General features: G+C 72.2%; 49 protein-coding genes, 2 pseudogenes and 1 riboswitch (1 of these 52 only partly in view). Of the genes and pseudogenes, 25 read left to right on the forward strand and 26 right to left on the reverse strand.

Going from position 1 to position 52,739, the window contains the following annotated elements:
* A protein-coding gene (locus tag IE178_RS22045; protein WP_193513496.1) for an ROK family protein crosses the window boundary here: on the reverse strand, positions 1 to 42 show its 5' portion. The gene continues 963 nt to the left of window position 1, outside the view; only the first 42 of its 1,005 coding nucleotides appear in the window; it begins with the start codon at positions 40 to 42; the stop codon falls past the left edge of the window.
* 120 nt (positions 43 to 162) lie between these two features.
* On the opposite strand from IE178_RS22045, the gene IE178_RS22050 reads away from it, so the two are divergent.
* Together IE178_RS22050 and IE178_RS22055 are read left to right on the forward strand one after the other, a co-directional pair.
* Entirely contained in the window at positions 163 to 1,431 is a 1,269-nt protein-coding gene (locus IE178_RS22050; RefSeq protein ID WP_318280167.1) for an extracellular solute-binding protein, read from the forward strand.
* A 10-nt stretch (positions 1,432 to 1,441) separates the two neighbouring features.
* The gene (locus IE178_RS22055; RefSeq protein WP_184763911.1) at positions 1,442 to 1,705 is read left to right on the forward strand and encodes a DUF3263 domain-containing protein; all 264 of its coding nucleotides are present in this window, start codon (positions 1,442 to 1,444) and stop codon (positions 1,703 to 1,705) included.
* A gap of 154 nt (positions 1,706 to 1,859) precedes the next feature.
* Here the strand turns inward: IE178_RS22055 and otsB are convergent, their stop codons facing one another.
* Genes otsB through IE178_RS22070 form a run of 3 tightly spaced genes read right to left on the reverse strand, consistent with a single transcriptional unit; the run spans position 1,860 to position 5,236 of the window.
* Positions 1,860 to 2,759: a trehalose-phosphatase gene (gene otsB / locus IE178_RS22060; protein WP_184763910.1), complete on the reverse strand. Its 900-nt coding sequence runs from the start codon at positions 2,757 to 2,759 to the stop codon at positions 1,860 to 1,862.
* A 56-nt stretch (positions 2,760 to 2,815) separates the two neighbouring features.
* A complete protein-coding gene (locus tag IE178_RS22065) occupies positions 2,816 to 4,231 on the reverse strand; it encodes an alpha,alpha-trehalose-phosphate synthase (UDP-forming) (RefSeq protein WP_193513497.1) in 1,416 nt (471 codons plus the stop codon).
* Between the two features lie 60 nt (positions 4,232 to 4,291).
* A complete protein-coding gene (locus IE178_RS22070; protein WP_193513498.1) occupies positions 4,292 to 5,236 on the reverse strand; it encodes a glucosyl-3-phosphoglycerate synthase in 945 nt (314 codons plus the stop codon).
* A gap of 138 nt (positions 5,237 to 5,374) precedes the next feature.
* Positions 5,375 to 5,522, forward strand: a riboswitch (SAM riboswitch).
* Positions 5,523 to 5,540: 18 nt separating this feature from the next.
* On the opposite strand from IE178_RS22070, the gene thrC reads away from it, so the two are divergent.
* The 4 genes from thrC (at position 5,541) to groL (ending at position 9,847) form a co-directional block, all read left to right on the forward strand.
* On the forward strand, positions 5,541 to 6,839 hold the full coding sequence (gene thrC, locus IE178_RS22075) for a threonine synthase (RefSeq protein ID WP_193513499.1): 1,299 nt from the start codon (positions 5,541 to 5,543) through the stop codon (positions 6,837 to 6,839).
* A 95-nt stretch (positions 6,840 to 6,934) separates the two neighbouring features.
* The gene (locus tag IE178_RS22080) at positions 6,935 to 7,210 is read left to right on the forward strand and encodes a MoaD/ThiS family protein (protein WP_184763906.1); all 276 of its coding nucleotides are present in this window, start codon (positions 6,935 to 6,937) and stop codon (positions 7,208 to 7,210) included.
* A 430-nt stretch (positions 7,211 to 7,640) separates the two neighbouring features.
* Positions 7,641 to 7,844: a cold-shock protein gene (locus IE178_RS22085; protein WP_004929928.1), complete on the forward strand. Its 204-nt coding sequence runs from the start codon at positions 7,641 to 7,643 to the stop codon at positions 7,842 to 7,844.
* 380 nt (positions 7,845 to 8,224) lie between these two features.
* Positions 8,225 to 9,847, forward strand: a complete 1,623-nt coding sequence (gene groL / locus IE178_RS22090; protein WP_184763905.1) for a chaperonin GroEL — start codon at positions 8,225 to 8,227, stop codon at positions 9,845 to 9,847.
* A gap of 83 nt (positions 9,848 to 9,930) precedes the next feature.
* Here groL and IE178_RS22095 read toward each other — a convergent pair whose 3' ends face one another.
* A complete protein-coding gene (locus IE178_RS22095) occupies positions 9,931 to 10,287 on the reverse strand; it encodes a hypothetical protein (RefSeq protein ID WP_193513500.1) in 357 nt (118 codons plus the stop codon).
* Positions 10,288 to 10,511: 224 nt separating this feature from the next.
* Between IE178_RS22095 and IE178_RS22100 the strand changes: the two genes are divergently transcribed.
* A complete protein-coding gene (locus tag IE178_RS22100) occupies positions 10,512 to 11,642 on the forward strand; it encodes an NADH:flavin oxidoreductase (protein WP_193513501.1) in 1,131 nt (376 codons plus the stop codon).
* 101 nt (positions 11,643 to 11,743) lie between these two features.
* On the opposite strand, the gene IE178_RS22105 is transcribed toward IE178_RS22100, so the two are convergent.
* From IE178_RS22105 to IE178_RS36115, 4 genes and pseudogenes are all read right to left on the reverse strand, one after another.
* Positions 11,744 to 12,001, reverse strand: coding sequence for a hypothetical protein (locus tag IE178_RS22105; RefSeq protein WP_193513502.1), 258 nt, complete (start codon positions 11,999 to 12,001; stop codon positions 11,744 to 11,746).
* Positions 11,998 to 12,345, reverse strand: a complete 348-nt coding sequence (locus IE178_RS22110; protein WP_193513503.1) for a hypothetical protein — start codon at positions 12,343 to 12,345, stop codon at positions 11,998 to 12,000. Before IE178_RS22110 ends, IE178_RS22105 begins: the two co-directional genes overlap by 4 nt.
* A gap of 132 nt (positions 12,346 to 12,477) precedes the next feature.
* Positions 12,478 to 13,386: a helix-turn-helix domain-containing protein gene (locus tag IE178_RS22115; protein ID WP_193513504.1), complete on the reverse strand. Its 909-nt coding sequence runs from the start codon at positions 13,384 to 13,386 to the stop codon at positions 12,478 to 12,480.
* A gap of 242 nt (positions 13,387 to 13,628) precedes the next feature.
* Positions 13,629 to 13,874 (reverse strand): annotated as a pseudogene (locus tag IE178_RS36115) (ATP-binding protein); the annotation flags it as partial.
* A 112-nt stretch (positions 13,875 to 13,986) separates the two neighbouring features.
* Between IE178_RS36115 and IE178_RS22120 the strand changes: the two are divergent.
* Together IE178_RS22120 and IE178_RS22125 are read left to right on the forward strand one after the other, a co-directional pair.
* Positions 13,987 to 15,474 carry an MFS transporter gene (locus IE178_RS22120; RefSeq protein ID WP_193513505.1) on the forward strand — a complete coding sequence of 496 codons (1,488 nt, stop codon included), beginning with the start codon at positions 13,987 to 13,989 and terminating at the stop codon, positions 15,472 to 15,474.
* A 154-nt stretch (positions 15,475 to 15,628) separates the two neighbouring features.
* Entirely contained in the window at positions 15,629 to 17,176 is a 1,548-nt protein-coding gene (locus IE178_RS22125; RefSeq protein WP_193513506.1) for a carboxylesterase/lipase family protein, read from the forward strand.
* A 28-nt stretch (positions 17,177 to 17,204) separates the two neighbouring features.
* Here IE178_RS22125 and IE178_RS22130 read toward each other — a convergent pair whose 3' ends face one another.
* From IE178_RS22130 to IE178_RS22140, 3 genes are all read right to left on the reverse strand, one after another.
* Entirely contained in the window at positions 17,205 to 17,774 is a 570-nt protein-coding gene (locus IE178_RS22130; RefSeq protein WP_184763897.1) for a hypothetical protein, read from the reverse strand.
* Positions 17,775 to 17,839: 65 nt separating this feature from the next.
* The gene (gene murQ / locus IE178_RS22135) at positions 17,840 to 18,781 is read right to left on the reverse strand and encodes an N-acetylmuramic acid 6-phosphate etherase (RefSeq protein WP_193513507.1); all 942 of its coding nucleotides are present in this window, start codon (positions 18,779 to 18,781) and stop codon (positions 17,840 to 17,842) included.
* A gap of 123 nt (positions 18,782 to 18,904) precedes the next feature.
* Positions 18,905 to 19,870 (reverse strand): MurR/RpiR family transcriptional regulator, encoded by a 966-nt coding sequence (locus IE178_RS22140; RefSeq protein ID WP_184763895.1) that lies wholly within the window; start codon positions 19,868 to 19,870, stop codon positions 18,905 to 18,907.
* Positions 19,871 to 19,926: 56 nt separating this feature from the next.
* Here IE178_RS22140 and IE178_RS22145 point away from each other — a divergent pair, with 56 nt between their 5' ends.
* Both IE178_RS22145 and IE178_RS22150 read left to right on the forward strand, forming a co-directional pair.
* Entirely contained in the window at positions 19,927 to 20,340 is a 414-nt protein-coding gene (locus tag IE178_RS22145; protein WP_193513508.1) for a DUF8819 family protein, read from the forward strand.
* The gene (locus tag IE178_RS22150) at positions 20,337 to 20,657 is read left to right on the forward strand and encodes a DUF4031 domain-containing protein (protein ID WP_229875740.1); all 321 of its coding nucleotides are present in this window, start codon (positions 20,337 to 20,339) and stop codon (positions 20,655 to 20,657) included. Before IE178_RS22145 ends, IE178_RS22150 begins: the two co-directional genes overlap by 4 nt.
* Here the strand turns inward: IE178_RS22150 and IE178_RS22155 are convergent.
* Both IE178_RS22155 and IE178_RS22160 read right to left on the reverse strand, forming a co-directional pair.
* Complete coding sequence (locus IE178_RS22155) at positions 20,639 to 21,700, reverse strand: GNAT family N-acetyltransferase (RefSeq protein WP_193513533.1); 1,062 nt, start codon at positions 21,698 to 21,700, stop codon at positions 20,639 to 20,641. The two genes, IE178_RS22150 and IE178_RS22155, sit on opposite strands and share 19 nt — an antisense overlap.
* Positions 21,701 to 21,734: 34 nt before the next feature.
* Positions 21,735 to 22,397 carry an HD domain-containing protein gene (locus IE178_RS22160; protein WP_193513509.1) on the reverse strand — a complete coding sequence of 221 codons (663 nt, stop codon included), beginning with the start codon at positions 22,395 to 22,397 and terminating at the stop codon, positions 21,735 to 21,737.
* A 338-nt stretch (positions 22,398 to 22,735) separates the two neighbouring features.
* Here IE178_RS22160 and IE178_RS22165 point away from each other — a divergent pair, with 338 nt between their 5' ends.
* The 3 genes from IE178_RS22165 (at position 22,736) to IE178_RS22175 (ending at position 25,213) form a co-directional block, all read left to right on the forward strand.
* Positions 22,736 to 23,599, forward strand: coding sequence for an alpha/beta hydrolase (locus tag IE178_RS22165; protein ID WP_193513510.1), 864 nt, complete (start codon positions 22,736 to 22,738; stop codon positions 23,597 to 23,599).
* A 97-nt stretch (positions 23,600 to 23,696) separates the two neighbouring features.
* Positions 23,697 to 24,377: a maleylpyruvate isomerase family mycothiol-dependent enzyme gene (locus IE178_RS22170; RefSeq protein ID WP_193513511.1), complete on the forward strand. Its 681-nt coding sequence runs from the start codon at positions 23,697 to 23,699 to the stop codon at positions 24,375 to 24,377.
* A 146-nt stretch (positions 24,378 to 24,523) separates the two neighbouring features.
* Positions 24,524 to 25,213, forward strand: coding sequence for a copper homeostasis protein CutC (locus IE178_RS22175; protein WP_184763890.1), 690 nt, complete (start codon positions 24,524 to 24,526; stop codon positions 25,211 to 25,213).
* A gap of 211 nt (positions 25,214 to 25,424) precedes the next feature.
* Here IE178_RS22175 and IE178_RS22180 read toward each other — a convergent pair whose 3' ends face one another.
* Positions 25,425 to 27,464, reverse strand: coding sequence for a HelD family protein (locus IE178_RS22180; RefSeq protein WP_193513512.1), 2,040 nt, complete (start codon positions 27,462 to 27,464; stop codon positions 25,425 to 25,427).
* Between the two features lie 351 nt (positions 27,465 to 27,815).
* Here IE178_RS22180 and IE178_RS22185 point away from each other — a divergent pair, with 351 nt between their 5' ends.
* Together IE178_RS22185 and IE178_RS22190 are read left to right on the forward strand one after the other, a co-directional pair.
* Entirely contained in the window at positions 27,816 to 28,001 is a 186-nt protein-coding gene (locus tag IE178_RS22185) for a hypothetical protein (protein ID WP_184763888.1), read from the forward strand.
* Between the two features lie 125 nt (positions 28,002 to 28,126).
* Entirely contained in the window at positions 28,127 to 28,510 is a 384-nt protein-coding gene (locus IE178_RS22190) for a hypothetical protein (protein ID WP_193513513.1), read from the forward strand.
* Between the two features lie 18 nt (positions 28,511 to 28,528).
* Here IE178_RS22190 and IE178_RS22195 read toward each other — a convergent pair whose 3' ends face one another.
* Entirely contained in the window at positions 28,529 to 30,172 is a 1,644-nt protein-coding gene (locus IE178_RS22195) for a DNA repair helicase XPB (protein ID WP_193513514.1), read from the reverse strand.
* Between the two features lie 198 nt (positions 30,173 to 30,370).
* Complete coding sequence (locus IE178_RS22200; protein ID WP_193513515.1) at positions 30,371 to 33,007, reverse strand: helicase C-terminal domain-containing protein; 2,637 nt, start codon at positions 33,005 to 33,007, stop codon at positions 30,371 to 30,373.
* Positions 33,008 to 33,124: 117 nt separating this feature from the next.
* On the opposite strand from IE178_RS22200, the gene IE178_RS22205 reads away from it, so the two are divergent.
* Together IE178_RS22205 and IE178_RS22210 are read left to right on the forward strand one after the other, a co-directional pair.
* Entirely contained in the window at positions 33,125 to 34,120 is a 996-nt protein-coding gene (locus tag IE178_RS22205) for a hypothetical protein (protein WP_193513516.1), read from the forward strand.
* Between the two features lie 85 nt (positions 34,121 to 34,205).
* A complete protein-coding gene (locus tag IE178_RS22210) occupies positions 34,206 to 34,862 on the forward strand; it encodes an HAD family hydrolase (RefSeq protein ID WP_193513517.1) in 657 nt (218 codons plus the stop codon).
* Between the two features lie 82 nt (positions 34,863 to 34,944).
* On the opposite strand, the gene IE178_RS22215 is transcribed toward IE178_RS22210, so the two are convergent.
* Positions 34,945 to 35,205, reverse strand: coding sequence for a hypothetical protein (locus IE178_RS22215; protein ID WP_184763882.1), 261 nt, complete (start codon positions 35,203 to 35,205; stop codon positions 34,945 to 34,947).
* 213 nt (positions 35,206 to 35,418) lie between these two features.
* On the opposite strand from IE178_RS22215, the gene IE178_RS22220 reads away from it, so the two are divergent.
* The gene (locus IE178_RS22220; RefSeq protein WP_193513518.1) at positions 35,419 to 37,017 is read left to right on the forward strand and encodes a recombinase family protein; all 1,599 of its coding nucleotides are present in this window, start codon (positions 35,419 to 35,421) and stop codon (positions 37,015 to 37,017) included.
* 52 nt (positions 37,018 to 37,069) lie between these two features.
* On the opposite strand, the gene IE178_RS22225 is transcribed toward IE178_RS22220, so the two are convergent.
* Positions 37,070 to 37,258 (reverse strand): hypothetical protein, encoded by a 189-nt coding sequence (locus IE178_RS22225; protein WP_193513519.1) that lies wholly within the window; start codon positions 37,256 to 37,258, stop codon positions 37,070 to 37,072.
* Positions 37,259 to 37,637: 379 nt separating this feature from the next.
* Between IE178_RS22225 and IE178_RS22230 the strand changes: the two genes are divergently transcribed.
* Positions 37,638 to 38,021 carry a cold-shock protein gene (locus IE178_RS22230; RefSeq protein ID WP_019523900.1) on the forward strand — a complete coding sequence of 128 codons (384 nt, stop codon included), beginning with the start codon at positions 37,638 to 37,640 and terminating at the stop codon, positions 38,019 to 38,021.
* 14 nt (positions 38,022 to 38,035) lie between these two features.
* Here IE178_RS22230 and IE178_RS22235 read toward each other — a convergent pair whose 3' ends face one another.
* The 4 genes from IE178_RS22235 to IE178_RS22250 form a co-directional block, all read right to left on the reverse strand.
* A complete protein-coding gene (locus tag IE178_RS22235; protein ID WP_438874402.1) occupies positions 38,036 to 38,917 on the reverse strand; it encodes a 1,4-dihydroxy-6-naphtoate synthase in 882 nt (293 codons plus the stop codon).
* Positions 38,880 to 39,602, reverse strand: coding sequence for a futalosine hydrolase (locus tag IE178_RS22240; RefSeq protein WP_184763881.1), 723 nt, complete (start codon positions 39,600 to 39,602; stop codon positions 38,880 to 38,882). Before IE178_RS22240 ends, IE178_RS22235 begins: the two co-directional genes overlap by 38 nt.
* 23 nt (positions 39,603 to 39,625) lie before the next feature.
* Positions 39,626 to 40,099, reverse strand: a complete 474-nt coding sequence (locus IE178_RS22245; RefSeq protein WP_221492297.1) for a DUF2703 domain-containing protein — start codon at positions 40,097 to 40,099, stop codon at positions 39,626 to 39,628.
* A gap of 63 nt (positions 40,100 to 40,162) precedes the next feature.
* Positions 40,163 to 41,596, reverse strand: a complete 1,434-nt coding sequence (locus tag IE178_RS22250) for an MFS transporter (protein WP_193513520.1) — start codon at positions 41,594 to 41,596, stop codon at positions 40,163 to 40,165.
* Positions 41,597 to 41,915: 319 nt separating this feature from the next.
* On the opposite strand from IE178_RS22250, the gene IE178_RS22255 reads away from it, so the two are divergent.
* From IE178_RS22255 to IE178_RS22265, 3 genes and pseudogenes are all read left to right on the forward strand, one after another.
* The gene (locus IE178_RS22255) at positions 41,916 to 42,842 is read left to right on the forward strand and encodes a DUF3027 domain-containing protein (protein WP_184763879.1); all 927 of its coding nucleotides are present in this window, start codon (positions 41,916 to 41,918) and stop codon (positions 42,840 to 42,842) included.
* 186 nt (positions 42,843 to 43,028) lie between these two features.
* Positions 43,029 to 43,454: pseudogene (locus tag IE178_RS22260) on the forward strand (DUF5753 domain-containing protein); the annotation flags it as partial.
* Positions 43,451 to 43,660, forward strand: coding sequence for a DUF397 domain-containing protein (locus tag IE178_RS22265; protein WP_193513521.1), 210 nt, complete (start codon positions 43,451 to 43,453; stop codon positions 43,658 to 43,660). The pseudogene IE178_RS22260 and the gene IE178_RS22265, both read left to right, overlap by 4 nt.
* Before the next feature lie 110 nt (positions 43,661 to 43,770).
* On the opposite strand, the gene IE178_RS22270 is transcribed toward IE178_RS22265, so the two are convergent.
* Positions 43,771 to 44,718: a fatty acid desaturase gene (locus IE178_RS22270; protein ID WP_193513522.1), complete on the reverse strand. Its 948-nt coding sequence runs from the start codon at positions 44,716 to 44,718 to the stop codon at positions 43,771 to 43,773.
* 199 nt (positions 44,719 to 44,917) lie between these two features.
* On the reverse strand, positions 44,918 to 45,625 hold the full coding sequence (locus tag IE178_RS22275) for a diaminopimelate epimerase (protein WP_193513523.1): 708 nt from the start codon (positions 45,623 to 45,625) through the stop codon (positions 44,918 to 44,920).
* A 209-nt stretch (positions 45,626 to 45,834) separates the two neighbouring features.
* Here IE178_RS22275 and IE178_RS22280 point away from each other — a divergent pair, with 209 nt between their 5' ends.
* Entirely contained in the window at positions 45,835 to 48,966 is a 3,132-nt protein-coding gene (locus IE178_RS22280; RefSeq protein ID WP_193513524.1) for a sacsin N-terminal ATP-binding-like domain-containing protein, read from the forward strand.
* Between the two features lie 168 nt (positions 48,967 to 49,134).
* Positions 49,135 to 50,001, forward strand: coding sequence for a DUF5707 domain-containing protein (locus IE178_RS22285; protein ID WP_193513525.1), 867 nt, complete (start codon positions 49,135 to 49,137; stop codon positions 49,999 to 50,001).
* 12 nt (positions 50,002 to 50,013) lie between these two features.
* Here IE178_RS22285 and IE178_RS22290 read toward each other — a convergent pair whose 3' ends face one another.
* Positions 50,014 to 52,446, reverse strand: coding sequence for an HAD-IC family P-type ATPase (locus IE178_RS22290; RefSeq protein WP_193513526.1), 2,433 nt, complete (start codon positions 52,444 to 52,446; stop codon positions 50,014 to 50,016).
* Positions 52,447 to 52,739 lie beyond the last annotated feature (293 nt).

The following is a 52,739-nucleotide window of genomic DNA, read 5'->3' on the forward strand; positions in this document are numbered from 1 at the left end:
CATCGCGGTGCCGCCCACATCGAGGGCGATGACATGTCTCACGGGGGACAGTGTGGCCCGGGTACCCGCAAGAGGTCTAGTCCACTCACGTGGTGTAGACCTTGTTCCGATTATCGAAAACCGTTCGGATTGGCGCGGAGCGCCGGGGCAGGGGCAAGGCAAGTGCAGCGGCAGGTCGGGACAAGAGCGATCGCGGTGGTGTCCGCACTGGGACTGACGGGAGTCCTCGGCGGTTGCGGAGTCGGCGGCGGATCGTCGGACGTGACCCTGAGGCTGGTCGCCGCCGACTACGGCGACAGCGCGGCCAACAGCTCCGAGAAGTACTGGGCCGACCTGGTCGAGCGGTACGAGTCCGAGCACCCCGACGTGAAGATCGACGTCAGCGTCTACTCCTGGAACGACGTCGACCGCAAGGTCAAGGAGATGGTCGACGCGGGCGACCCGCCGGACCTGGCGCAGATCGGCGCGTACGCCGACTACGCGGCCGAGGGGAAGCTCTACAAGGCCGGTGACCTGCTCTCCATCCCCGTCCAGGCGGACTTCCTCTCGCAGCTGGCCATCGCGGGGGAGGTCAACAGCGTGCAGTACGGCATGCCGTTCGCCTCCTCCACGCGGGTGCTCTTCTACAACAAGGAGCTGTTCGCCGAGGCCGGCATCACCCCGCCGAAGACCTGGGACGACCTCGCCGCGAACGCCGAGGCGCTCAAGGCCCGGGGTGTGAAGTACCCGTACGCGCTGCCGCTCGGCCCGGAGGAGGCGCAGGCCGAGACCATGCAGTGGCTGCTCAGCGGTGGGGGCGGCTTCAAGGACATCACGGGCGTCTACAGCGTCGACTCCGTGCAGAACGTCCAGACCTTCACCTGGCTGAAGGACGAGCTGGTCGGCAAGGGCCTCACCGGCCCCGTCGAGCCCGGCAAGCTGAACCGGGCCGACGCGTTCGCCGCGTTCGCGGCCGGTGACGTCGGCATGCTCAACGGGCACCCCTCGCTGATGGGGATGGCCGAGAAGAAGGGCGTGAAGTTCGGCATGGTGCCGACGCCGGGGGTCGACGGCCAGAGCCCGTCCACGCTCGGTGTCGCCGACTGGATGATGGCCTTCAACAAGAACGGCCACCGCGAGCAGGTGGGCGACTTCCTCGACTTCGTCTACAGCGAGGAGAACGTGCTCGACTTCTCCCGCGAGTACCACCTGCTGCCGGTCACCATCTCGGCGTCCCGCGCGATGGCCGCGGCCGACGAGGGCAAGGACCTCAAGCCCTTCCTCGACCAGCTGCCGACCTCGGAGCTCTACCCGGTCGGCAACACCTCCTGGGCGACGGTCAACGCGGCGGTCAAGAAGCAGATCGGCAAGGCGGTCGCCCCGAACGGCAGCCCCGAGGGCGTCCTGGGCGGCCTCCAGGCGACGGCGACGCGCGCGGAGAACGCGGAGTAGCCTGCCGGACATGGACGTGGGGGACGAGGAGCAGGAGACGCACGAGACCGGCCGGCTGGGCCGGCGCGAGCAGGACGTCCTCGCGCTGGAACGCCGCGGCTTCACCGGCCCCGGCGTGAAGGAACGGGCCATCCGCGAGGAACTGGGCCTGGCCCCGGTCCGCTACTACCAGCTCCTCAACGCCCTCCTCGACGACCCCCGCGCCCTCGCCCACGACCCGGTGACGGTGAACCGCCTGCGCCGCGTCCGGGACACCCGCCGCACGGAACGCTGAGCGCCGTCAGCCGATCCGGTCCGCCGGTGCCGCGCCTGCGCCGGGTCCGGGACACCCGCCGCACGGAACGCTGAGCGCCGTCAGCCGGTCCGGTCCGCCGGTGCCGCGCCTGCGCCGCGTCCGGGACACCCGCCGTACGGAACGCTGAGCGCCGTCAGCCGGTCCGGTCCGCCAGTGCCCGCAGCAGGCGTACGACCCCCGCGGGGCCGTCGACCACCACGTCGGCGCGGTCGCGCAGTTCCGTGACCTCGTCGCTGCCGCTGCACACCAGCAGCCCCGGGACGCCGCTGTCGCGGAGTTTGTCGACGGCGGTGTAGGCGGGGAGGTCGCCCAGGTCGTCACCGGCGTACAGGACCGACTCGGCGCCGATCCTCCGGGCGTACTCCATCAGGGCGACGCCCTTGTCCATGCCGGGCGGGCGCAGCTCCAGCACCATGCGGCCCGGCTCGACGATCAGGCCGTGCCGGGTGGCGAGGTCGGTGAGCGGCTCGCGCAGCGCCTCGAAGGCGGCCTGCGGGTCGCCGGCCCGCCGGGTGTGGACGGCCACCGCCCGGCCCTTCTCCTCGATCCAGGTGCCCTGCCACGCGCCGACCCGGTCGAGCAGCCCCGGCAGCTCCGCGCGGGCGGCGGCGACGCCGGGGTGCGGGGCGGGCGCGGTGACCGTACCGGTGACGGCGTCCCAGCGCTCGGCGCCGTAGTGGCCGAGGACGACGAGGTGCTCCAGACCGGGGACGCCCGCGAAGCCCCCGTGCCGCACCGCGACACCCGCCGGCCGGCCGGTGACGACCGCGACCGCGGCCACCTTCGGCGCGAGGGCGGCGAGTGCGGGCACCGCGTCCGGGTGCGCGCGGGCCTGCTCGGGGTCGGCCACGATCGGCGCGAGCGTCCCGTCGAAGTCGAGCCCGATCAACGCCTTCCCCGGCCGCGCGAGAAGAGCCTCGAGCCCCTCCCGCCCGGCCCGCGCGGCGGGTGTCGGCAGGTCACCGGTGGCACCGCCTTCCGGGGTGTGCCCGTCCGTGGCCTTCGGGTCCGTGGAATCCGTATGGCTGCCCATACCGCCAACCTATCCACGCCCGCGCGCTCGCACGCCTGCCAGTCCGGCCATACCGGTCAGCCGGGCGTTTCGTCCCGCAGCGCGTCCAGCTGGCCCAGGAACCACTGGGCCGGCGGGAGCGCGGTCGCCGCCGCGGCCAGGCGCTTGCCGCGGTCGGCGCGCTCCCCCGCCCCCATCGTCAGCGCCTCGTGGAGGGCGTGGGCGGTCTCGACGACGTCGTAGGGGTTGACGGTGATCGCGTCCTCGCCCAGTTCCTCGTGGGCGCCCGCCTCCCGCGACAGGACCAGAGCGCAGCCCGCGTCGGAGACGACCGGGACCTCCTTGGCGACCAGGTTCATGCCGTCGCGGATCGGGTTGACCAGGGCGACGTCCGCCAGCCGGTAGGCGGCCAGCGAGCGCGCGAAGTCGTCCTTGACGTGCAGGACGACCGGCCGCCAGCCCGGCGTCCCGTACCGCTCGTTGATCTCCTCCGCCACCCGCCGCACCTCGGCGGTGTAGTCGCGGTACACGGCGAGATCCTGCCGGGAGGGGTAGGCGAAGGCGACGTGCACGACGCGTTCGCGCCACTCGGGGTGGTCCTCCAGGAGCTGCCGGTACGCCAGCAGACCGCGCACGATGTTCTTCGACAGCTCGGTGCGGTCGACCCTGACGATCGTCCGGCGCGCCCCGCCGTCGGGAGCCGTGCCGATCTCCTCCCGCAGCGCGACGATCCGCTCCTCGACGTCCGCCTCGTGGGACCGGGCACGCAGGAAGTCCGCGTCCGCCCCCAGCCCGTGCACCCCGATGCGGGTGTCCCCGAGCCCGCCCGCGAACCGCTCGCAGCACGCGGTGAACGCCTGTGCCCAGCGGTGGGTGAGGAAGCCGAGCCGGTCGGCGCCCAGCATCCCGCGCAGCACCTGATCCGCGATGTCGTCGGGCAGCATCCGGAAGTACTCCGGCGGCGCCCACGGGGTGTGCGAGAAGTGACCGATGCGCAGGTCGGGACGGAGCGCGCGGAGCATGCCCGGCACCAGCGTCAGGTGGTAGTCCTGCACGACCACCGCGGCCCCCTGCGCGGCCTCCTCGGCCAGCGCCTCGGCGAACGCGCGGTTGTAGGCCTCGTAGGACGCCCACTGGCGGCGGAACTCCGCGTCGAAGACCGGCTCCAGCGGTGTCTGGTACAGCATGTGGTGCACGAACCACAGGACCGAGTTGGCGATCCCGTTGTACGCGTCCGCGTGCACGTCCGCCGGGACGTCCAGCATCCGTACGCCGTCCTCGCCGACCCCGCGCCGTACGGCCTCGCGGTCGCCGTCGGACAGTGCCGAGCACACCCACAGCGCCCCCGCGTCCGGCCCGATCGCCGACAGCCCGGACACCAGCCCGCCGCCGCCCCGCCGGGCCCGCAGCGAACCGTCCTCACGCACGTCGTACGACACCGGTCCCCGATTGGAGGCGACCAGCACCTGAGCAGCACCGAAGCTTGAAGCCATACGCCTCAACCTAGCCCGGCCCATGAGCACTCAAACGTACGGATCCGCCGTATACGACCCTCAGGCCACCCTGCGCGTCCGGTACTCCGCGATCTCCGCCATCGGGGGGCGTTCCTCCGTGTCGACTGAGTACGTGCGGGGTTCGAAGGCGTCGCCGGTGCGCTCGAACTGGGTGAGGGACGGCCGGATGAGATGGCCGCGGGCCAGGCGCAGCTGGGCGGTGCGGTAGATCGCGGCGGCCATGCGGCCGAGGGCCTGGCCGTCCTGGTGGCGGTGTCTGCGGACGCCGACGTCGACCTGGGCCAGGGCGTCCAGGCCCACCAGGTGCAGGGCGTCGACCAGCATGCCGAGCTCGACGCCGTACCCGACGGGGAAGGGGAGCTGTTCCAACAGGGTGCGGCGGGCCGCGTACTCGCCGCCCAGCGGCTGGACGAAGCCGGCCAGCCGGGGCCAGTGCATGTTCAGCAGCGGGCGGGCCACCAGTTCCGTCACCCGGCCGCCCTGACCGGCGGCAGTGCCGAGCGGACGGTCGTACATGGCCTTGACCAGCTGCACGTCCGGCTCGGTGAGCAGCGGGCCGACGATGCCGGAGACGAAGTCGGAGGAGAACTCCCTGAGGTCCGCGTCGACGAAGCAGACGATGTCGCCCCGGGTGACCAGCAGGGACCGCCACAGCACCTCGCCCTTGCCGGGCACCGCCGGTATCCGGGGCAGGATCGCGTCCCGGTGCACCACGGTCGCGCCCGCTGCCGCCGCCACCCGCGCCGTGCGGTCGGTCGAGCCCGAGTCGACCACCACGACCTCGTCGACCAGCGGGGCCCGGAGCACCAGGTCGCGCCGGATCACCGACACGATCTCGCCGACCGTCGCCTCCTCGTTGAGCGCGGGCAGCACCACGCTCACCGTCTGACCCGTGGCACGCTTCGCGGCCAGGACCCGGTGGAGCGGGCGGTCGGCCGCCGACCAGGAACGGTCGGTCAGCCAGCGCTCGACTTCTTCCAGCACGACTCCCCGGCTCCTCACTGGCCTGTGATCCATCTCGCGGTTCGGACGACTATCTCAACCATGCAGGCCTTCGGTTACAGTCTTGAACAACGCCGATGACCTCCGCACGCCGGGGTCGTCGCGCCGACAACTGAACACCGCTCATCCAGAGGGGCAGAGGGATACGGCCCGATGAAGCCCCGGCAACCCTCCAGTCGGTTCTTGTCACACGGACGTGGCGAGGCTCCCGGCTAGGGAAGGTGCCAAATCCGTCTCACGGCGAGATGCGCCGTGAGGAAGATGAGGAGAAAGGGCCTCGCCTCACATGGCTGCGCAGACTGTCGCAAGCACCACCGATTCCGCCGCCGGCACCTCCGTCGATCTGGGCCCCGCCGCCGCGCTCTCCTGTCGCGAATGCGGTCACCGCGTCCCCCTCGGATCCGTCTTCGCCTGCGAGGAGTGTTTCGGCCCGCTGGAGATCGCCTACGACTTCTCGGCGTACGACACCGAGGAGCTCCGCAAGCGGATCGAGGCGGGACCCGCGAACATCTGGCGCTACGCGCCCCTGCTGCCCGTCCCGGCGGACGTGGCGACCAAGCCGAACATCAACCCCGGCTGGACCAAGCTCGTCCAGGCCGACAACCTCGCGCGCGAGCTCGGCGTCGACGCCGGCAAGCTCTTCGTCAAGGACGACTCCGGCAACCCGACGCACTCCTTCAAGGACCGCGTCGTCGCCCAGGCCATCGAGGCCGCCCGCGCCTTCGGCTTCACCACCCTGTCCTGCTCCTCCACCGGCAACCTCGCCGGTGCCGTGGGGGCCGCCGCCGCCCGGGCCGGCTTCCGCTCCTGCGTGTTCATCCCGCACGACCTGGAACAGGGCAAGGTCGTCATGGCCGCCGTCTACGGCGGTGACCTCGTCGGCATCGAGGGCAACTACGACGACGTGAACCGCTTCTGCTCCGAGCTGATCGGCGACCCGGCCGGCGAGGGCTGGGGCTTCGTCAACGTCAACCTGCGGCCGTACTACGCGGAGGGGTCGAAGACGCTCGCGTACGAGATCTGCGAGCAGCTGGGCTGGCGGCTCCCGGACCAGATCGTGGTCCCGATCGCGTCCGGCTCGCAGCTCACGAAGATCGACAAGGGTCTGCAGGAGCTGATCAAGCTCGGTCTGGTCGAGGACAAGCCGTACAGGATCTTCGGCGCGCAGGCCGAGGGCTGTTCGCCGGTGTCCACCGCGTACAAGGCCGGCCACGACGTCGTACGCCCGCAGAAGCCGAACACCATCGCCAAGTCGCTCGCCATCGGCAACCCGGCGGACGGGCCGTACGTGCTGGACATCGCGCGGCGCACCGGTGGTGCGGTGGAGGACGTGACGGACGAGCAGGTCGTCGACGCGATCAAGCTGCTCGCCCGCACCGAGGGCATCTTCGCGGAGACCGCGGGGGGTGTCACGGTCGGCGTGACCAGGAAGCTTGTCGAGAGCGGTGCGCTGGATCCGTCGTTGACGACGGTGGTGCTCAACACGGGCGATGGTCTGAAGACGCTGGACGCGGTGGCGGGGACGGGAATGACGGCGACGATCCGTCCCAGCCTCGACTCCTTCCGCGAGGCCGGTCTCGCGTAAGCGTCGCTCATTCATTCGTCTGCGGGCCGGTTGGTCGCGCAGTTCCCCGCGCCCCTAAGCACTACTGGGTGTCTCATCCGACCGGAGGTTTCCACGTGAGCGTTACCGTTCGTATCCCGACCATCCTGCGCACCTACACCGGTGGGCAGGCCGAGGTGAACGCCGAGGGGGCGACCCTGGGTGAGGTCATCGAGGACCTGGAGAAGAACCACACCGGGATCGCCGCCCGGGTCCTGGACGACCAGGGCAAGCTGCGCCGGTTCGTCAACGTCTACGTCAACGACGACGACGTCCGCTTCGAGCAGGGCCTCGGGACCGCCACCCCGGACGGCGCGGGCGTCTCCATCATCCCGGCGGTCGCCGGCGGCTGATCATTACCATCGGTAATGGCGGTTACCGAACGTTCGGGACATTGCCCCCTCCGTAAGAGAAGCGGAGGGGGCAATTCCATTGGATTGAGCGCGGTAGAGTTGGGGAACGCGCTCCCGATCCACTGATCGGAAACCCTGAATTCCTGCCGCATGCCCGACTGGATGTAGCCAAAGTGTGGGCACCTTCCGCGGCATTTGTGGCCTTTGTGTGGCCCGACTTGCCCCGAACTCGGGTGAATTCTCGCCATATTCCGGACCGACGTAGTCCAGATTTCTCGCCCGACTGACCTGTTGCAGAGGGCAGTTGGACAGATACATTCGGCCGCGGTCGACGCGTTCCGGCGCACGCCCCCAACCGTTGGGGGGTGAGGTCTGACCCGGATCCGCGAAGTGTGGATCTGTGCAAGGGCCAGTAATAGGGGAGTTAGGCATGGCTCAGGGCACCGTCAAGTGGTTCAACGCGGAGAAGGGGTACGGCTTCATCGCGGTCGACGGTGGTGCGGATGTTTTCGTCCACTACAGCGCGATCCAGATGGACGGCTACCGCACCCTCGAAGAAGGCCAGCGGGTCGAGTTCGAGATCTCGCAGGGTCAGAAGGGCCCGCAGGCCGACATGGTTCGTCTCAGCGCCTGAACGCGCTATCAGCCGCAAGTATCTTCTGCCGGCGAAGGGCTCGCACCCCCGGGGTGCGGGCCCTTCGCCGTGCCCGGGGCGGGTGGGCGGACGCCTTCTCGCGCGGCCGGGCACGCCCCGATCCCCGGAGGCGCTCGCGCCCACCCGTCACCCGGCCACCACCCCTCGACGGGCCCGCTTCGCGGGCGCGCCTTGCACTCGGAGGGGCCGAGTGCTAATCATTGCGTTAGCACTCTGAAGGTGAGAGTGACAACGTAAGGACCGGGTCGGTGAGGCCCGCGGGCCGGTGGGGCAAGGAACCACGGGGCCGGCGAGCCGTCCGTCGCGGGCGCGGGCGCGGTCCGAAGTAATCACCCCCAGTCCTGGAGGGACCACTTCACATGGCCAAGATCATCGCGTTCGACGAGGAGGCGCGGCGCGGCCTCGAGCGCGGCATGAACCAGCTCGCGGACGCCGTCAAGGTGACGCTCGGCCCCAAGGGCCGCAACGTCGTCCTCGAGAAGAAGTGGGGCGCCCCCACGATCACCAACGATGGTGTGTCCATCGCCAAGGAGATCGAGCTCGAGGACCCGTACGAGAAGATCGGCGCCGAGCTGGTCAAGGAAGTCGCCAAGAAGACGGACGACGTCGCCGGTGACGGTACGACCACCGCGACCGTTCTCGCCCAGGCCCTGGTCAAGGAGGGCCTGCGCAACGTCGCCGCCGGTGCCAACCCGATGGCTCTGAAGCGCGGTATCGAGAAGGCCGTCGAGGCCGTCTCCGGTGCCCTGCTGGAGCAGGCGAAGGACGTCGAGACCAAGGAGCAGATCGCCTCCACGGCCTCCATCTCCGCCGCCGACACCCAGATCGGCGAGCTCATCGCCGAGGCCATGGACAAGGTCGGCAAGGAAGGCGTCATCACCGTCGAGGAGTCCCAGACCTTCGGTCTGGAGCTGGAGCTCACCGAGGGTATGCGCTTCGACAAGGGCTACATCTCGGCGTACTTCGCCACCGACATGGAGCGTATGGAGGCCGTCCTCGACGACCCGTACATCCTGATCGCGAACTCCAAGATCTCCAACGTCAAGGACCTGCTCCCGCTCCTGGAGAAGGTCATGCAGTCGGGCAAGCCGCTGCTGATCATCGCCGAGGACGTCGAGGGCGAGGCCCTGTCGACCCTGGTCGTCAACAAGATCCGCGGCACCTTCAAGTCCGTCGCCGTCAAGGCTCCGGGCTTCGGTGACCGCCGCAAGGCCATGCTCGGCGACATCGCCATCCTCACGGGCGGCGAGGTCATCTCCGAGGAGGTCGGCCTCAAGCTGGAGAACGCCACGGTCGACCTCCTGGGCAAGGCCCGCAAGGTCGTCATCACCAAGGACGAGACCACCATCGTCGACGGTGCCGGCTCGGCCGACCAGGTCCAGGGCCGCGTGAACCAGATCCGCGCCGAGATCGAGAACAGCGACTCGGACTACGACCGCGAGAAGCTGCAGGAGCGCCTGGCGAAGCTCGCCGGCGGTGTCGCGGTCATCAAGGCCGGTGCCGCCACCGAGGTGGAGCTCAAGGAGCGCAAGCACCGCATCGAGGACGCCGTCCGCAACGCCAAGGCGGCCGTCGAGGAGGGCATCGTCGCCGGTGGTGGCGTGGCCCTGCTGCAGGCCTCCCAGGTGTTCGAGAAGCTGGAGCTCGAGGGTGACGAGGCGACCGGCGCCAACGCCGTGCGCATCGCGCTCGAGGCCCCGCTGAAGCAGATCGCCGTCAACGCCGGCCTCGAGGGCGGTGTCGTGGTGGAGAAGGTGCGCAACCTGACCCCGGGTCACGGCCTGAACGCCGCGACCGGCGAGTACGTCGACCTGGTCAAGGAAGGCATCATCGACCCGGCCAAGGTGACGCGCTCCGCGCTGCAGAACGCCGCGTCGATCGCCGCGCTGTTCCTCACCACCGAGGCCGTCATCGCCGACAAGCCGGAGAAGGCCGCGGCCCCGGCCGGCGGCGGCATGCCGGGCGGTGACATGGACTTCTGATCGACCGGTTCCGGTTGATCGACCGTCCTGCGTTGTCGAGGGCGGCACTCCCCGTACGACGGGGGGTGCCGCCCTCGGGCGTTTCAGGCGGTGCACCAAGGGACACGGCAGATGTGCGGCGCCGAGCCCCGCGGGCACAGGCCCCGCAGCACCGCCTTGCGGATCGCCCGCCGGGTCCGCAGCGAGCACACCAGGCGGACGCGCAGCTCGACCGGTTCGCGCGCGCCGCTGCCGCGGCCCGGATGCTCCAGGGCCCACTGCTCCGCCAGGTGGTCGTAGAGGTCGGCGGTCGTCATTCCGCTGTCGGGCAGCGTGCGCAGGACGGTCCGCCCGGCGATCCGGGCACTCCGTGACGCCACGGCCCCGTCGACGAGCGATTCGACCCAGGCCAGTCCCTCCTCGTCCGCGTACAGGCCGAAGCGCAGGGTGCGGGCTCTCACGGCGCCGTCCCGGTGTGAAGGCGCAGGGTGTACTCCATGCCCGTCATCCTGCGCCGACGCGCCCGGTGGGGCCAGGGAGTTCGGGAGGTGCGGGCGGGGGTGGCGGGGATCACATCCGGTTGGCTCCGGGTCGGCGGAATGTCTTCTCGCACTTCCCCGTTGGCGTGGTGGGCGTGTCAATGCACACGCACATACCATTTGGTACCCCAGCGAGGAGCCCCCACGTGACCGTCACCGCCTCCGACGCAGCAGCTCGAGCCGCCGGGATTCTCTCCCGGCCGGCCACGATCAACGGCCTGACCGTTCCCAACCGCATCGCCATGGCGCCGATGACCCGCATGTTCTCGCCCGGCGGTGTTCCCGGCGAGGACGTCGTGTCGTACTACTCCCGCCGTGCCGCCGCCGGTGTCGGGCTGATCGTCACCGAGGGCACGTACGTGGGTCACGAGTCCGCCGGGCTCAGCGACCGGGTGCCGCGGTTCCACGGGGAGGAGCAGCTCGCGGGCTGGGCGAAGGTCGCCGAGGCGGTGCACGCGGCGGGCGGCACGATCGTGCCGCAGCTCTGGCACATCGGCATGGTCCGTGAGCAGGGGCAGGCGCCGTACCCGGAGGCCCCGGCGGTCGGTCCGTCCGGGGTGCGCACGGACGGCACCGAGGGTACGGGCAAGGCGATGACGCAGGCCGACATCGACGCCGTCGTCGCCGCGTTCGCGCAGGCCGCGGCCGACGCCGAGCGCATCGGCTTCGACGGTGTCGAACTGCACGGCGCCCACGGCTACCTCATCGACCAGTTCCTGTGGTCCGGCACCAACCGCCGCGCCGACGCGTACGGCGGTGACCCGGTGGCCCGTACGAAGTTCGCGGCGGAGATCGTCGAGGCCGTCCGTGCGGTCGTGTCGCCGGAGTTCCCGGTCATCTTCCGCTACTCGCAGTGGAAGCAGGACGCCTACGACGCCCGGCTCGCCGAGACGCCCCAGGAGCTGGAGGCGATCCTCGCCCCGCTCTCCGCGGCCGGTGTCGACGCCTTCCACGCGTCCACGCGCCGCTACTGGCACCCGGAGTTCGACGGGTCCGACCTCAACCTGGCCGGCTGGACGAAGAAGCTGACCGGCAAGCCCGCCATCACGGTCGGCTCGGTCGGTCTGAACGGCGAGTTCCTCAAGGCGTTCCAGGGGCAGGGTGCCGAGCTGGGCGACCTCGACGACCTGCTCGACCGCATGGAGCGGGACGAGTTCGACCTCGTCGCCGTGGGCCGCGCGCTGCTGCAGGACCCGGAGTGGGCGGCCAAGGTGCTCGCGGGCCGCTTCGACGAGCTGGCGCCGTACGACGCGGCGTCGATCCAGACCCTGAGCTGAGCGGCCGGGCCGGGCGCCTCCTGATCCAGACGGGAGGCGCCCGGCGCGGACGGTTCCGGCGGCCCCGGCGGCACGACGCCCTGGCCCTGGCGCTCACCGTGTCAGAAGCCCAGATAGGTGATCTGGACGATGTGGACCCGTTCATGGCGCACGACGATCTGGTACCGGAACATTCCGCCGCGGATGGGGATGTCACCGCCCCTCGGGTCGGCCCCGTCGTATGCGCGGCCGTGCACGTACCGTGCTTCGGCTGCTCGGACCAACTCCTCTGCCGTGCGTTCCACTTCGGCGAGGAAGTCGGGCGGGGCGGTTCGGGCGGCATCCTCCGCGCCGAAGACGTACTCCCAGGTCCAGCTCAAGCGTGAACTGCCTTCATGGCCTCGTCCAGGACGGTGCTCAGCTCCCGCAGGGCCTCGCGGGCGGTGGCCGGGTCCTCGTGTTCGAGGTTGCTCTTGGCGCGGGCGTGGCGGGCGGTGAGGTCGGGGCGGCGGGCGATCTCGATGTCCCGGGCCCAGGTCAGGACCCAGCTTCGCACGGGGCTGAGGGACTGCCACTCGACTGCCTTGGCGAAGGCCTCGTCCTTCGTCCGCTGCATCTCCGGCAGGCGTCCCGGGTCGACGACGGCGAGGGCGGCCCGCAGGGCGTCGGGGGTCTGCTCGGGGCGGGGGACCAGCTCGTGTCCGTGGTCGGCCTGCGTGCTCATGGAGTCCTCCCGGGAGTGCACTGGCCAGGGTAGTCGTCCGGGACGGCTGGGGTATCGGGGTGCGAACATCGCGATGCGTTTCTCCTGTTCAGGCGGTCTGCGAAGGGGTACGGACGGGTGTGTCCAACCGGGTCAGCCCGCTTGCGCCGTTCGGCAGTCGCGGCAGCGGTTCTCGGTTTCGGGGGCGCGGAAGCCCCGGTCGCAGCCGTCGCAGTTGCGCATCTCGTGGCGGGGTGGCGGCGGAGCAGACGGGGCGTGGTACGGGGGCGGGGGTGGCAGTTGGGCGGTGAGGCGGTGGGCGAGGAGGGCTGCGGGGCGGCGCAGGGGGGCGTCCGGGAGGTCGGTGGTGAGGGCGTGGCGTACGGCGGTGGGGGTGACCTCGCGTTCCAGCCAGGCGGCGACTCCGGGGACCAGGTGCTCGGTGTCGGTGGCGGAGAGCAGGAGGCGGGGGTCGTGTCGGCGCAGGCCGGTGAGGAGGTCGGTGGCCTGCCGGCGGAGCGCGGTGGCCGCGGGGCGGCTGGGCTGGGGGACGGCGGGGAGGGCCTTGCGGGTGCGCGGGCCGCGCGGGTGGGGCGGGGGAGTTCCCTCCACCGGAGGTCGGGGGTGCGGGGCAGGGCGGGGCCGCGGGTCGGGGCAGCCGGTGTCGGCTGCCTGTCGCCGGTGGCTCGGCTGGTTGCAGGAGATCGTTCGGGTGATGATGCGGCCGGTGGACGTGCGGACGCGTTCGCGGCGCAGGTAGCCGTGGGCCTCCAGCTCGCGCAGGGCGGCGGCGATGCGGGTGGCGCCCTCGGGGAAGCGTGCGGTCAGCGACTTGATGTCGGCGCCGGCGCCGGTGGGCAGCGACTGGATGTGGCAGCCGAGGCCGATCGCGAGGAGCGACAGCTCCTTGTGCTGGGTGAGGTGGTTGCCGATCACCACGAAGCGGGTGGTGTGGCGGGTGTTCTCGTGGATGACGCCGCCGGTGTGGTGACGCGATCGGGTCGGATCGCCGGCTGCGGCTGACTCGGCGCGCGGGGTCGCGCTAGGGTTTTGGGTATCCATCGGGAAGGTGCTGCTTCCTTGGTGGTCAGGCCCTCGCACTGGGATTGCAGTCCCGGCGGGGGCCGAAGCCTTTTCGGGGGTGTGTGCGCTGAGCGTAGGGGAGTCGGGGACCCGAAAATCCAGCTGAGCCGGTGATGTTCACCCGCCCGAGTGATCGCGTGCCTCGGGCGGGAGGGGTGGGGCTCGGTGGGGTTCCTTCTCCCCGGGTTCTTGCCTGGGAAGGCGCCGACGGCACCGGAGCTTCAGGACGTGGGTTTCGGTGGTGTGAGGCGTAGTTCGGCCCAGACGGTCTTGCGGGGGAAGCGGTCCTCGGTCACGCCCCACCGGTCGGCGAGCGACTCCACGATAAGCAGTTCGCGGCCCGACTCCGCGTCCGGGGCGGGCGGTTGGGGCTCGGGGAGGCGTTCGCCGCGCGTGTCGGTGACCTCGATGCGGAGCGTGCTGTCGATCAGGTACAGCGCGAGGCGGAAGTCCCGGAGCGGGGCTCGCCGTAAGTGAACCGTGCGACGGGCGTTGCCAGGTATTCACTTGCTTAAGTCAATCAATCTCCATATGGTTGCCTGAGTCAAGTAGACCTGAGTCACGACGGAGACCTCCTTCATGTCCGACGCACTCGACCGGTCCGCCGCCGCCGGGACCGCCCCGCCGCCCCACCCGACCGCCGTGGTGGCCGTGCTGGCCTTCGGCGGCATCGTGGTCTCGCTGATGCAGACCCTGGTGATCCCGATCGTGGGGCAGCTGCCGCAGCTCCTGAACGCCTCGGCGTCGGACACCGCCTGGGCCGTCACCGCCACCCTGCTCGCCGCGGCCGTAGCCACCCCGGTCATGGGCCGCCTCGGCGACATGTACGGCAAGCGCCGCATGCTGCTGCTCAGCCTGGCCATGCTGGTGACCGGCTCCATGGTCGCCGGACTCAGCGACTCCCTCGTCCCGATGATCGTCGGCCGCGCCCTGCAGGGCCTGTCGTCCGGTGTGATCCCGCTCGGCATCAGCATCCTGCGCGACGAACTGCCCGCGGAGCGGCTGGGCTCGGCGACCGCGATGATCAGTGCCTCGCTCGGGGTGGGCGGCGCCCTCGGCCTGCCCGCCGCCGCCCTCATCGCCGACAACTTCGACTGGCACACGCTGTTCTGGACCTCGGCCGTCCTGGGCGTCGTCGCGCTGGTCCTGGTGCTGCTCCTCGTGCCGGAGTCGAAGGTGCGCACGGGCGGCCGGTTCGACCTGACCGGCGCGGCCGGGATGGCGGCCGGTCTGATCTGTCTGCTGCTGGCGATCTCCAAGGGGGCCGACTGGGGCTGGTCCAGCGGCACCACCCTCGGCCTGTTCGCGGCGGCCGTGGTCATCCTGGCGGCCTGGGGATATTTCGAACTGCGCGTCGACCAGCCGCTGGTGGACCTGCGTACCACCGCCCGTCCCCAGGTGCTGTTCACCAACCTCGCCTCGGTGGCGATCGGCTTCGGCATGTTCTCCATGTCCCTGGTCATCCCGCAGCTGCTGCAACTGCCCGAGCGGACCGGCTACGGCCTCGGCCAGTCGCTGCTGGCCGCCGGACTGGTCATGGCCCCGTCCGGTCTGGTGATGATGGCGCTGGCCCCCGTGTCCGCGCTGGTCTCCCGCGCCAAGGGCCCGAAGGTCACGCTGATGATCGGCGCGCTGATCGTGGCCGCGGGCTACGGCCTCAACGTCGCGCTCATGGACCAGGTCTGGCACTTCGTGCTGGCGTCCTGCGTCATCGGCGCCGGCATCGGTTTCACCTACGGCGCGATGCCCGCGCTCATCATGGGCGCGGTGCCCGCCTCCGAGACGGGTGCAGCCAACAGCCTCAACACGCTGATGCGGTCCATCGGCACCTCCTTCGCCAGCGCCGTCGCCGGTGTCGTACTGGCCCAGATGACCACGCCGTTCGGCTCGTACGTGCTGCCCGGCGAGGACGGTTTCCGCACCGTCCTGGCGCTCGGGGCCGGGGCCGCGCTGGTCGGCTTCGCCATCGCCGCGTTCATCCCGCGGCAGCGTCCGGCCGGCGGCGCGAACGCCCCGGCCGCCGTCGACCCGGCCCGCGCTCACGAGGCCTCCGGGGCGCAGGCGTAGGGTCGTTGACCGATCGGCGGTCGCCGCCCGGTCCCGTACGGGGCGGCGACCGCGGGTCAGCGGCCCCCGCACGGTCCCGTACCGGGCGGCGGCCGCGGGGCAGACGCGCACCACCTGCCCGCACGACCCACCGGCCCGCAGTGAGGAGACCTCGATGACGACGTCCGAGCCCCACCCGCCGACGGCGGACCCGACCGGCCCCGTGGTGCGCACCGCCTCGGGTGCCGTACGCGGGCGGCACGAGAGCGGGCTGACGGTCTTCCGCGGCATCCCCTTCGCCGAACCGCCGGTCGGCGAGGCGCGGTTCGCCGCCCCGCGTCCGGCCCGCGCCTGGGACGGCGTGCGCGAGGCGTACGCGTTCGGCCCGCCGCCCCCGCAGGAACCCGGCTTCGTCGAGGGACGCACGGCCCCGGCCGCCGCGGCCGGCGACGACTGGCTCACCGTCAACGTCTGGACGCCCGACCCCGACCCGGCCGCCCACCGCCCCGTGATGGTGTGGCTGTACGGCGGCGCCTACCGGCTCGGCCACTCCGGCAGCCCCGGCTACGACGCCCGCCGCATCGCGAGCGACGGCGACCTCGTCGTCGTCACCCTCAACTACCGCGTCGGAATGGAGGGGTTCGCCCACATCGAGGGCGCGCCCGCCAACCGGGGACTGCTGGACCAGGTGGCCGCGCTGGAGTGGGTGCGGGACAACATCACGGCGTTCGGCGGCGACCCCGGGCAGGTCACCGTGTTCGGGGAGTCCGCGGGCGCCGGTTCCGTCGCCGCGCTGCTGGCGATGGACCGCGCGGCCGGGCTGTTCCACCGGGCCATCGCGCAGAGCGTGCCCGGCACGTACTTCTCCGACGCCCTCGCCCGCGACATCGGCACCGCGCTCGCCGCAGAGGCGGGAGTGCGGCCGACGGTGGCGGACCTGTCCGCCGTGGACCCGGGCAAGCTGACCGCCGTGGGACAGTCGCTGGGCGCGAGGATGATCCAGTACGCGGACCGCTGGGGGCAGGCCGCGCCCACGGCCACGCCGTACGCGCCGGTCGTCGACGGTGACGTCCTGCCGGTCACACCCTGGCAGGCGCTCGCGGCGGGAGCGGCCCGGGACGTCGACCTGCTCACCGGGCACAACCGCGACGAGTACCGCCTGTTCCTCGCCCTGGCCGGCCGCCTCGGACAGATCACCGAGCAGCAGGCGACGGCGGCCCTGCGGATGTACGCCCCCGGCCCGGACGGGGAACGGGCCTACCGCGCCGCCTTCCCCGAGGCGTCCGCGGGCGAGCTGTGCGAGCGGGTGCAGACCGACTGGCTGTTCGCCATGCCCACCCTGCGGCTGGCCGAGGCACAGCTCGCGGGCGGCGGCCGGGCCCACCTCTACGAGCTGACCTGGCCGGCCCCGGGCAACGGCGGCGCCCTGGGCGCCTGCCACGGCCTGGACATCCCCCTGCTCTTCGGCACCTTCGAGGCCGACCTCGGGATCCTGCTGTTCGCCGGGACCGAACCGACGGAACAGGCCAGGGCGCTGTCGTCGCGGTTCCGTGCCTCCTGGACGGCGTTCGCGCGGACCGGCGACCCCGGCTGGCCGGCGTACGACGCACAGCGGCGCCAGGTGCGGGTGATGGACGCGGAGCCGACGGTGGCGCCGTACCCGCAGGAGGTCTCGCGCCGCCTGTGGGAGGGTTACGACTTCGCGCCCCTGCCCCTGCTGTAAGAGGCCAGGGGGTGCCCGTCCGCACGGGCTACAGGTTGCCCATCGGCTCGATGTCGGCCTTCACCGGCGTCCCCCACACGCGCAGCACCTCGTAGTCGGTGAACTCGTGCACGAGCCGGTACGCCATGGCGGGCCGGGGCCCGCGCCGCTGCGCCGCGATGTACAGCTCCGCCTCGCGCCGGTCCCGGCGCGGGGTGCCGCACAGTTGCCATGCCTGGCCGTTCCACCGTTCCGGCAGCCAGCGCTGCTGCGGCTGCGGCCGGTCCTCGCGCATGCCGTACCGGGACGGGGTGGGCTCGGCGGGCCGGTGCTGCGGGGCCGGGCCGTTGAACTCGGCGCGGCGGGCGGTGCGGCGCCGGGTCTCGCACAGCAGGCACAGGTCCGGGGCGCTCTTGTCGACCGGGCCGGTGGGGTGCTCCGCGCAGCGCGTACGGGGCGCGGCCGTGGTGACGCTCTCCTCCAGCAGGTCGAGGGCCCGCCGCAGGTCGTCCTTCACTTCGTGCAGCCGGGCGTCCGGGGTGTCGGCGGACAGCGCCTCACCGTGCTCACCGAGAACACGCAGGGCGCGGCCCAGGGCGGTGAGCTGCGCGTGGTTCATGGTGGTGGTCTCCGGGTCGGGTGGTTCCAGTATCCCAGCCGTCCAGGGGCGGGTGCCCGCCGCGGTCAGGCGCCCGCCTGCGCCTTCGCCAGGGCCGCGCGCAGATGGCCGGCGGACTCGGCCAGGAGGCGGGCGGCCGTCGGGCCGTCCACGCCGGCCAGGATGACCAGGATGGCGGGCTTGACCTCGCCGTCCGTGGCGGCCAGGGCGCGTTCGATGACGTCGTCCTCCGCCCCCGTCACCTGGGCGACGATCCGGCGGGAGCGGGCGCGCAGCTTCTCGTTGGAGGCGCGGACGTCGACCATCAGATTCCCGTACGTCTTGCCCAGCCGGATCATCGTGATCGTCGACAGCATGTTGAGGACGAGTTTCTGCGCCGTACCGGCCTTGAGGCGGGTGGAGCCGGTGAGGAACTCCGGACCCACCACGACCTCGATGCCGTGCTCGGCCGCCGCCGCCAGCGCGCTGCCCGGGTTGCAGGCCAGGCCCACGGTGAGCGCGCCGCGCGCGCGGGCGTACTCGACGGCGCCGATCGCGTAGGGGGTGCGGCCGGAGGCGGAGACGCCGACCACCGTGTCGTCGGCGGTCAGGGCCAGCGCGGCCAGATCGGACTCGGCCAGCTCGCGGGAGTCCTCGGCGCCCTCCACCGAGGTGACCATGGCGTCGGGGCCGCCGGCGATGAGGCCGACCACCCGTGCCGGGTCGGTGCTGAAGGTCGGCGGGCACTCGGAGGCGTCCAGCACGCCCAGCCGGCCGGCGGTGCCCGCGCCCGCGTAGACCAGCCGGCCGCCCCGGGCCATCCGGTCGGCGAGGGCGTCGATCGCGGCGGCGATCCGGGGCAGCTGCTCGGTCACGGCACCGGCCACCGTGGCGTCCTCGCGGTTCATCAGCCGGGCGATGTCGAGGGTGGGCAGCCGGTCGACGTCCGCCAGCTCCGGGCGGAACGCCTCGGTGGTCAGCGTCTCCAACTGGGAGCGGAGATCGCGGGGGTGGGAGGGAGAGGCCATGGCGGTGTCTTTCCAGTCTGGGGTCGGGCGGCATACCTGGGGGCGCGGGGCTGTGCTGACATACGGCTCCGCCGCTGGGCGCGATCAGCCACGGACCGACTGCGTCTCCACGACGATGCGGCCCTACGGTCCCCTGCGAGCCGCTTGGTGCCGGTGCGCCAACGCCTCGTAGGAAGAGGCCAGCGCCGGCGCCGCCGACTCGTACGTCCGCTGGGCGACCCCCACGAACAGGCAGTCGACCACCAGCAGCTGACTGGTCCGGGACGACATCGCGGCCGGGCGCAGCTCGCTCTCGCGGGCCGTGGACGTGGTCAGGACGTGGTCGGCGTACTGCGTGACGGGGCTGTCCGGGCGGCCGGTGACCGCCACCGTGGTCGCCCCGTGCTCGAAGGCGACCCGGAGCGGTTCGATGACGTCCCCGGTCGATCCGGAGTGGGTGATGGCGATCGCCACGTCACCTGCGCGCAGCTGCACCGCGTTGGTGACGGCCAGGTGCGGGTCGCTGTGGGCGTGCGCCAACAGGCCTATGCGCAGCAGTTTCTGGGTGAGGTCCTGGGCGACCAGCCCCGACGCGCCGACCCCGTACACATCGGTGCGGCGGGCGCCGGCCAGGGCGGTCACGGCCGCGGCGAGCTGCACGGTGTCCAGGCCGGCCGCGGTGTCGGCGAGGGTCTGCTGCTCGTCGTAGGCGAGCTTGGCCACGACATCGGCGATGGGGTCGTCCACCGCGATGTCCGTGGTGATGGCGGGGGCGCGGCCGGACTGCTGCTGGGCGGCGAGACCGGCCAGGGCCAGGCGCAGATCGCGGTAGCCGGGGTAGCCGAGCAGGCGGGCGGTGCGGACGACGGTGGCCTCGCTGGTACCGGTGAGGCCGGCGAGTCCGGTGACCGTGAGGGCCGCGCAGCCGGCCGGGTCGTCGGCGACGGCTTCGGCGACCCGCTGCATGGAACGGGTCATCGACGGCGCCAGCGTGCGCACCTTGGCGGCGAGGGCGGCGGGCGCGGGCGGGGCGACGGGGGAGCCGCCCGGACTGCCCGGGTCACCCGAGCCCCGGCCGCCCCCGAAACTTTCCTTCACTTCATTGGTCACGGTATGAAAGATATTTTCGTCCCGGTCGTGTGGTCAAGAGTGCGCACAATAGGGGCATGGACCCCCACTGCCCCGGCGAACCCGGCGCCCACCCGGTCAGCCCCCTGGAACAAGCGTTGCACGCGGCCCGCGCCCTCGTGATCGCCGATCTGGTCGCGCGCGAGGTCGCCGAGGCGGACGTGGTGTCGCTGGTCGAGGAGTCCGTCACCCACCGGCGCTGGTGGGTCGAACAGTGGCCGGAAGGCGCCGGGTTCCTCGCCGGCCTGATCGCCCAGGACGTCCAGGACGCCCTGCTGGAGCGGTACGGGCGCTGGCCACTGTGTTCGGTGTGCGGCTCCGGCGACCCGCACGCGCTGGACGTGGAGCCGGAACTCGGCCCCGATCCGCACTGGGTGTGCCACAAGGCGGGCGTGAGGGTCGCGGCGGTGGGCGGACTGGGCCGGGCCACGGGCGGAGCGGTCTCCTCGTGACGGTGTACATCGACCCGCCGACCTGGCCCGGACACGGGCGGATGTGGTCCCACCTGGTCAGCGATCTCTCCTACGACGAACTGCACACCTTCGCCGACCGCCTGGGCGTGCCCCGCCGCGCCTTCGAACGCGACCACTACGACATCCCCGAGCACCGGTACGCCGAGGTGGTGCGTGCCGGTGCCGTCGAGGTCAGCAGCCGCGAGGTGGTGCGGCTGCTGCACGGGGCGGGACTGCGGCGCCGCAAGGGCGCCGGTACGGGTACGGCTACGGCTACGGGTACGGCTACGGGTCAGGGTCAGCCGCGCAGTTCGTAGGTGTACTGGCCGCCGTCCTGCGCGACGCGGGTGAACCCGGCGCGGGTGACGACGTTCTGCGAGGGCACGTTCTCCCGCTCGACGACGGCCGTCACGGTGCGCACGCCGTCCTGCGCGAGCGCCCACGCCGACAGGGTGCGCAGGGCCTCGGTGGCGTAACCGTGGCCGCGGGCGCCCTCGACGAGGTCGTAGCCGATCTCCACGCGGCCGTCGCCGTCGGGGACACCGTGGAAGCCCATCGCGCCCACCGCGCGGTCGTCCTCGCGCCGGACCAGCACGTACATGCCCCACTCCGGGTGGAACACGCCTTCCTCGTACTGCTTGACCATGATCCCGGCGCCCTCACGGGTGCCCTCGGCCGCAGCCCCGCCGACCCACTCGTAGCCGCCGTCACCGGCCAGGGACAGGTCGGCGGATGTCGCCGGGGCGACGCCCTCCAGGGTGAGCCGCTCGGACCGGAGCACCGGGTTGTTGCTCCAGCGCCACTGGGTGACGGGCTCCCGGCCCGGCAGCTCGCCACGCCCGGTGGCCCACAGCAGGGTCTGCCACGGGGTGGGGCCGGGGCGGACCCGCGGGAAGATCCGGGTGAGGACGAAGGAGGCCAGCTCGGCCGGCGGTTCGTAGGGGAGCCGCATCCCCTCGGCGATGTCGTGCGTGTGCAGCAGGACCTCGGCCACGCCCATCGCGGCGAAGCCCTCGCGGTTCGCGTGCCGGAAGGGGTACGGGTGGAAGGCGCGCACGGCGCGCGGGGTGGTGCGGACGGCGGCGGCGAGCAGGGCGCCGGTCGTGGCGATCACCTGGAGGGCGCCCGCGTTGTCGGCGGGGTCCAGGCCGTCCTCGCTGCCGTCGAGCGTGATCTCGAAGGGCACGTACGCGTCCTGCGCCCGTCCGGCGATCTGTCCCGCGTACGCGATGAGATCACTCGCGATGTGCGCCGCCGTCTCCCGGCAGCTCCACTCCAGCCGCCCGGCCCTCACCTTCTTCCAGTCCCGGTCGGTGACCGCCCCCAGTGCCGCCACGCAGTCCGCGACGGCTTCCTCCACCTGTTCCGCTCCCACAGCACCCATGCGGGGCAGGCTAGGAGGGCGGCGCCGCCGGCGTCGACAGCATTTCCAGCTCGCCGCGCACGTTGTAGCGGGCGGTGGCCTCCCAGTGCTGCTGCCCGTAGGGGGTGCGGAAGAGGCGGGGCAGGGCGAGAAGGTGGCGCAGCACGTCGGCGCGGCCCGCGCGGAAGGCGTCGTTCGGCACGAAGTGGTACTCCTCGCGGACGGCGGCGGTGTAGGCGGCGTACGACGACGGCGACGAGGCGAGGACCGCCAGGTCGGCGTCGCACAGCACCTGGCCGTCGCGGTCGTCGTCGGCGGGGTCGTGCGTGACCGTGAGCCGGACCAGCCGGGCCACCTCGGCGGTCTTCTCCGCCGGCACCCCGGCCTCGGGCAGCGCGCGCTCGGCGAGGCGGGCGGAGCGTTCCTCGTTCTCGGAGCGGTCGGGCAGGTACACGGCGTCGTGGAACCAGGCGGCGAGCCGTACGACGTCCGGGTCCACCGCGTGTTCCGCCAGCTCGTCGATGTGGTCGAGGACCGCCGTGAGATGGGCGGGCGTGTGGTAGTGCCGGTGCGGTTCCTGCCAGCGGGCGAGCAGGTCGTCGGCGTACGGCCCGGGGCCGGGACCGCCGTCGGGGCCGCGGGCCCCTTCCAGGGCGCGGACGAATCGGGCACGCAGGGCTTCGGTGTCGGCCATGGGGCCAGTGTCTCCGGTGGGTGCCCGGTCCGTGTCCCCGAAACGGCTCCCTCGGGCAGCGAGTCCCGCGTCCGTCGATCCGGTCGGCGGAGAGGTCGTGGCCGGCGACGGGGCCGCGGGAGGCATCCTGCGCCGCCTGTCGGTGTCTCACCGGCCGGGCCGTGCCCTCGGGCGGGAGCAGGACCAACTGCGCGGGCGCGGGCGGATGATGACGGGGTGGTACGGACGATCTTTCGCTGGATAGTGTGAGCCGGCGGAAGGTGAACAACCATGCGCATGTCGTCCACCGGGGCTCCACCCGGCGACATGCGGGCAGCCGACATCAGGGAGACCGGGGCATGACCAGCCAGGCGCAACCGACGTTCGTCCTCGTCCACGGAGCCTTCGCGAACTCCTTCTCCTTCGCGCCGCTCCAGGCCGAACTGGGCCTCCTCGGGCACCGTTCGGTCGCCGTCGACCTGCCCGGCCACGGATTCGGGGCGACCTACACCCGCGCCTACCAGGCACCGCAGGACCCCGAAGGGCTCGCCACCGCTCCCGGGTCGATCAAAGGCGTCACGCTCGCGGACAACGCCGCGCACCTGATCACGATCCTGGAGCGGGCCAAGCGGAACGGCCCCGTGATCCTCGTCGCCCACAGCCGCGGCGGCATCACGGCCACGGCCGCGGCCAACGCGCGGCCGGACCTGATCGACCGGATCGTCTATGTCGCGGCCTGGTGCCCGGTCGTCCTCGACGTGGGCGACTACTACTCCGAGCCGGAGATGGCCACGGTCGACGCCGCCTCCCTGGGCCTGGCGATGGCCGGGAACCCGGCCGAACTCGGCCTGCTCCGCGTCAACTTCCGCACCGCGGACCCCGACGCCCTCGCGGCGTTCAAGGCGGCCTTCCTCGCCGACGGCACCGACGAGGAGTTCCTGACCTTCCTCAACACCTTCCAGCCCGACGAGAACCTGGACGTCGGCACCTCCGCCGACCGGGCGCAGGCCGCGACCTGGGGCCGCGTCCCGAAGACCTTCGTCCGCCTGGCCGACGACGCGAGCATGCCGCTCGCCCTGCAGGACCGGCTGATCCGCGAGGGCGACGAGCTGACGCCGGACAACCCGTACGACGTCCGCACCCTCCAGGGAAGCCACCTGAAGTGGTTGGTCGACCCGGCGCCGGCGGCCCGGGTGCTGGGCGACCTCGCCGCGCGGCTCTGACGGCGGCGTCGGCTTCGAGCCACTCCGGGTCACGAAGAGGGCCTGTCGGGCGCCGAGGGGCGGCCGGCAGGCCCTTCGCCGCACTAGCGTGGCCTCCATGACGACTCCTGCGGATGTGTACGACGTACGGGACCCGGAGCTGCCCGGGCGGCTGCTGATCGTCGAGCGGGACGCGCTGGTCCCGCTGTTGCGGGGCAGGGCCGACGCGGACTTCGCGCTGCCGGTGGCCGCGTGTCCGGACTGGACGGTGCGGGACGTGCTGGCGCACTGCTCGGCCGCGCTGCGGCGCGTGGTGGAGAACCGGCTCGAGGAGGGGGTGTTCTCGCCCGAGTCCAACGAACGGGACATCGCCGAGCGGGCCGGCTGGACGAACGCGCGGGTCGTCGACGAACTGGAGCGCGGACTGGCCGAGGCCGGGGCGGTGATCGCCAAGGCGGGAGGGGCGCTGGACGGGCTCGCGCTGGGGGAGTGGGTGCACGCCGGGGACGTACGCGAGGCGCTCGGGGAGCCGGGCGCGTACGCGGGCGCGGGGCTGCCGTACGCGCTCGCCCTGCTGGCGCAGGTGACGAGCCGGCGGGGTCTTCTCCCCCTGCACGCCGACCTGGACGAAGCCGACGAGCCGCTGCGGCTGGGCGACGCCTCGGGGGAGCGGCCCCCGGCGCGCTACATCGGCGACGGGCCGACGCTCGTACGGCTGTACACGGGGCGTCCGGTGGACGGGGCCGCGTACGAGCTGGCCGGGGCGGAGGCGGCGGAGCTGAACATCTTCGGGGGCTGACCGGACGCCGGCCGGGGGTCGACCGACAGCCGACCGGACGCCGGCCGGGGGCCGAGCGGAGGGGCGGGGGCCCGCGCGGGTGGCCGGGCGTAGTCTAAATTGGACTAGACCTGTAGGAGCCGACCGAGCCCGACGAATGGGGTCCCATGAGCAAGCGTGCAGTCCTGGAGGTGATCGCCCTCGACGTCGAGGACGCGGTCGCCGCTCAGGCGGGAGGTGCGGACCGACTCGAGCTGGTCACCGACATGGCGGCGGACGGGCTCACTCCGTCGGCGGCGACGGTCGCGGGGATCCGTGCGGCCGTGGACATTCCGGCGCGGGTGATGGTGCGGCTGGCGGACGGGTTCGCGGCGGGCGACGTCGACCGGCTGGTGGGTGCGGCGTGCGCGATGCGTGAGGCCGGGGCGGAGGAGTTCGTGCTGGGGTTCCTGGACGCGGACGGGTGCGTGGATCTGGGGGCGGTGGAGCGGGTCGCCGGTGTGCTGGAGGGGTGCCGGTGGACGTTCCACCGCGCGATCGACCGGGCCGCCGATCGGGACGCCCTGCGCAAACAGCTGGACGGGCTGCCGGGGCTGGACACGTACCTGACGGCGGGGGCGGCCGAGGGTGTGGACGAGGGGTTGCCGACGCTGGTCGCCGAGGCGGGGCGGCGGGGGGAGCCGGGGTACGAGCAGCAGCTGCTGGTCGGGGGCGGGTTGCGGTTGGAGCACGTGCCGGTGCTGAGGGATGCCGGGATCGACGGGTTCCACATCGGTGGGGCGGCTCGGCCCCGGGGGTGGGGCGGGCCGGTGTCGGCGGAGGCGGTCGCGCGGTGGCGGCGGGTGCTGGGGGACTGAGCGGTTCGCTGGGTGGCGGGCGGGCGGTGCTTGGTGCGGGGCGGGGGGCGGTCGCGCGGCCCGGCGTTCGCGGGGTGCCTCCCCCACTGACGGCTTCGCTCGAGCGGGGGGACCCCCATCGCCCACCCGTGCCGCCCTGGGGGTACCTCCCAGGGCCGTTCAGGCACTGGGGGAGGCACGACCGCCCTCGGTTACGTCGGGCCGCCCGCGGTTACGTCAGCTCGGGTGGCAGGTCGGTGGTGTGGGTGATGACGAGGCCGGAGACCGCTCGGGTCAGGGTGACGTACAGGCGGCGCAGGCCGGTGCGTTCGTCGGGTTCGGCGTCGATCACGGCGCGGGGTTCGTCCAGGACCACGTAGTCGTACTCCAGGCCCTTCGCCAGGGAGGCCGGGACCAGGGTCAGGCGGGTCTCGTGCGTCGTCTCCTCGCCCGGCGGGATGTGGCCGATCCCCGCCGCCGTCAGCTCCGCGGCCAGCTCCGGGACGCGGGCGTCCGCGGCGATCAGGCCGATCGAGCCCTCGTGGCGCAGCAGTTCACGGCAGGCGGCCACCACGTCACCGGGCCCCTCGACCCGGCGGACCTCGAAAAAGCCCGGGTTCTCACGGATGGACGCCACCGGCGTCAGACCCGGCGCGATGTGCGGCAGCAGCCGGGAGGCGTAGGTGATGACGTCCGTCGGGACGCGGAAACCGGCCGTCAGCTCCTCGATCACCGCGTCCCGCTTGCCCAGGTGCCCCAGCGCCTCCTCCCAGCTCCGGGTCGACCACGGGGTGGTGCCCTGCGCCAGGTCCCCGAGGACGGTCGCCGAACCGGTCGTGCAGCGCCGGCCCACCGCCCGGTACTGCATGGGGGAGAGGTCCTGCGCCTCGTCGAGCACCACATGCCCGAGCGAGTGCGTGCGCTGGACGAGATCGGCCGCCTCGTCGATCAGCACCGCGTCCGCGGACGACCACTTCGCCGACTTCACCGAGCGGGCCGGCTTCGGCCACAGGATCGCCTCGCGCTCCTCCTCGTCGAGCAGCCCCTCCGCGTGCTCGGCCAGGAACTCCGGGTCGCTCAGCAGCCGCAGCACCAGCTTCGCCGGGTCGACGGCCGGCCAGACCGCCTTCACCGCCGCCTTCACCGCGCTGTTGCGGGCCACCGCGTCCTGCACCCTGTCGTCCGGCGCCTCCCCCGCCCGCTCCATCTGCACCAGCACGGCATGCGCGATGCGCTGCGGGAGCGCGTCGCGGGCGGCGCCGTAGCGGATGTCACGGTCGAGCAACTGGCGGACGATGTCCTCCAGTTCGTACGCCGGGACCCGCCAGCGGCGCGAGCCGCGCACCACCACGACCGGCTCGGTGGGCATCGTGACGTGCGAGTAGAGCGCCCTGCGCAGCACCTGCGCCATCCGGGCGTCGCCCTTGACGATCGCCGCCGGCGCGTCGTCCGTCCCGCGCACCTCCACGTGCGCCACCAGGTCGTCCACCGTGGCCTGGGCGACGGTCAGTTCGCCCAGTGCGGGCAGCACCTGCTCGATGTAGTGCAGGAAGGACCGGTTCGGCCCGACGACCAGCGTGCCGGTGCGGGCCAGCCGCTCGCGGTGGGCGTAGAGGAGGTAGGCGACCCGGTGCAGGCCGACGGCGGTCTTCCCGGTCCCGGGGCCTCCCTGCACGCAGACGCTGCCCGACAGGCCGGACCGTACGATCTCGTCCTGCTCCGGCTGGATCGTGGCGACGATGTCCCGCATCGGGCCCACGCGCGGACGCTCGATCTCCCGCTGGAGCAGTGTGCTGGTGGTGGCCGCCTCGGCCGGGTCGGAGAGGTGCTCGTCCTCGTACGCGGTCAGGTCGCCGCCGGTGTAGCCGAAGCGGCGGCGCAGCGCCACGTCCAGCGGGTCCTTCCTGGACGCCCGGTAGAAGGGCTGCGACACCGGCGCGCGCCAGTCGACGACCATCGGGTCGCCGTCCGCGTCGTGCACATGCCGGCGCCCGATGTAGAAGCGTTCCCCTTCGGCCCCCTCGGCCTGTTCGGCGCCAGGGGAGTGCAGATAGTCGAGCCGGCCGAAGAACAGCGGGGTGTCGCTGAGGTCGGCCAGCGCCTTGATGCGCTCCCCGATCTGGTGCTCCAGCACGGCCGCGTTGACCCAGTTCGCGGTGACGTCGCGGATGTCGAGGGACTCGACGTCCGCGCGCATGGCGCGCAGGGCGGAACGGGCCGCGGCGAGATGGGCGCGCTCGCGGGAAAGGGGGTCGTCTGCGGGGTCGTTCACGGACTCGCGCACGGGCGTGGACGCGGACAAGGGGGTGCCTCCGGTGGACCTGCTGCTGGCGTAGCGGTGACCTGCTGCTGAATACCGGCCGGTTTCCGTCCGGGCGGCGGCGCTCCGTGAGGGGAGGCGGGCAAGAGCGGAGATTCTAGGGCGCGGGGTGGGCGCGGTCCAAAACGTTTCATCCGTCCCCTGGGTCCCTTGCGCCCCCGGTGTCCCTCCGCCCGTGTTCCCTGGGGGACGGGGCCGTCCTGCCTGAGGGGTACGGGTCGCCCTGGAGATGTACGCGGGGGCCCGGCGGGTCGGTCCCTTCGACCGATGCCCGCCCCGGGGGCGAAGAGCAACCATGGAGACATGAGCGCAGCGACCGTCAACCCAGCACCGCCGCCGGTCCGGCCGACCGGCGCGACCTCGATCCAGGGCAGCCACCCGCACCGCCTCGGCGACGCCCTGCGTGCCGTGAAGGTGTTCCTCGGCGCCGCCTTCGACGTGATCGTCCTCGGCGAGTACGGCGCGGAGGCGGGCGTCCGCCGCACGTAGCGACGACGCCCGCCCGGGGACGCACACCCGTCGCGTCGCGTACGCGCGCGTTGAGTACGCGACCCGTATCGAGCTGAGTACCCGCGCCGGTGTGCCGGCCGCCGCCGGGCGGCTTCACTGGCCCCATGAGCCCCCACCACCTCGCCGCCCCCGCGCCGCCCGTGAGGCGGTACCCGGCCGAGCGGGACCGCCGCGCCTGGGTGGCACCCACCGTCGCGACCGTGCTCGGGTCGGTCCTGGCCCCGTCGGCGGGGCTGCTCGGAGCGATGTCGGTCATGGCGACCGACGGCTGCGGGCCCGACGACTGCTCGCAGGCGCTGACGACCGCCCTGATCCTGATCCACGGCACCCTGTTCGTCGGCGGCTTCCTCGCCACGGGCGCCTGGCTCACCTCCTGGCTGCTGCCGTGGACCCGCCGCTGGTCGGTCCTGCGCGCCTGGCTCGCCGGCCTCTCGCTGCTGCCGCCGGTGCTCGTCCTGGTGATGGTGTTCACGCTGCCGGCAGGGTGACGGGCGGCGCGCCCCCGCTCAGCTCTCGGTGAGCAGCTCGTCCGCGTCCATGATCCGGTACGCGTACCCCTGTTCCGCCAGGAACCGCTGGCGGTGTGCCGCGAAGTCCTGGTCGATGGTGTCCCGGGCGACCACGGAGTAGAAGTGGGCCTGGTGCCCGTCCGCCTTGGGCCGCAGGACCCGGCCGAGCCGCTGCGCCTCCTCCTGCCGCGACCCGAAGGTGCCCGACACCTGGATGGCGACCGTCGCCTCCGGCAGGTCGATCGAGAAGTTCGCGACCTTGGACACGACCAGGACGCTGATCTCCCCCTGCCGGAACGCGTCGAACAGCTTCTCCCGCTGGGCGTTCGACGTCTCGCCCTTGATCACCGGAGCGTCGAGGTGCTCGCCGAGCTCGTCGAGCTGGTCGATGTACTGCCCGATGACGAGGATCTGCTGCCCGGCGAACCGCCGGACGATCGCCTCCGTCACCTTCTGCTTGGTCGCCGTGGTCGAGCAGTACCGGTACTTCTCCTCCTGCTCCGAGGTCGCGTAGGCCAGCCGCTCGGACTCGGTGAGGCTGACCCGGACCTCCACGCAGTCGGCCGGGGCGATGTAGCCCTGCGCCTCGATCTCCTTCCACGGCGCGTCGAACCGCTTCGGTCCGATCAGCGAGAACACGTCCGACTCGCGGCCGTCCTCGCGCACCAGCGTCGCCGTCAGACCGAGCCGTCGCCGGGCCTGGAGATCGGCGGTGAACTTGAAGACGGGCGCGGGCAGCAGATGCACCTCGTCGTAGAGGATCAGGCCCCAGTCCCGGGAGTCGAACAGCTCCAGGTGGGGGTAGATGCCCTTCCGCTTGGTGGTCAGCACCTGGTAGGTGGCGATGGTGACGGGACGGATCTCCTTCCTCGTCCCGCTGTACTCGCCGATCTCTTCCTCGGTCAGCGAGGTCCGCCGCACCAGCTCGTGCTTCCACTGGCGGGCCGAGACGGTGTTGGTGACCAGGATCAGCGTGGTCGACTTCGCCTGCGCCATCGCCCCGGCGCCGACCAGCGTCTTGCCGGCGCCGCAGGGGAGCACGACCACACCGGAGCCGCCGTGCCAGAAGTTCTCCACGGCCTGCTTCTGGTACGGGCGCAGCGCCCACCCCTCCTCGCGCAGCTCGATGGAGTGCGCCTCGCCGTCCACGTACCCGGCGAGGTCCTCGGCCGGCCAGCCCAGCTTCAGCAGCGTCTGCTTGATCTGTCCGCGCTCGGAGGGGTGCACGACGACCGTGTCGGGATCGATGCGGGCGCCGACCAGCGGCGCGATCCGCTTCGAGCGCAGCACCTCCTCGAGGACGGGCCGGTCGGTGCTGGTGAGGACGAGGCCGTGCGCCGGGTGCTTGGCCAGGCTGAGCCGGCCGTAGCGGTCCATGGTGTCGGCGATGTCGACGAGCAGCGCGTGCGGCACGGGGTAGCGGCTGTACTGCACCAGCGCGTCCACGACCTGTTCGGCGTCGTGACCGGCCGCGCGCGCGTTCCACAGACCCAGCGGGGTCACCCGGTAGGTGTGGATGTGCTCGGGGGCCCGCTCCAGCTCGGCGAACGGCGCGATGACACGACGGCAGTCGTCGGCCTGCTCGTGATCGACCTCGAGGAGCAGGGTCTTGTCGGACTGGACGATGAGCGGACCATTCACGCGCGGCTGCCTTTCTGCGACGGGCTCGGCACGGGCACAACTCGGCCAAACGTCCAGTTTGCCTGATCGGTCACGTCCGGTGTCGGGAACGGACCCGGCTACTTCGGCGCGGGCAGCGTGAGGTTGTTCACCAGCGGCCCTCCGACGGTCACCCCCTCGGTGACGGGACCGGCCCGTGAGCAGGGGAGCCCGGACGCGTCAGCCCTCGTCGTCCGCCAGTTCCGCGACTCCCGTGATCCTGTGCAGCGGATACGTACGCACCTCGTCGGCGGTGTGGTCGTACGCCGTGACGAAGCCGCCCTCGACGCGGACCGGGGCGAGCACGCGCTGGCTCGCCGCGCCCTCGGCGTTGACGTAGCCGACCCACAGCGCCTCGCCGGTGAGGACGGCGGCCTGCAGCGTGGCGAGGGTCTCGGCGGCCGTCGTGCGCGGCAGCTCCCCGCTGCCCGCACCGTCCCCGGCGGCCGGTTTGCGCGGGGCGGTCGCGGCGAGGTCGCCGGCCCGGATGGCCCGGATCGCCGCCGTGAGCAGGGTGTCGTCGGGCACCGGCGGCCCCTCCGGGACCGGCTCGGGGGGTGTGCGCGGCGGGGTGCGGTGGGCGTCGGCACGGCTGATCAGGACATCGCCCTCGGCGGACTCGGCGGCCGGCGCGAACCCCATCGCGCGCAGCCCCTCCAGCAGGCCGGCCGGACCGGCCTGCGCGGCCAGTACGGTCGGCGCGAGCCGGCGCAGGCCCAGGCCGGCGGCGCGCTTGTCGGCGAGGATCTCGCTGAGCACCGCGTCGTCGTCGCAGCGGACGTACGCCGAGGCGGCGCCCACCCGGAGATGCCCGTGCCTGCGGGCCACGTCGTCGATCAGATACGCCAGGGGCTGCGGCACCGGCGTACGGGAGTGCGCGGCGAGAAAGGCGTGCAGGTCGGCGGCGGCCTGTCCGGCGTCGAGGGCGCGTCGCACCGAGCCCGGCGTGAACCGGTAGACGGTCGCGCCACCCTTCGATTCCACGTCCGCGAGAACCCCCAGCATGTCGGCGAGCGGCCGCTCCAGCGGGCCCGGCGCCACCGCCGTCAGGTCGGCCTGGAGCAGCACGTGGTCCAGGGGTTCGGGCAGCAGCGGCGCGAGCAGCCGGGCGGCGGCAGCGGTGGCCGTGGCCTGCTGGGCGGGGGAGAGGGCGGGCGGCGGCGGGGTGGGCCGGTGGTGGACGGGCAGCTTGTCGCCCGGCCCCTCGGGTTCCCCCGGTTCCGCCTCCGGTTGCCGGGGCGCGGGCGCGCCGATCAGCGCCCGCCCGTGCGCGCAGAGCGCGCCACGCCCGGTGACCCCCAGCATCTCCGCCTCGGTCAGCGTCCACCGGGCCAGCCTCGACCGCAGATCCTCCGTGTCCTGGGCACTCACGAGGCCCACCGGGCCGCGACCGCCCTCGGCCGGGTGTCCCCCCGCACCAGCGCGTCCGCCGTCCGCCGAGGAGTCGCTCCGTCCGCCTCGCGGCGGCCTCTCCCAGTGCAGGCGCGCCATCACCGACTCGGTGGACGGCGCGGCGCCCTCCGGCAGCCCGGCGAGCAGCGTCAGCACCCGGTGCCTTACCTCCGGTGCCGCCGAGCGGTCCAGCCCGGGCCCCAGCGCCGACAAGGTACGGTCCTTCGCGTCCCGCCCGCCGACCAGCCCGGCCGTCCGGGTCGCCACCAGCCAGGCCGTGGCCAGCCGCGCCCACCGCTGCGCGGGAGGCTGCTCGCGCCACTCGTCGTACGCCGGGGTCGCCGCGTACCGCTCGTCGGCCTCCCCGTCCGAGGCCAGCAGCCCGGCGGCGTAGGCCAGTTCGACCCAGAACGCGGCGACCGGCTCGGTCACGTCGAGGGCGACGGCGGTCCGCTTCAGGTCCCGCACGCTCAGCCCGCCGGCCCGCAGTACCGCCGGACCGCCCTCGTGCCAGTCCTTCAGCAGCTCCTCGACGGTCGCCAGCGCCGTGTAGGCCTGCCCGGCCCCCGTCGCGTCCACCACCTGTGGACGGTGCGTGGTGGCGGCCTCGACGGACGGCGGCACCGGCTCCGGCCTGCGGTGCGCCCGCCCGGCCCGCAGCCGCAGCGCCACCTCGCGCGGCAGGACGACCGTCCCGGGCGCCGTCGGCAGCAGCAGCCCCCGGTCGAGGAGCCAGCGCAGCCGGGGCGCGGGATCGGCGGTGACCTGCCCGTACGGCGGGCCCCACACCAGTCGCTCCAGCACCTCCACGGACTCGCTCGGTGCCTCGTCGAGCAGCGCGGACATCCGCACCGGGTCGGCGAACAGAGCGGTCAGGGCGGCCACGGCGGAGACCGAGTCGTGGGTGGACGGCAACCCCGCCGTCGCCACGATCTCCTGGATCCGCCCCGGCGACATCCCGGCGGTGGCCTCCCGCACCGTCGGGCCCAGTCCGGTCGGCGAGGGGTGCTGCGGCGACGGCGACAGCAGCTCACGGGCGGTGCGGACCAGCCGCAGCCGCGCGTCGTCGCCCCACACCAGCGCCTGCTCGCGCAGGCTGCCGAGCGCGTGCGGCAGCGCGGCCGAGACCGCCGGGTCGCCGTCGTCGCCCGCCAGCAGCCCCAGCAGTTCCTCGTACGTCGCCGGGTCCTCGGCCACCGCCAGCGCCTGCGCCGTCTGCAGCGCGAACCGGTCCAGCCGCTCCAGGGCCCGGACGACCGAGGCGCGGGTGCCGGCGCGGGTGGCGAGCTGGGTGAGGTCGGTGGGCACGGGCGTGATGAGATCCGGCCGGCGGCGCAGGAGCGCGGCCAGCGACGCGTCGTCCCGCCCCCGGAGTGCCTCAGCGAGGGATCGGGGGGCCGCCGCGGGCTTCTCCTCGGTGCTCATCCGCCTCACGGTAGCGGGTGGGTACGCCGGTGGCGTGCCGGGAGTTGGGTCGGCCGGCCGGTCTCGCGGTACCGTCGGGCGACGGTGTCCCAACGCATCCGCCCCGGAGGGGACTTCGTGGGTATCGAGAGTGACCAGGTCGTCTACGAGTATCTGAGCCGCGTCGGTGACGTGGCGCAGCAGCGGCAGCTGCCGTCGGCGGCCCGCATGCGGCTGGTCGCGGAACTGCGCGACGAGATCGACCGGCGCCGGGCGAAGGCCGTGGTCGACTCCCCGGCCGCCGTCCGCCGCATCGTTTCCCGCCTCGGCACGCCGACCGAGGTCGTCGTGGCGGCCGAGGACGCCTCCGGCGCCCCCGCGAGGGCCCCCGAGCCGCCCGCCGCCGTCCCGGTGCAGCGCGAGCCGGAGCGGGGCGCCGACGCCCGCGAGGACCGCCTGAAGGGCGTCCTGCGGCGGGCCGTCCCCCGGCCCCGCCCGGCAGCCGGGACACCGGACCCCGCCCCGTCCGGCGCACCGGCCCCGCCGCACCGGGCCGGCATGGACGAACTCGGGGACAGCGCCACCCAGCCCGACTGGTGGCGGGTGGACGACAGCCCCTTCGGCGTCGGCGAGGAGGTGCCGGGCTTCGTGGGCGGCGTCGAGATCCCGGAGCTGCTCAGGACGCCGCGGACGGAGGAGAAGGAGGAGGACGCGCCCCCGGCGCCGGCCGCCGATACCGCGGTCGCGGCCGAGGCCGAGCCCGCCGCTCGCCGCCGCCTCCCGCGCCTCCCGTCCGGCGGCCTGAGCAACCCCCTCCTGCTGTGCGCCGCGGCCCTGCTGGTCGCGGGCGCCGCGCTGGGCAACTGGTTCGCCCTGATCCTCGGCTGGCTCATCGCCTACGGCTCCCGCCGCCTCACCCAGGCGGAGACGAGAACCGCGGTCGTCATCCTCCCCGGCCTCGCGGTCACCGCCGGCATCGTCTGGCTCTGGGGCAGGACGGAGGGCCGCTGGGGCACCCCCATCGCCGACGGCCACATGAACGACGCGGTCTCCGAGACCTGGCCCTGGGTCATCCGGGCGGCGGCCCTCACCACGGCCCTGTTCCTGGTCTGGCGCTCCCGACGCCGGACCTGACCCGCGGGGCTGTTCACGCGGCGGGTGCGGTGTGGCAGCGGTGGTGCCTGCCTGTTCGTCGCGGGGGCTGGGCACAATGGCCCATATGGCCTTCACGACCCCGCTCCCGCCCACCGTCGGTTTCGATCTCGACATGACGCTCATCGACTCCCGGCCCGGTATCCGCGCCTGCTACCAGGCGCTGGCCGAGCGGACCGGGACGTACATCGACGCCGATCTCGCGGTCACCCGGCTCGGGCCGCCACTGGTGGACGAGCTGATCAACTGGTTCCCGGCCGAGCGGGTCGCGGAGACGGCGGATCTGTACCGGGCGATGTACCCGACGTACGCCATCGCCGCGACGCCGGCCCTGCCCGGCGCCCGTGAGGCGATAGCGGCCGTACGGGAGGCGGGCGGGCGCGCGATCGTCGTCACCGCCAAGTACGAGCCCAACGCCAAGCTGCACCTGGCCCACCTCGGCATCGAACCGGACGCCGTGATCGGTGACCTGTGGGCCGAGCGGAAGGCCCTCGCCCTGCGCGAACACGAGGCGGCCGTCTACGTCGGCGACCACGTGGGCGACGTGCGCGGCGCGCGGACCGCCGGCGCGCTGTCGGTCGCGGTCGCCACCGGCCCGTGCGACGAGGCGGAACTGCGCGAGGCCGGCGCCGATGTCGTCCTCGCGGGGCTGACGGAATTCCCGCGATGGTTTTCGGACTACTGCGCGGACTACCGGCCGGACAACCGCCCCGACAACCGGTAGGACCACGCCCCGACAACCGCTCCGACAACCGGGAGGACCACGCCCGACAACCGGGAGGACCACGCCCCGACAACCGGGACGACTACCGCTCCGACAACCGGCCGGCCCGAGCCTGACGGCGTCCCGCCGCGACGGAACGCAGTACGCCCGCCCCGGCCATCAGGAATCCGACAGCCATGAGCATGCTCAATCCGAACATGTACGTCGGAAAGGGCGTCGTGCCGAGGAACAACGGGGCCACAGTGACCAGTGTGGCCACCGCGCCTACGAAAAAGACGAGGGCACCGGCACGGACCAGACCGTCACCGGGCGCGGCGGAATTCGCTTGGGTTTTGTCACGCACCGGACCAGGGTAGTTCCCTGCGCGAGGGAACAACCCGGTGACGTCTTGTCACCGGCCTGAAGACCATTAGCCTTGGTACCGGCGGGTCGTCAGGCCCGCCCGAGTGCTATCAAGAGCCGTTTTCAGAAGCAGTTTTCCCGACGAGTACGAGGCGTGCCCACCGGCAAGGTCAAGCAAGACTGCTAGGCACAGAGGCCCGCTACAGTCGTCCCCATGGAACCCAACCTTCGGTATCTCGCATGCCTCCGTCTCTCTGCCGACTCGGACGGCTCTACGTCCATCGAGTGGCAGCGCCGAGTGACCAGCCACTACCTGACGGCCCCTCACATCTCCGGCCACCTCGTGGGGGAGGCAGAGGACACGGACGTCTCAGGCTCCCTGTCCCCCTTCAAGCGGCCGAAGCTGGGGAAGTGGCTCAATGACAGGGCGGACCAATTTGATGTCTTGATTGCAGCCAAGATGGACAGGCTTACCCGCCGGTCAATGCACTTCAACGAACTCTTGGAGTGGGCGCAGCGAAACGGCAAGTTCATCGTGTGCGTAGAAGAGGGGTTCGACCTCTCGACTCCCCAAGGCAAGATGATGGCTCGTATGACGGCCGTCTTTGCCGAAGCTGAGTGGGACACAATCCAGGCACGCATCCTGAACGGCGTACAGAGCCGCCTGGAGAACCGTTCTTGGCTCGTTGGCGCTCCGCCTACCGGCTACAGCATCAAGGCTGTAGAGGGAGGGAAGCGGAAGATCCTGGAGATTGACCAGGACTTCTACCCCTACGTAGAAGAGATCTTCCGGCGCGTTGGCGAGGGACAGTCCACGCACCGGATTGCCCGAGACTTCAACGGCCGTGGCGTACTCACGTGGGGGGATCATCTGCGAAAGCTGAAGGGGGAGGGAATCAAGGGGACGCAGTGGCAGTCCACCATTATCAACAAGTTCATCCGCTCCTCTTGGGTCCCCGGCATCTACACCTACAGGGGGGAAGCCGTCCTAGACGATAACGGAGACCCCGTAATCCTCCCTGAGACACCCCTAGCCACGATGGACGAGTGGACAGACCTAGTAGACAAGATCAAGCCCGCAGAGAAGCCAGAGGGAGCCTCTACGGGTACCCGGAACAGTGCTAAGAGTCTCCTGTCCGGTGTCGGCCACTGTGGGGAGTGCGGAGCTGCATTCACTTCCCTCATGGGCGCGGGCTACACCAGGAAAGACGGCACCAAGACACCAGGACACAGGTACTACCGGTGCTCCAACAAGTTCAAGGGTGGCGCTTGTCAGAGCGGCCCCTATATCCGGGCAGACGTTCTTGATTCCTGGGTTGACCGGGTGATCCGGGAAAGTATTGGTCAGTGGGACATGTACGAGAGGGCAGGAGTAGGCCCTTCTCAGGCAAGGGAACTCCAGGCGGCTAGGGCACGCCTGGAAAACCTGGAAGCTAAGTACATCGCAGGAGATTACGACGGAGAGGGACAGGAAGAGTCCTATCGGCGTATGCATAAGTCGCTCTCCGGAAAGGTTGCTCTTCTTGCAAAGCAGGAAGCGGAGAGGGCTAACCCGACTCTCAAGGCAACGGGTAAGAAGTACGGGGAAGTGTGGGAAGCAAAAGACCAGGAAGACCGTAGGAACTTTCTTCGGGCCTATGGCGTAAAGGTCTTTGTCTGGGGTGAGGGCGCCGATAAGAAGGATCGGGGGTACGTCATGAACCTAGGAGATATCAAGAGCATGGCCGAAGAACTCTTCCCCAATCGTGGTTGGGCCAGTTTCAACCCGGTGCACACTCACAACGCACCGCACACAGTGCCTGGTAGACGGTGAGCAGTGCGAAATCACCGGCATTGCAGGTCAAGGGCGCTTTCCGTGTTTCTGATCAACTCTTGGACAGCCCACCTCGTGAAAGCGCGAGGTTAGCTGCCACCTTCATCACGTTCATGCCGTCGTTGAGGTCTGCCAGCACTGCCACACGGTCAATCTCCCTGGCGCGGCCCCAGCTCTTCCCGCTGGACTCACGAGAGGCACGGGCAGACGCACGGCGCTCCCTCTGGAAGATCAGTTCCATCTCAGAGAACGTACCGAGCATCAGAAGAGCCATGTCCGTAGCCGGACCACCTACGCGAGTATCAATGGTTATCGCTCCGCCAATGACGACGGGAGGATGGCGCACAGGGAAGGGCTCGCCGCCCCGTCGGACGTTCGACGCAGCGCTTATACCAGGTGGCGGCATCACGTCAAGGCCCTGGCTTGGTGTCCGGCTACGGGTCATCTCCAGTGATCTATGGCCGACGGCTCGTCAGTTCCACCAGTGAGCCCCTGTGTCGCTATCGACACTCTCCGCTGTTTCCGCCGGTGCTTACGTGGGGAGAGGGCCGGTAGGCTGATTCGACGGCTGTAGGTAGCAGTACCAGGGCGTACCTGGGGTGACCGAGGGAGTGTGTGCTTTGCCGACTGGCAAGGTCAAGTGGTTCAACAGTGAGAAGGGCTTCGGCTTTCTCTCCCGTGACGACGGCGGCGACGTCTTCGTGCATTCCTCGGTCCTCCCCGCCGGAGTCGAGGCCCTGAAGCCGGGCCAGCGCGTGGAGTTCGGCGTGGTCGCCGGACAGCGCGGCGACCAGGCCCTCTCCCTGACCATCCTGGACCCGACCCCGTCCGTCGCGGCGGCCCAGCGCAAGAAGCCGGACGAGCTGGCCTCCATCGTCCAGGACCTGACGACCCTGCTGGAGAACATCACGCCGTCGCTGGAGCGGGGCCGCTACCCCGACCGCGCCGCGGGCAAGAAGATCGCCGGCCTGCTCCGAGCGGTCGCCGACCAGCTGGACGTATAGCTCACTCCCGCGACTCAGGGGAACCGCAGCGCGTCCGGGCCGAGGGGCGGCACCAGCCCCTCGGCCGCCGCGCGCGTCAGCAGCCCCCGCACGGCCGCGTAGCCGTCCTCGCCGAGATCGGCCGTGAACTCGTTGACGTACAACCCGATGTGCTGGTCGGCGACGGCCGGGTCCATCTCCTGGGCGTGCTCCATGACGTACGGCCGCGACACCTCGGGCTCGTCCCACGCGGCCCGCACGGACGCGCGGATCGAGGCGGCGAGCCGGGTCAGCGTCTCCTCGCCCAGCGACCGCCTGGCGATGATCGCGCCCAGCGGGATCGGCAGCCCGGTGGTCCGCTCCCAGTGCTCACCCATGTCGGCGAGCCGCCGCAGCCCGTAGTTCCGGTAGGTGAAGCGCGCCTCGTGGATGACGAGTCCCGCGTCGACCTTCCCGTCCCGCACGGCGGGCATGATCTCGTGGAACGGCATCACCACGATCCGGCCGACCCCGCCCGGCACCACATCCGCGGCCCACAGCCGGAACAGCAGATAGGCCGTCGACCGCTCGCTCGGCACGGCGACCGTACGCCCGGTGAGGTCCACGTCCTCCTCCCGGGTCAGCACCAGCGGCCCGCAGCCCCGCCCCAGCGCGCCCCCGCAGGGCAGCAGCGCGTACTCGTCGAGGACGTACGGCAGCACCGCGTACGACACCTTCAGCACATCGAGCTCGCCGCGCTCGGCCATGCCGTTGGTGATGTCGATGTCGGCGAAGGTCACGTCGAGGGCGGGCGCGCCGGGCACGCGGCCGTGGGCGAGGGCGTCGAAGACGAAGGTGTCGTTGGGGCAGGGGGAGTAGGCGATCCGCACCTGCTGCTCCTCACTGCTCATGGCGTTCATGGCGGTCATTGCGGTCATGCCGGTTCCAACTCTCCAGTACGGGCGCGAGCTTCCCGAAGCCCTCGGTGAGAGCGTTCAGGGCGTCGCCGACGCGCCAGGCGGCGCGGTCGCGCGGGCCCACGGGGTTCGACACCGCGCGCACCTCCAGCACGGGCACCCCGTGCGCGGCGGCGGCCTCGGCCACCCCGAAGCCCTCCATGGCCTCGGCGAGGGCGCGCGGGTGCCGGGCGCGCAGGGCGGCGGCACGGGCGGCGGTCCCGGTCACCGTCGACACGGTGAGCACGGTCCCGGTGAGCGCGCCGGCCGCCGCGGAGGCCTCGCGGACCAGGGCGGCGGGCGGACGGTGGGTGACGGTGCCGAAGCCCAGATCGGTGACCGGCAGGAACCCGTCGGCCGTCTCGGCGCCCAGGTCGGCGGCGGTGATCTCGTCGGCGACGACGAGGGAGCCGAGGGGCGCCCGCGGCGCGAAACCGCCGGCGATCCCGGCGGAGACGACCAGGTCGTAGGGCCGGCCGTCCAGCGCGGCGGCGGTGAGCGCGCCGGCCGTGGAGGCGGCGGCGAGCGCCGGACCGACCCCCGCGGCCAGGAGGCCGGGCCCGCCGGTGACCTCGTGCACGGTCACCCCGGGCAGGGCGACCTCCCGCACGGGCCCCGGGAACGCCCGGGCCACCGCGTCCCGCTCGACGGGGACCGCGGTGGCCACGAGAACACGGACGGGCGACGTGATCAGGCGTCCTTCTTCAGCCGGAAGGACCACAGACCGCTGGTCTCCTTCTCGCCCTCCTTGATCGACACCAGGGTCGAGTCGCCCTGGGCGCCGTACTGGGCGTTGAAGAACACGCTGCCCGGGATGGTGCGGTAGGTCTTGGTGCTGGAGTCGGTCAGCGGCTGGCCGTTCATCAGGATGGTCCAGCCCTTGTCGGCGACGTCCGGGTCGACACCGAAGCGCACGGTCTCGTCGGGGTCGACCGAGATCTCGTCGATGCCCTTGTCCTTCAGGCACGCGTTCAGGTCGGCGGACTTGAGGGCCTCGCCCTCGCCACCACAGGTGGCCTCGGAACTCACCGAGGAACTGCCCACGGTGATCGTGGCCATCGGCGTCGGCTTGTCACAGGCGGCCAGGACGAGCAGTCCGGCGGATACGGCGCCGGCGGCGGCGACGGCGCGGCGGCGTCGCACAGCGGATTGCAACGTGGTCATGGCCGAAGGCTATCGGGCACGTGTGTTCCGCTCCCCATGTGGGGGTACGGCGTGGCCGGAGCGTTACGCCACTCGCGCCCGCCCCGTGCTCCCCTGCCGGGCCGAACGGATCAGCCCGCGGACGGTCGTCAGCCACCCGGTGGCGATGATCGCCGCGCCCACCGCGAGCCCCAGGCCGCCGATCAGCGGCATCGCGATACCGATCGCGCCGCCCAGCACCCAGGACATCTGCAGCAGCGTCTCCGACCGCGCGAACGCCGACGTCCGGACCAGCTCGGGCACGTCCCGCTGAATCAGCGCGTCCAGCGACAGCTTGGCCAGCGCCTGCGCGAACCCGGCGATCGCGGCCAGACCCGCCACCAGCACCGCGCCGAAGAACACCGCGGCCGTGATCGCCGCGCCCAGCACACACGCCACCACCGTCACGATGATGATCTCCGGGGCCCTCGCTCTCAGCCACGCCCCGACCGCCGTACCGAGCGCGTTGCCCGTGCCGGCCGCCACGCCCACTATGCCCAGGGAGACCGCGGCGCTCTGACCGGTCATCGGGTGCTCGCGCAGCAGGAAGGCGAGGAAGAAGATCAGGAAGCCGGTCAGGCAGCGGATGGCGGCGTTGGCGCCGAGCGCGTGGGTGACGGCCGGTCCGACCGTGCGCAGTCCCGGACGCTTCTCGGTCTTCCGGTGCGGCCCGTGCAGATGCTGCTCGTCGGCGGCGAGCAGGGCCACGGCCTCACCCTTGGCGGAGTCCACCTTCGGCGGCAGCCGGAAGGACAGGAACATCCCGGTCACGAAGATCGCGAACGCGCCGAACAGCGGCCAGCGCGGCCCGATCTGCTGGAGCCCCGCACCGATCGGCGCCGCGATCCCGGTCGCCAGCAGCCCGCCCAGGGTGACCCGCGAATTCGCCTTCACCAGGGAGAAGGCGGGCGGCAGCAGCCGCGGCACGACCGCGCTGCGCACCACCCCGTACGCCTTCGACGAGACCAGTACGCCCAGCGCGGCCGGGTACAGCCCGATCCCGCCGGTGGCGACCGCGCCGGACAGGATCAGCGCGAGCAGCGCCCGGGCGAGCATCGCGCCCGCCATGGCGGCGCGGCGGCCGTGCGGGACGCGGTCCAGGAGCGGGCCGACCACCGGGGCCAGGAGGGTGAACGGCGCCATGGTGATGGCGAGGTAGAGGGCGACGCGCCCGCGGGCCTCGTCCGTGGGGACCGAGAAGAAGACGGTGGACGCCAGCGCGACCGTGATCATGACGTCGCCGGCGCCGTTCACGCCGTGCAGTTCGATCAGCTTGCCGAGCCCGGACTCCCCGGCGCCGTGCGCATGGGTCGCCCGGCGGATGCCCCGCGCGGTTCCGGTCACCGGGAAGTGCAGGGCGCGCCCGAACGCGCGAAGGCGGCCGCCCGCCCCGTTCGTTCCGACGCGTCGGCCGCTGCCCTTGGCCCCTTTCGGCCCACCGGTCCCGGTGGCGCCCTGGGGTGTCCTCGAGGTAGCCACGACGTCATAGTGCCCCGAGAAGGCGGTGCGTAGTGCCGTTACGCCATGGACGCCGCCCGGGGTGCGGCTGTACGGCGGAACGTCCGGGGCTGACGGCCGCCCCCGGAAACCGGCGCGCGGGACCCCAGAACAACCGTCGGTGTAGGCCCAGCGCACGCGAGACGGTAGCGTGCGTATCTCAGCCATCCCGCAGAATGGATGGAGGCGCGCCCGAGCACGTTGCGGCGCGGACGTCGACGCGGTCCCCCGGTCCGCTCCGTCCGCCCCCCGCGCTGGGAGTGGCGCACTCGTGAGACGGCGTAGGAGAGAAGCGATACCTGTGAGCGCAGCGACAACGCGAAGCCGCACCCCCGATCGTCTGTGCGCCGAGGCCGTCGACCTCGCCCGCGCGGCAGCCGAGGAGGCCGCCGCGCCCGGGGTCGTGGGCGAGCACGAGGGGCTGGTCTCCGAGGGGGACCGCGTCGTCACGCACTTCTTCGGATGCCGCGAGCCCGGCTACCGCGGCTGGCGCTGGGCCGTCACCGTCGCCCGCGCCTCCCGCGCCAAGATCGTCACGATCGACGAGGCGGTCCTGCTGCCCGGCCCCGACGCGGTGCTCGCGCCGGAGTGGGTGCCGTGGAGCGAGCGGCTGCGCCCCGGCGACATGGGCCCCGGCGACCTCCTCCCCACCGACGCCGAGGACCTGCGCCTGGAGCCGGGCTTCCTCGGGGAGGAGGAGCCGGCGCCGAACTCCGCGGTCTCCGAGGACATGGCCGAACTGGCCGAGGCCGAGGACGCCGAGGTCACCAAGGGCACCCCGGCCCATCTCACGGTGGCCCCGGCCCGCGGTTCGATCGCGGCGGTCGCCGAGGAACTCGGCATGCGCCGCGCCCGGGTCCTGTCCCGTTACGGCCTGCACATCGCCGCCGACCGCTGGGAGGAGTCGTTCGGCGCGAAGACCCCGATGGCGCAGGCCGCCCCCGCGTCGTGCGTCTCGTGCGGCTTCCTCGCCCGCATCGGCGGCTCCCTGGGACAGGCGTTCGGGGTGTGCGCCAACGAGTTCTCCCCGGCCGACGGCCACGTCGTCTCCCTGGCGTACGGCTGCGGCGGCCACTCCGAGGCCGCGGTCATGCCGAAGCCCCCGCAGCCGGCCCAGCCGGTGATCGACGAAACCCGCGTCGACCCCTTCCCCCTCCGCCCGGCCCCCGACTCCGGCTCGGTCCCGGTGACGGAGGACGAGTCGTCGGCGGAGCTGGGGCACTCGTAGCCCGCGCCGGGCACCGGCGGAGGTTGCGGGCGGTGCACCGGGCTTCCCAGGCCGCGGTGCTCCCTCCGCCGGTTGCCGCTCAGTGGTCCGCGGCTTCGTCCGGGACAGTGCCCGGCTCCCGTGGAGCCTCCCGGGCGGTCGCCGCGTACTCGGGCAGCGCGGCTGAGCGGCAGTCGCGGCAGCGGGCGCCCGGACGATGTGGAGCGCATGGTGGCGGCTCGTCTGGCCCGGCAGTCGGTCTTCGGACGCGATCCGGCCCCAGCTCTCAGCTTCGTCCTGGAAGAGGGGGTTCTGCGACGTCCCATCGGGGGCACAATGGCCTGGCGTCGGCAGCTTGAGCGCCTGTTGGAGGTGGGTAGGTTGCACAACGTCGTGCTTCAGGTGATGCCGACGAACTGTGACACCCACTCCGGGTTGGACGGCAGGATCGAGCTGCTGAAGTTCGCGGACGGTACGGCGATCGGTCGTTCCGACGGTGCGTGCAACAGTCGGCCCACCTCGGATCCCAAACAGCTGCGCATCCTTGAGCTGCGGTATGGCACGATCCGGGCTCAGGCACTCTCTCCACGCGAGTCACTGGCCTTCATCGAACAACTGCTGGGAGAAACATGATCCGCAAGACCATCGCCGGGGACGCCTCTGAGCTGGCATGGTTCAAGAGCAGCTACAGCGGTGGCAATGACGGCAACTCCTGCGTCGAGCTCGCCCTCACCCCCGGCACCGTCCACGTCCGCGACTCGAAGAACACTGAGGGCCCCCGCATCGCCTTCGCCCCGGACACGTGGGCGGCCTTCGTCCCGTACGCTTCCGAGGCCTGATCGCGCGAGCCGGTCCGCCTGCCTGCTCCGGCAACAGGCGGACCGGATCGTGCGGTTCCCCGGCCGTCATGAGTGGCGCAGCCGGTCGCGCGCGCCGGGATCGGCCGATGTCAGAGCCGTGCCGACGCCGTCGGGTCGGCACAGGCGCCGGAGGCCGACGCCAGGGCCGTGCGGTGGCGGCGGAGGACCGCGGAATCGCCCAGCAGCAGGGCGTGCGGGCGGTACGTGGGGCCGTGCAGGGAGCGCTCCAGTGCGGGAAGGTAGTTCCAGCGCACCGCCGGGTGCGCGGAATGCGCGAAGTGGTACAGGTCGCCGTACGGCAGCCAGGTGCCGCGGGCCAGCAGGGCGAGCAGTGCGTTGCGCGGGTACAGCCGCAGGCAGCGGCCCGCCTCCACGGCCACGGGGGGTCCGGTCACGTGTTCCGGGTCGAACCAGCGGTGCTCGACGAGCAGTGACATCCACGCGAGCTGTGGATACAGCAGCAGCCGGGGCAGCAGAAACGCGAACACGGCCGCCTCCCAGCCGAAGAGGACGGCGGATGCCGCCGTCACCACCAGAGGGCCGACGGCCCGCAGCTTCCCGCCGCCGGGTTCCCGCCAGAGGGCCGTCAGGCCGCGCAGGGTGCCGTACGCACCGGTCGGGGTCAGCGGGTACACCATGCCGAGCAGGTGATCCACCGACGAGGCCCCCGGCCGTAGCCCCGCCGCGTGCAGTTCGGCCAGGTTGGGGTCGACCCCGGCCAACGTGGCGTTCGGATGGTGCTCGCGGACGTGCCGGCGGCGGCGTACGGAAACGGGGACGAAGCCGAGCGGGACGTGCACGGCCGCCTCGGCGAGCAGCGTGTTCAGACGGCCGCTGCGTACCAGTACACCGTGCACCGCGAAGTGGCTGGTCTCCTGGAGGTGGCGAAATGTCACCGCACCCGCGAGGGCGGCGGCCGTGCAGCCCCAGGGGCCGCCGTGGACGGCCACCGCACACCATCCGGCGAGCTGCAGCCACTGCCCGAGGAGCAGGAATACGGGTGTGACGTCGTTCAGCCGCTCACGCTGGAGTGTCATCACCGCACGGAGCGAGTCCGGCGTGTGCCGGCCTCGCGCCGGACTGAACCACCACCGGTCCACCTGCCGCAGAGCGATGCCCACCGCGATGGCCGCCAGACCGACCGACAGCGCCCCCAATGTCGTCCCCTCCCCCTCGGCCCTTCACCGGTACGGGCACGGGGCGGAACGGACCGCCGGGACGGTGCCGTACCGGCGGTCAGACCTCGGTCGGGTGGATGCCCGCCTCGTGCAGCACCTTCATGTTTTCCCGGCTGAGCTCCGCGAACGCGCTGATTTCCGCCATGTGCGCGGCACCCGCGTACTCCACCGGACCGTCGCCGAGGAGCACCGCCGGGTCGAGTTCACCCTCGTACACGAGCGTCGCGTTGCCCTCCAGCACCGGCTGCCACACGTCACCGACCGTCTGGAGGAAGCTCCGGGCGACACCTCCGGGGTTGCGCACGGTCACCGGCAGCTCCGGATCGACCAGCCCGAGCCGGGACAGGGTGGCCCGGGAGGCCGCGATGCCCGAACCGCAGGACGGCGTGAGCCCTGCCCCCCGCTCGTAGGTGTGGATGAACACCTCGTCGTCCGACAGCGGCAGGACGAACGAGAGATTGGCGCCGATGGGGAACGCCGCCGGAGTATCCGCGACGCGCCGCCCGGTTTCGATCAGCTCCGCCTCGTCGTACGCGTCGATCACCGTGATGAGGTGCGAGTTCGGCACCGCGACCGCCGTCACGTGCCGCGACGGGTGGAACGCCGGCAGCAGTCGGTTCACGTATTCGCCGTGAGGTCCCGCCTCCGTCACGATCGGCTCACCCGGAGCGAAGTCGACGGCGGGCAGTTCCACCGAGACCTGCCGTACGCCGTGAGACGTACGGCCCCGGTCACGCACGGTGAAGGAGTACGGTCCCTGTTCCACGAGTGCTGTGGTTACGGACGGGCAAGTGTGCTGTGCAGCCAGTGATGCCTGTTCCTTCGTGGGGACTCCGTGATGGCTCCGGCGGCCCCGGGGCCGGGTGCCGAAAGTGATCGTGAGGAACGGCGCGGGGCGTGGACGGCGCGTCGGCAGGGCGTCGCGGAGCGGTACCTTCGGTCTCACGCCGACGAGGGCCGATGAGGAGAGTCAACGTGAGCAAGTTCGTGCGGCCCGCCGCCGAGGGTGCGGATCCGTTCGGTACGGCGCGTCTGCGGCGCGGTGTCCTGGACGCCTGGGCCACCAGCCCCGCCCGCTTCCGTGAGGACGCCAACGCCGAGGAGGACCTCGTCCTCGGCGGGTACCGGGACCGTCTCGTCGTAGAGCTCGCGCAGAACGCCGCCGATGCCGCGGCCCGTGCCGGCGTCCCGGGGCGGCTTCGGCTCACCCTGCGCGACGGTGTTCTCGTCGCCGCCAACACCGGGGCCCCGCTGGACGCGGCCGGGGTCGAGTCGCTGTCCACCCTGCGCGCCTCCGCCAAGCGGGACGCGCCGGACCGGGCGGTGGGGCGGTTCGGTGTCGGGTTCGCGGCCGTGCTCGCCGTCACCGACGAGCCCGCCGTCGTCGGACGGCACGGTGGAGTGCGGTGGTCGCTGACCGAGGCCAGGGAGCTCGCCGGTGACACCGCCCGGTACAGCCCGGGGCTGGGTGACGAGATCCGCCGCCGGGACGGGCACGTGCCGCTGCTGCGGCTCCCGTTCGCCGCCGAGGGCACCGCTCCCGGCCCGTACGACACCGCCGTCATCCTGCCGCTGCGCGACCCGGCAGCCGCCGACCTCACGGAACGGCTGCTGCACGCCGTCGACGACGCCCTGCTGCTCGCCCTCCCCGGCCTCACCGAGGTCGTCGTGGAGATCAACGGCGAGGACCCCCGTACGCTGACCCGCCGCACCGACGGCCCGTTCACCGTCGTCGACGACTCCGGCAACGGCATCACCCACTGGCGCACCGCCACGGCCCACGGCCCCCTCACCCCCGACCTGCTCGCCGACCGGCCGGTGGAGGAGCGGGCGCGGCCGCACTGGTCGGTGACGTGGGCCGTCCCCGTGGACTCCGACGGCAGCCCCGCCCGGCCCCGCACCAGTCCCGTCGTGCACGCCCCCACCCCGAGCGACGAGCCCCTCGGCGTCCCCGCCCTGCTCATCGCCTCCCTGCCGCTGGACTCCACCCGCCGGCACGCCGCCCCCGGCCCGCTCACCGACTTCCTGGTGCGCCGCGCGGCCGACGCGTACGCCGAACTGCTCGCCGGCTGGCGCCCGGTGACCGCCGGGATCATCGGCCTCGTGCCCGGCCCGCTCGGCAAGGGCGAGCTGGACGGGGCCCTGCGGCAGGCGATCCTCGAGCGGCTGCCCCGTACGTCCTTCCTGCCCCCGGCCGTCGAGCCGCGCGAGCACGACGGCGACTTTGATCTGCCCGAGTCCCTGCGGCCCCGGGACGCCGAGGTCGTCGAGGGCGCGGGCGTGGACACCGTGCGGGTGCTGGCGGAGGTGCTGCCGACGCTGCTGCCCGCCGGTCTCGAACGCCGCGTGGAACTGCGCACGCTGGGCGTCGCCAGGGTCCCGCTCACCGACGCCATCGACCGGCTGGCCGGGCTGGAGAAGTCCCCCGACTGGTGGCGGCGGCTGTACGACAGCCTCGCCGGGGTCGACCCGGACCGGCTGTCCGGGCTGCCCGTGCCGCTGGCCGACGGCCGCACCACCATCGGGCCCCGGCAGGTGCTGCTGCCCACCCCGGATTCGGCCTCCCTCGACGCCGAACTCCTCACCCGGCTCGGTCTCAAGGTCGCCCACCCGGACGCCGCCCACCCGCTGCTCGAAAAGCTCGGCGCGCTCCCCGCGACCCCGCGCGCCGTCCTCACCACCCCGCAGGTGAGGGCCGCCGTCGCCGCCTCCCTCGACGACGAGGGCGGGGTGAACTGGGAGGAGGACGCCCCGGACGCCGAGGAACTCGCCGACACCGTCCTCGCCCTGGTGCGCGACGCCGGACTCGATCCCGGCGACGAGCCCTGGCTGGGCGCCCTCGCCCTGCCCGACGAGGACGGCGAGCTGTCACCCGCCTGCGAGCTCGTCTTCCCCGGCGGTCCGTTCGCCCAGGTCATGCGCGAGGGCGAGCTCGCCGCGGTGGACGCCGAACTGGCCGACAAATGGGGCGAACAGCCGCTGGCCGCCTGCGGGGTGCTGGTGGACTTCGCGCTGATCCGCGCCACCGACGTCGTTCTCGACCCGGACGAACTGGAACCCCGGGAAGGCGACTTCGCCGAGCCGGACGACGCCGGGCTGCTGGACGCGGTGGACGTGTGGAGCGAGGACGTCCTCGACCGCTTCCCCGACAGCCCCGTCCCGCCGGTCGCCACCGAGATCGTCGCCGTACGGGACCTGGACCTCGTGGACGACGACCGCTGGCCGCAGGCCCTCGCCCTGCTGTCGCGGCCCCCGCTGCGGGACGCGCTCGTCGAACCCGTGCGGATCCTGCTGCACGACGGCACCCACGAGGTCGTACGGCCGTACACCGCGTGGTGGCTGCGCGGGCACCCGGTGCTCGGCGGGCGCCGCCCGGCCGGACTGCGCGCGGCCGGCGGCGACCCGCTGCTGCGCGGCCTGTACGACGAGGCCGACGCCACCGGGTTCGAGGACGAGCAGGTGCTGCGGGCGCTGGGCGTACGGACCTCGGTGGCCGCCCTGCTCGACGAGCCCGGCGGCGCGGCCGAACTCCTCGACCGACTCGCCGATCCCGACCGCCCGGTCACGGCCGCCCAACTGCACGCCCTGTACGGGGCGCTGGCCGAGCTGGACCCCGAGCAGGTGACCCTGCCGGACGAGGTGCGGGCCGTGGTCGACGGCAGGGTGGAGGTGGTGGACGCCGCCGACGCGGTCGTCGTCGACTCGCCCGACCTGCTGCCGTTCACCGAGGGCGTGGCGCTGCTGCCGGTGCGTCCGTCGCGCGCCGCCGAACTGGCCGAGCTGTTCCAGGTGCGGCGGCTGAGCGAGTCCGTCACCGGCGAGGTCGACTCCGAGGGCGCGGAACACGACGTACCGGAGCCGGTGCGGGTACTGCTCGGGCCGCGGACCCCGGCCTCGTACGTGGAGCACGAGGAACTCGTCGTCGACGGTGTGGAGATCGACTGGCGGCTGACCGGTGACGGTGTGCTGCACGCCGCGACGTTGGAGGGCGTGGCCGCGGGGCTCGCCTGGGCGGCCGGTCAGTGGCCGCGCCGTTTCGAGGTGGCGGCGCTGCTGGAGGATCCGTCACGGACGGAGGAACTGGCCCGGGACCGCTGGTTCGACTGAGATCGACACTATCCGCACATGTTTTCCACCTCCCGTACAACCATTGGTGCGCGTGGTGGATCTGATCATGCGAGTCAACAGACTCCACGATCACTCGGGACCCCGTGCCGACGACGAGCCGTTGGAAACGACCAGAGCCGGGGTCCCCTTTCTCCACTTGGGGAACGCATGCGCATCCGAGCCACCGTGGCCGCCGTCTCCGGCGCCCTGGCCCTCACCGCCCTCGCCGTTCCGGCCGCGCAGGCCGACGCCCGCGGCGACGCGGACCTGAGCAAGCCGAGCGCCGCCGAGCGCTTCGGCACCCCCTCCGCCAAGTCGGGCTTCGGCATCGCTGCCGCCGCCGAGGAACTGCCCGTCGTGTCCAAGGTGACCGTCAACGCGGGCAAGGCCGTCGTCGTGGGCACCACCTACGCCAAGACGTTCACGGTCTCCCTCACCGCCAGCCACCCGTCGGGCATCGAGGACGCGTACATCGACCTGTGGCACGGCACCGACGTCGAGGACGGCCTCGACGGCTACCTCTACCCGAACGAGGAGGCGGCCGACTGCAAGGCCTCCAGCGCCACCACCTCGACCTGCAAGCTCACCATCACCGCCGCGCCGGGCGTCGACCTGTACAAGAACGCGCTGGCCGGCACCTGGAAGGTGACCGCCGCGGCGCTCGCCGGTGACGGCAGCATGCACTGGGACGACTACCACGCCACCCACAGGGTCCAGCGCTACTCCAAGCTGACCGTCAACGCTTCCCCCGAGCCGGTGAAGAAGGGCAGGACCATCACCGTCACGGGCAAGCTGTCCCGCGCCAACTGGGAGACCTTCAAGTACGCGGGCTACACCAACCAGTCCGTCAAGCTGCAGTTCCGCAAGAAGGACTCCAGCACCTACACCACGCTCAAGACCATCAAGAGCAACAGCACGGGCAACCTGTCCACCACCGTCACGGCCTCGGCCGACGGCTACTACCGCTACTCCTTCGCGGGCACCTCGACCACCCCGGCCGTCAACGCCGCCGGTGACTTCGTCGACGTGCAGTAGTCCTCGCCCGCGCTAAGCGGGGACGCGGCGGTCCACCCACCTCCACAGGATCTCCAGGGTGGCCGCCGCCACCACCGCGACCCCCGTCGCGACCCACGGCATCGTCATGCCGACCAGCCTCAGCGCGAAGAAGTGCTGCAGCCACGGCACCACCAGCACCAGCACGAAGCCCGCGCCCATCGCCCCCACCAGCCCGACCCGCCACCAGGTGTAGGGGCGGGCGATGATCGCCAGCACCCAGATCGAGATCAGGAACAGCGTCAGCGTCGCCGCGCTCGTCTCCGCCGCCAGCGCGCCCTCGCCGCTGTAGTGACTCCGGGCGAGCAGATACGTGGTGAAGGTCGCCAGCGCCGCCAGCACCCCGCCCGGGATCGCGTACCGCATGACCCGGCGTACGAAGTGCGGGCGGGCGCGTTCCTTGTTGGGGGCGAGGGCCAGGAAGAACGCCGGGACGCCGATGGTCAGTGTGGACAGCAGGGTGAGGTGGCGGGGCAGGAACGGGTACTCCACCTGCGAGCACACCACCAGCACCGCCAGCAGCACCGAGTACACCGTCTTCACCAGGAACAGCGTCGCGACCCGGGTGATGTTGCCGATCACCCGCCGCCCCTCCGCGACCACCGACGGCAGCGTGGCGAAGCTGTTGTTCAGCAGCACGATCTGCGCGACCGCCCGGGTGGCCTCCGAACCGGAACCCATCGCCACGCCGATGTCCGCGTCCTTCAGCGCCAGCACGTCGTTCACGCCGTCACCGGTCATCGCGACCGTGCGGCCGTGCGACTGGAGCGCGCCCACCATGTTCCGTTTCTGCTGCGGGGTGACCCGCCCGAACACCGTGCCCCGGTCCAGCGCCTCGGCCATGGCGTCCCGGTCGGCGGGCAGCCGGCGCGCGTCCACCGTCGTACCGGACAGTCCCAGCTTGGACGCGACCGCCCCGACCGACACCGCGTTGTCCCCGGAGATGACCTTGGCGCGGACGTCCTGCTCGGAGAAGTAGCGCAGGGTGTCGGCCGCGTCCGGGCGCAGCCGCTGTTCCAGCACCACCAGCGCGGCCGGCCGTACGCCCTTGGCGGCGGCGGGGTCGTCGACGTCCACACCGGGGCGGGCGCGGGCGAGCAGCAGCACCCGCAGTCCCTGTTCGTTCATCCGGTCGGTCTCGTCCAGCGCCGGGTCGTCGGGGTCCAGCAGCACATCGGGCGCCCCCAGCAGCCAGGTGACGCTCTCCCCGGCTTCCCCGGCTTCCCCGGCGCCCCCGCCGCCCTCCGCGAAGGTGGCGCCGCTGTACTTGCGGGCGGAGGAGAAGGGGAGGGTGTCGAGGAGCTGCCAGTCCTCGGCGTCCGGGTAGGCGTCGATGATCGCCCTCAGGGAGGCGTTGGGGCGCGGATCGGACGCGCCGAGCGCGCCCAGCACCTTGCGCACGTACGTCCCGTCGCCGTCGCCGTCGCCGAGGACCCGCAGCCCGGTGACGTCCATGCCGCCTTCGGTGAGGGTGCCGGTCTTGTCCAGGCACACCGTGTCGACGCGGGCCAGCCCCTCGATCGCGGGCAGCTCCTGCACCAGGCACTGCTTGCGCCCCAGCCGGATCACCCCGACCGCGAAGGCGATCGAGGTGAGCAGCACCAGCCCCTCGGGGACCATCGGGACGATGCCGCCGACCGTGCGGGCGATGGAGCCCTTGAGCTCGTTGTCCTTGACGACCAGCTGGCTGATGATCAGGCCGATCGCGGTCGGGACCATCATCCACGTCACGTACTTGAGGATCGTGGAGATGCCGGAGCGCAGCTCGGAGTGGACCAGCGTGAACCGGGACGCCTCCTCGGCGAGCTGCGCCGCGTAGGCCTCGCGTCCCACCCTGGTCGCCTGGAAGGAGCCGCCGCCCGCGACCACGAAGCTGCCCGACATGACCTGGTCACCGGGCTGCTTCACCACGGGATCGGCCTCGCCGGTGAGCAGTGACTCGTCGATCTCCAGGCCGTCCGCCTCGACGCACACCCCGTCGACGACGACCTTGTCACCCGGCCCGATCTCGATCAGGTCGTCCAGCACGATCCCGGAGGTGCCGACCTGCGCGGCGGTCCCGTCCCGGCGCACCGTGGGCCGCACCTCGCCGATGAGCGCGAGGGAGTCGAGGGTCTTCTTCGCCCGCCACTCCTGGACGATGCCGATGCCGGTGTTGGCGAGGATCACGAAGCCGAACAGGCTGTCCTGGATGGGCGCGACCGCCAGCATGATCACCCAGAGCACGCCGATGATCGCGTTGAACCGGGTGAAGACGTTCGCCCGGACGATCTCGGCCAGGGACCGGCTGCTGCGCACCGGCACGTCGTTGACCTGCCCGCGCGCCACCCGTTCGGCCACTTCCGCGGAGGTCAGCCCGGTCACCGGAGAGGTGACCGTGGCGGGGTGCGCGGCATCGACCTGGGCGCCCGCCTCGAGATGCGTCATGCATTCGACGGTACGTGCGGATTCGGCGGTTCACCCACCCGATGGGCGGAAGATCCGACCCGGGGAGGACGGCCGTGGTGCCGCGGTCGTACAGCCGTAGTGCCGCGGTCGTACAGCCGTAGTGCCGCGGTCGTACAGCCGTAGTGCCGCGGTCGTACGGCGTCGAACCGCGGTCGTACGGCGAGGAGCCGCAGTCGTACGTCAGTGGCCGCCCCGGCCGTACGTCAGTGGCCGCCCCGGCCGTACGTCAGTGGCCGCCCCGGCCGTACGTCAGTGGCCGCCCCGGCCGTACG

The organism is Streptomyces griseoloalbus, assembly GCA_014650015.1.
Taxonomy (GTDB): Bacteria; Actinomycetota; Actinomycetes; order Streptomycetales; family Streptomycetaceae; genus Streptomyces; species Streptomyces griseoloalbus.

Excerpts from the sequence above, each read along its gene's own strand:
- IE178_RS22055 (WP_184763911.1), top strand. The coding sequence starts at position 1,442 with ATGGACGTGGGGGACGAGGAGCAGGAGACGCACGAGACCGGCCGGCTG.
- otsB (WP_184763910.1), bottom strand. The coding sequence starts at position 2,759 with ATGGGCAGCCATACGGATTCCACGGACCCGAAGGCCACGGACGGGCAC.
- IE178_RS22065 (WP_193513497.1), bottom strand. The coding sequence starts at position 4,231 with ATGGCTTCAAGCTTCGGTGCTGCTCAGGTGCTGGTCGCCTCCAATCGG.
- thrC (WP_193513499.1), top strand. The coding sequence starts at position 5,541 with ATGGCTGCGCAGACTGTCGCAAGCACCACCGATTCCGCCGCCGGCACC.
- IE178_RS22085 (WP_004929928.1), top strand. The coding sequence starts at position 7,641 with ATGGCTCAGGGCACCGTCAAGTGGTTCAACGCGGAGAAGGGGTACGGC.
- groL (WP_184763905.1), top strand. The coding sequence starts at position 8,225 with ATGGCCAAGATCATCGCGTTCGACGAGGAGGCGCGGCGCGGCCTCGAG.
- IE178_RS22110 (WP_193513503.1), bottom strand. The coding sequence starts at position 12,345 with ATGAGCACGCAGGCCGACCACGGACACGAGCTGGTCCCCCGCCCCGAG.
- IE178_RS22115 (WP_193513504.1), bottom strand. The coding sequence starts at position 13,386 with ATGGATACCCAAAACCCTAGCGCGACCCCGCGCGCCGAGTCAGCCGCA.
- IE178_RS22120 (WP_193513505.1), top strand. The coding sequence starts at position 13,987 with ATGTCCGACGCACTCGACCGGTCCGCCGCCGCCGGGACCGCCCCGCCG.
- IE178_RS22125 (WP_193513506.1), top strand. The coding sequence starts at position 15,629 with ATGACGACGTCCGAGCCCCACCCGCCGACGGCGGACCCGACCGGCCCC.
- IE178_RS22130 (WP_184763897.1), bottom strand. The coding sequence starts at position 17,774 with ATGAACCACGCGCAGCTCACCGCCCTGGGCCGCGCCCTGCGTGTTCTC.
- murQ (WP_193513507.1), bottom strand. The coding sequence starts at position 18,781 with ATGGCCTCTCCCTCCCACCCCCGCGATCTCCGCTCCCAGTTGGAGACG.
- IE178_RS22145 (WP_193513508.1), top strand. The coding sequence starts at position 19,927 with ATGGACCCCCACTGCCCCGGCGAACCCGGCGCCCACCCGGTCAGCCCC.
- IE178_RS22160 (WP_193513509.1), bottom strand. The coding sequence starts at position 22,397 with ATGGCCGACACCGAAGCCCTGCGTGCCCGATTCGTCCGCGCCCTGGAA.
- IE178_RS22165 (WP_193513510.1), top strand. The coding sequence starts at position 22,736 with ATGACCAGCCAGGCGCAACCGACGTTCGTCCTCGTCCACGGAGCCTTC.
- IE178_RS22170 (WP_193513511.1), top strand. The coding sequence starts at position 23,697 with ATGACGACTCCTGCGGATGTGTACGACGTACGGGACCCGGAGCTGCCC.
- IE178_RS22175 (WP_184763890.1), top strand. The coding sequence starts at position 24,524 with ATGAGCAAGCGTGCAGTCCTGGAGGTGATCGCCCTCGACGTCGAGGAC.
- IE178_RS22185 (WP_184763888.1), top strand. The coding sequence starts at position 27,816 with ATGAGCGCAGCGACCGTCAACCCAGCACCGCCGCCGGTCCGGCCGACC.
- IE178_RS22190 (WP_193513513.1), top strand. The coding sequence starts at position 28,127 with ATGAGCCCCCACCACCTCGCCGCCCCCGCGCCGCCCGTGAGGCGGTAC.
- IE178_RS22200 (WP_193513515.1), bottom strand. The coding sequence starts at position 33,007 with ATGAGCACCGAGGAGAAGCCCGCGGCGGCCCCCCGATCCCTCGCTGAG.
- IE178_RS22210 (WP_193513517.1), top strand. The coding sequence starts at position 34,206 with ATGGCCTTCACGACCCCGCTCCCGCCCACCGTCGGTTTCGATCTCGAC.
- IE178_RS22220 (WP_193513518.1), top strand. The coding sequence starts at position 35,419 with ATGGAACCCAACCTTCGGTATCTCGCATGCCTCCGTCTCTCTGCCGAC.
- IE178_RS22225 (WP_193513519.1), bottom strand. The coding sequence starts at position 37,258 with ATGGAACTGATCTTCCAGAGGGAGCGCCGTGCGTCTGCCCGTGCCTCT.
- IE178_RS22235 (WP_438874402.1), bottom strand. The coding sequence starts at position 38,917 with ATGACCGCAATGACCGCCATGAACGCCATGAGCAGTGAGGAGCAGCAG.
- IE178_RS22245 (WP_221492297.1), bottom strand. The coding sequence starts at position 40,099 with ATGACCACGTTGCAATCCGCTGTGCGACGCCGCCGCGCCGTCGCCGCC.
- IE178_RS22265 (WP_193513521.1), top strand. The coding sequence starts at position 43,451 with ATGATCCGCAAGACCATCGCCGGGGACGCCTCTGAGCTGGCATGGTTC.
- IE178_RS22270 (WP_193513522.1), bottom strand. The coding sequence starts at position 44,718 with ATGACACTCCAGCGTGAGCGGCTGAACGACGTCACACCCGTATTCCTG.
- IE178_RS22285 (WP_193513525.1), top strand. The coding sequence starts at position 49,135 with ATGCGCATCCGAGCCACCGTGGCCGCCGTCTCCGGCGCCCTGGCCCTC.
- IE178_RS22290 (WP_193513526.1), bottom strand. The coding sequence starts at position 52,446 with ATGACGCATCTCGAGGCGGGCGCCCAGGTCGATGCCGCGCACCCCGCC.